The sequence below is a fragment of the Archangium sp. genome, from assembly GCF_045802675.1.
Classification (GTDB): Bacteria; Myxococcota; Myxococcia; order Myxococcales; family Myxococcaceae; genus Archangium.
Map to the genome: position 1 here is coordinate 1 of NZ_JBJMQO010000070.1, position 51778 is coordinate 51778.

The window sequence follows — 51778 nt, forward strand, 5'->3', positions numbered from 1 at the left end:
AGCCGCCACTCCTGGTTGTAGCGGGAGAACAGTGCGGGGTCGGTCGCCGTGTCGTAGTCGAGGACGTGCAGGGTGCCGCCGGACACGAGCGAAGGGAAGATGCTCGTGTTGCCCAGGTCGGCGCCAAGGGTGGACACCGTGGCGAAGCGCAGCCCCGCGGGGGGCTGCCCCAGTTTGCGCAGGATGGCCCAGGTGTAGTTGACGAGGTTGCGGTGCTCGATGACGACACCCTTGGGCCGCCCTGTCGAGCCCGAGGTGTAGATGATGTAAACGGGGTGGGAGGGCAACAGCCCCTCCACGCGCGGGTTCTGGGTGCTCTCTCCTTCCAGCGTGGCCGCGTCGCGATCCACGCAGAGAATCGTCCAAGGCCCTTCGGGCAGGCGCGGCAGCAGCTTCTCCTGGGTGAGCAGGACGGGGGCCTGGCACTCGGCGAGCTGGTACTCGAGCCGCTTGGGCGGATGCTCTGGCTCCAGGGGGACGTAGGCCCCACCCGCCTTGAGGACGCCCAGGAGCGCCACGATGGCCTCGGTGGAGCGGGACAGGCAGAGGCCAACGCGGCGCTCGGGTCCGACGCCCAGGCGGCCCAGCCTGTGCGCGAGCTGGTTGGCGCGCGCGTTGAGCTGGGCATAGGTGAGGCCACGCCCGCCAGAGACGACCGCCATCGCCTCGGGGGTGCGCGCGGCCTGCTGCTCGAAGAGCACATGGAGGCACTCCCACGGGACATCCGCCCGCGTCGCGTTCCACGCCTCCAACACCTGGTGCCGCTCGCGCTCCGGCAACATGGCGAGCCGCGACACGGGGGTGGAAGGCGCGGCCACCGCCCCCTCCAGAAAGGCCTGGAGGTGTTCCACCATCCGCTCGATGGTGGAGCGCTCGAAGAGCTCGGTGCTGTACTCCAGCAGGCCGCAGATTCCCGAGGGCCGATCGACGAGGCGCAAGGACAGCTCGAATTTGGCCACGCTGACCTCGGTCTGGAAGACCTGGACCTGGACCTGGTCGAACTGGAGCGCGGCGGGCGACTCCTCCAAGGAGATGAGCACCTGGAAGAGAGGAGAGTGACCGGGACCGCGCTCGGGATTCACCACCTGGACGACACGCTCGAAGGGAGCCCGCTGGTGGGCGAACGCCTCGAGCATCGTCTTGCGGGTGCGTGCGAGGAGCTCCGTGAAGGAGGGCTCGCCGGAGAGATCGGCCCTGAGGACGAGCGTATTGATGAAGCAGCCCACCACGGACTCGAGCTGGAGGTTCTCGCGGTACGTCATCGGCGTCCCGATGGCGAAGTCCTCCTGCCCCGTGTAGCGGTGCAGGAGTCCCTGGAAGGCCGCGATCAGCGCCATGAAGACAGTGGCGCCCTCTCGTTGGGCCTGGGCGCGCAGGGCGTGGGAGAGGGTGGGGGAGAACGCAAAGGGCAGGTGCGCTCCGGCGTAGGTGGTGCTGGCCTGCCGGGGTCTGTCGGTGGGGAGATGGAGCGCGGGAGGGGGTGGGGAGAGCCGCTGTTTCCAGTATTGGAGGTGCGGCTCGAGCGCCGCCTCTTGGGCCGCCTCGCGCTGCCAGCACGCGAAGTCTCCAGCCTGCAGCTCCAGGGGGAGCAGCTCGGGCTCCCGGCCCTGCACGCGGGCACGGTACAACGCCGCCAGTTCCTTCAGGAGGATGCCGTTGGACCAGGCATCCGTGGCGATGTGATGCGCCGCCAGCAGCAGGATGAACCGGGAGCCCCCCAGCACCAGTAGCCGCGCCCGGAGCAGCGGCCCCGTCTCAAGCATGAAGGGCGTGTGCTCCTCGGCACGCACGAATTCGCTGATGCGGGCTTCCTGCTCGGCGTCGGTCAGCGCGCCGAGCTCCTCGAGCGAGAACCCCGGCGTTGCCAGGGGCAGCACGCGCCGGACGGGTCCTCCCCGCACCGTTGCGAAGACGGTGCGGAGAACCTCATGGCGCTGGACGAGCGCGTACAGGCTGTCCTCGAGTTCGGGGATCGATAGCGGACCCTCGATCCGGAGCGCCGTGAGGCTGGTGTAGAGCGCCTGTCCCGGCGAGAGCTGCTCATGAAGCCACATCCGCTGTTCGGAGTGGGACAGGGGCAGCGGGTCGAGCCCCGCCGGACGCCTGGGAATGGCTCGCGATGGGACGCCACCACCGGGCGGCTGACTCTCCTTCAATCGTTTCTCGAGGAGGGCGCGCTTCTCGGGCGGCAACTGGGCAATTCGGTCTAGCAGGTCGCTCATGGAAGAAGATCTCAGAGGAGAAACGAGGGCTGTGGAATCGCGCCCAGGCCGATCAGGCACCACAGTCCCCGAACTCAGAACTGGCGAGCCCTGATGCCCTGGTCCGCCGCTGGCACATTCGCATCCGGCCCAGAGGCCGATGCCCTAGAGATCCTAACAAAACCAGTGGAGTGAGCTGTGCGTCGGCGGGCGCAGCCGTCGAAGGAGCGGTTTTATTAGGGCCTCTTATGCACACTCGCCGCATGCAGCGTCAAGTCATGTGATGACGCCCGAGCAGAAGGCGGTGTCTGGCTTCTTCCCTGACGACTGGGAGGGCCGCGGCTGGGGGTTCAGCGTGTCCCTGGTCACCCGGCGCGGCGGCGTGCTGGCGGTTCCCGGATGGTACGGTTGGGACGACGGTTACGGCACTTCCTGGTCCTCGGACCTCGAGGAGGAGATGGTAGGGTGGAGCCGTCCTGGCGGTGGGTGAGCAGCACTACCCGGCTCCTTCAAGGCAGCGGCTTGAGCATCGCCAGAAACTGCGAAACTCGAACTTAGGTCTTGATGGAGTTCATGAAGCCCGCCAGCAAGGAGAAGTAGCCCGCACCGCAGAGGCAGCAGGTGAGGAGCGGGCCGACGAGGGCTCCGGCGAGCGCCACGCCCCAGGTCGTCCGGTGCAGCCCGCGGTAGGTGAAGACGCGGGCCACCACCGCCCAGACGGGCGCCACGTACACGCCGAAGAAGGGAATGGCGCCGAGCAACCAGGGCGCCTGGGCGAAGGCGTTGCCCCGCAGCGTCACCGCGTAGCCCCCGGTGACGCCCGCCAGGCGCAGCACGAGGTGGTCGAGGCCCGCCATCACCACCGTGGTGGCCACGGAGAAGAGGGGGCCGAGCACCGCGCTGGCCAGGAACATCCCCACCCCCGCCCATTTGAACAGGCTCTCCACCGACGGCGTGTCGCTCCCGGCCGCGGGCTGTCCGACCATCAGGGGCACGAGGGAGAAGATGCCCAGGTAGGTGAGGCCCATCACGACGCTGGCCGGCAGCGCGCACAGCAGCGCGAAGAACAGCGAGCCGCCCGGGCTCCCGTCCGGGCGGGCCCCGGAGAAGTGGTCCGGGCGGATCATCACCTCCACCGCCGTCTGCCAGAAGGCCTGGAGCGTGCCCAGCTCCTCGCGCAAGTCCCACGGCACCGGGAGCGCCGGCTCCCGGGAGTGGCACGCCTCGCAGAGCACCTCGCCGCGCGGGCCCTCGCGCAGGCACCGGGAGCAGGCGAACGCGCCGCAGCGGTCGCAGATGGCCAGGCTGCGCAGCGTGGGGTGGACGGCGCAGGTGGGCTCGGCGCTGCCCGGGCGTGCCTCGAGCAACAGCGAGGTGCCACAGCTCGTGCAGAACGTGGCTCCCAGGGTGATGGGGTGCTGGCAGCGGGGGCAGGGGAAGGCCATGCGCCCTAGAATGCCACGGGCAGGCGCCGCAGGCCGTGCACGAGGATGCCGTCGCGCCAGCGCAGCTCGCCCGGGTCCACCGCCAGCCGCAGCCGGGGCAGGCGCTCCAGCAGCAGGTTGAGGGCGAGGGCGCCCTCGAGCCGGGCCAGCGGCGCGCCCAGGCAGAAGTGGATGCCGAAGCCGAAGGCGATGTGCCGGTTGGGCTCGCGGGTGATGTCGAACGTCTCCGGCTCGGGGAACTGCTCGGGGTCGTGGTCGGCCGCCAGCAGCGAGGCGAGCACGCCCTCTCCCGCCGGAATCACCTGCCCGTGGAACTCGATGTCCTGGGGGGCCCAGCGCTGGGTGGTGGTCTCCACCGGGCCGCGGTAGCGCAGCATCTCCTCCACCGCGGATTCGATGAGGGCCGGGTTGGCGCGCAGCCGCTCGAGCTGCTCGGGGTGCTGGAGCAGGGCCCAGACGCCGTTGCCGATGAGGTTCACCGTCGTCTCGTGGCCCGCCAACAGCAACAGGAACAGCATGCCGACGAGCTCCGTGGGCGAGAGCCGGTCCCCCTGCTCCTCCACGGAGACGAGGGCGGTGAGCAGATCGTCCCGGGGCTCGGTCCGCCGCCGCGTCAGCAGGCTCTGGATGTACTGGGCGAACTGCATGCCCGCCTTCTGGATGGGCCCCATGTCCCCGTTGACGGGTGGGCTGACGAGGGTGGTCGTCCAGTCCCGGAACGAGTCCCGGTCCTCCACCGGCACGCCGAGCAGCTCGGCGATGACCGTCATGGGCAGGGGGAAGGCGAAGGTGTCGAGCAGGTCCACCTCGCCGCGGGCCTTCATGGCGTCCAGCAGCTCGTTCGCGATGGCGGTGACGCGCGGGCGCAGCTCCTCCACGCGGCGCGGGGTGAAGGCCTTGGACACCAGGGTGCGCAGGCGCGTGTGGTCCGGCGGGTCCGCCATGAGCATGTGCTGGCTGAGCGCCTGCTGTATGGCGTTGGCCCGCAGCTGCTTCGCCGGCGAGCCGTCGGGGAGCTTGCGCGAGTCCTTGGTGAAGCGCGAATCTCTCAACAGGTCCACCGCGTCCTTGTAGCCGGTCACCATCCACACCGGGACGCCCGTATTGGGGTCGACCAGCCGGACCACGGGCGCCTCCTGGCGCATGCGCGCGTAGAGGGGCAGGGGGTTGGCGCGCGTCTGCGGCGCCCACAGGTCAAAGCGGTTGCTGTTCGTGCTCAAGGGTGCGTCTCCAGGGTGGAACGAAGGGGGGCCGGCTCCGCCCCCGCTCGGCCCCTGGAGGGAGCCTACAGCAGTGTGCCGTGCAGGATGAGGCTGGCCGCGGTGAAGTAGATGACGAGTCCGGACACGTCCACCAGCGTGGCCACGAAGGGCGCCGAGGCGCTCGCCGGGTCGAACCCCAGGCGGCGGAGCAGGAAGGGCAGCATGGAGCCGGAGAGCGTCCCCCACATGACGACGCCCACCAGGGACAGGCCCACCGTGAGCGCCACCAGCAAGGCGTGCTCTCCGTAGCTGTGGAAGATGGCCTGCCAGATGAGGATGCGCGCGATACCCACGCAGCCCAGGGTGGTGCCCAGCGCCAGGCCCGCCAGTACCTCGCGCCGCGCCACGCGCCACCAGTCGCGCAGCCGCACCTCGGAGAGCGCCAGCGAGCGGATGATGAGCGTGGTGGCCTGGCTGCCCGAGTTGCCTCCGGAGCTGATGATGAGCGGGATGAAGAGGCTGAGCACCACGGCCCGGGCGATCTCCTCCTCGAAGTAGCCCATGGCGGTGGCGGTGAGCATCTCGCCCAGGAAGAGCACCAGCAGCCAGCCCGCGCGCTTCTTGAGCATGGCGAGGAAGCCCACCTCGAAGTAGGGCGCGTCGAGGGCCTCCATACCGCCGACCTTCTGGATGTCCTCGGTGGCCTCCTCCTGCACCACCTGGACGATGTCGTCCACGGTGACGATGCCCTTCATCCGCTTGTCGGCGTCCACCACCGGAATGGCCATCAGGCCGTGCTCGGAGAAGAGCCGGCTCACCGCTTCCTGGTCCGTGTCCTCGGAGACGGTGACCAGGTCCCGGCTCATCACCTCGGCCACGCGCTTGTCGGGGGCGGACTGGAAGAGCTGGCGCAGCGACACCACGCCCTGCAGGTGCTGCTGGGTGTCCAGCACGTACGCGTAGTAGACCGTCTCCACCTTCTCGCGCGTCTGCTTGCGCAGGTAGCTGATGGCCTCGTCGATGGTCATCTCCGGCCGCGCGCGGGCGAAGCGGGGATTCATCAGGCCGCCCGCGTCGTCCTCCTCGTAGGCCAGCAGGGCGAGCACCTCGCGGCGGGTGGTCTCGTCCAGCTCCTGGAGCAGGGCCTCGCGGGCGCCGGCGGGGGCGGACTGGATGACGTCCACCGCGTCGTCCGGGGCGAGCAGCCGCAGCCACGTGCGCCGCTCGCCGGGGGCCAGCAGGAGGATGAGCTCGGCCTGCTCCTGCGCGGACAGCGAGAGGAAGAAGTCGTCCGCCGTGGCGTGCGGCACCAGCTTGAAGCTCTCCACGCGCTCGTCGCGCGAGAGCGCCGGCCAGGCGTCGCGCAGCTCATGCGGGAAGATGGGCTCGAAATCCAGGGTCGCCATGGCGCTTCCTCCTGGGCGGCCACTTCTTCCAAGTCGAGGGGGTTTGTCCAGTCCGAAGGCGACGGGGCGTCCTCAGGCCTTCGAGTCCTCCTTGTCCTCGGCGCCCCCCGGGTTGGCGGCGTGGCGCCGGCCCAGCTTGCGGTAGAGCGTCTTGCGGTCCACCCCGAGGATGCGCGAGGCCAGCGTGCGGCTGCCGCCCACCGTGTCCAGCACGCGCTGGATGTAGCGGCGCTCCATCTCCTCGAGTGAAACGAGCTCGGACATGTCATTGCCCTGGGCGGGGCTGGCGGCGCGATAGTCCCGGATGCGCTCCGGCAGGTCCTCCACGGTGAGCTGCTCGTAGGAGGTGAGGGCCACGGCGCGCTCGATGCAGTTCTGGAGCTCGCGCACGTTGCCGGGCCAGGAGTAGGCCAGCAGGCGCTGGGCGGCCGCGGGGCTCAGCCCCACCACGCGCTTGCCGCTGCGCGCGGCGAAGTGCTCCAGGAAGCGCTGGGCCAGCAGCAGGATGTCATTGCCCCGGGCGCGCAGCGGGGGCAGCTCCAGGCCGATGACGTTGAGCCGGTAGTACAAGTCCTCGCGGAAGCGCCCCTCCTCCACGGCCAGCTCCAGGTCGCGGTTGGTGGCGGCGACGATGCGCGCGTCGAAGGGCAGCTCGGTGTCCCCGCCCACCGGGCGCACCGTGCGCTCCTGCAGGGCGCGCAGCAGCTTGGGCTGGAGGGCCAGGGGCATCTCCCCCACCTCGTCGAGGAAGAGCGTGCCGCCGCTGGCCTTGATGAAGAGGCCGGTGCGCGCGGCCTTGGCGTCGGTGAAGGCGCCCTTGGCGTGGCCGAACAGCTCGCTCTCCAGGAGGGCCTCGGGCATGGCCGCGCAGTTGATGGCCACGAAGGGCCCGGGGTTGCGGCGGCTGCGCGCGTGCAGCGCCCGGGCGGCCACCTCCTTGCCGGTGCCACTCTCGCCCGTCACCAGCACCGAGGCGTCCGAGTCCGCCACCCGGTCGATGAGCTCGTACACCCGGCGCAGCGCGGGGCTCTCACCCACCACGCCGCCGTCGGCGGACACGTCACCCAGGGCCCGGCGCAACCGGCGCACCTCGTCGCGCAGCGCCCGGTGCTGCACCGCCCGCTCCAGCACCAGCGTCAGCGCGTCCAGGTCCACCGGCTTGGTGACGAAGTCGTAGGCCCCCGCGCGGATGGCCGCCACCGCCGTCTCCAGGGTGCCAAACGCCGTCACCACGACGACGGGGATGTCCGGCCGGTTGAGCACGATGCGCTCGCACAGCGCCAGCCCGTCCATGCCCGGCATCCGCAGATCCGTGAGCACCGTGTCGAAGTCCTCCGACTCGAGCAGCGCGAAGGCCTCGTCCGCGCTCCCACGCACCGAGGGTTGAAAGCCCCGGCGCGCCAGCCCCTTCTCCAACAGCGCCCGCATCTCCCGCTCGTCCTCGACGACCAGGATGCGGCCCTTCGTCGCGCTCATGGCTTGGTCCCCTCTGTGTCCTTGGAGTCCTTGACGGAGTCCCTGGCCTCCGGTGGGAGGAATATCGAGAAGCAACTACCGCTGCCGGGCTCGCTGCTCACGGAGATCCACCCGCCGTGGTCGCGGATGAGCCCATAGGAGACGGAGAGCCCCAGGCCCGTCCCCTCGCCTACGTCCTTGGTGGTGAAGAAGGGCTCGAAGACGCGGGGCAGCACCTCCGGGGCAATGCCCTCGCCCTCGTCCACCACGTCCACCCGCACCCACTCGGCCTCCGGGCCGCCGAGCTCCACCGGGGGCAGGGCGCGCGCCCGTCCCAGCCGCACCCGCAGCGTGCCCGGGCGCTTCATCGCCTGCAGGCCGTTGACGACCAGGTTGGTGAGGGCCTGCTGAAGCTGCCCGGCATCCACCTCGAGGCTCAGCGGGCCCGGCGTCTCGCTGGCGAGCACCACGTTGCGCCGCGCCGCCATGGGCTGCAGCAGCGTGAGCGTGCGCTCCACCAGCTTCGACAAATCCTCCGGGGTGCGCCGGGGCGTGCGCCGCCGGGCGAAGTCCAGCAGCTGGCGGATGATGCTCGTCATGTGCTGCACCTGCTGGGAGATGATGCGGGCGCACTCCAGCGACTCCTCGCCCTCGGCCTCGCCCGTGGTAATCATCTTCGCCCGGCCGAGCACCACGTTGAGCGGGGTGCCCAGCTCGTGGGCCATGCCGGAGGCGAGCTTGCCCACGGTGGCGAGCCGGTCCGCGTGCCGCAGGTGCTCGAGCGTGGACAGGCGCGCCGCCGTCTCCGCCACCAGCTGCTCGCGCGCGGCCGCCAGGCCCCCGGCCATCTGGTTCATCGCGTCCGCGAGCGTGGCCAGCTCGTCCTTCTGGCGCAGGTGCACGCGCGCCTCCAGGTCTCCGTGGCCGATGCGCTGCGCCAGGTCCGCGAGCTGCTCCACCGGGCGGCCCACCAGCCGGCGCCCCATGGCCATGGCCACCACGAGGAAGGCGAGGGTGATGGCCCCGGTGGCCACCACGGTGCCCACCACCGTCTGGCGCACGTGCAGGCGTTGCTCCGTCAGTGGCTCGATGATTTCGATGGCTCCCTGTCTGTCGTCGATGGTGACGGGGGTGAAGGAGCGCAGCAGGCCCGGGGGCAGGCGGTCGTCCAGGAAGGACGTGTCCCGGCCTTCACGCAGGGCCTCCACCTGGCCGGGGGGCAGCTCCTGCGCGAGCGGCGAGTCCAACCACAGCCAGCTCAGCCGCACCTGCTCCTGGAAGCGGTTGGCGTCCGCCAGCAGGGTGAGGGCCTCGTCCTCGCCCTCCAGCTCCCAGGCCCGGACGAACGAGCCGCCCAGCGTGTGGCCGAGCAGCCGGTGGTCATGCTGCATGTCCAGCGCGGAGCGGTTGAGCTCGCGCTGCACCTCAATCGTTTCCAGCCCCGCGATGACGGCGAAGGCGAGCAGGACGAGGGCGAGGGTGATCTTCCGGGCGAGCTTCATGCGGTCTCGTCATCCGGGAGGTGCCGCGGGCCCATCCACGACGACGCGCTCGCCCGCCCCGGTCCATGGTGTCAGAGGGGATAGAGGAGGACATGGACCGGGGCAGGGGCGCAAGCGGGGAAGGACTCAGTGGGCGGCGGACTCGGCGCCCGCCGGCTTCTTGGTCTCGGCGTGCTTCGGGGCCTTCTTGGTGGACTTCTTCGCCGGAGCGGTGGTGGCGGGCTTGTCGCTAGCGGCCGGGGCCTCCTTGGGGGCCGCGAACGCGCTCAGGGACAGCAGGGACACGGTGACACCGAGCAGCAGGGACGAGCGCTTCATGGGGACTGCCTCCTCACTAAGAGGCCCGCGGGATGCGGGTTCGCCCATACCCAAAGCATCGCCCATGCCACCGGCCCCTTTTCCCTCGGCGAATCACGGGAAGGGGCCTGGGTCGTGGGCCTCGCGGGCGGGGCAGAACGCCCCCGTGGGGCACGATGCCCCGCTTCGGCGCCTCGGGGAGCACGTCTCCCGAGGGGAAAGCGCGCTGGCACGGGCCATGCTCAGCCAAGGCCATTGCCTCTCCGCTCCCCGCGTGCGCCATGATGCCTCTGCTTCCGTCCGAACCCCGCCCGCTGCGCATCCTCCTGGCCGAGGACGATGACGAGATGCGCGCGCTGCTCACGCTGACGCTGGCCCGGGCGGGCTACGCGGTGGTGGCGCTGGAGGACGGCTTCGAGCTGTCGGACTACGTGGCCCTGACGCAGGTGTGTGGCGGGCCGCTGCAGCCCCCGGACGTCATCCTGTCCGATGTGCGGATGCCGGGGCGCAATGGTCTGGAGGTGCTCGTGCAGGCGCAGGCCTCCGGGCTCTCCTGTCCCGTCATCCTCCTGTCGTCCTTCGCGGATGAGGAGACGCGCGAGGCGGCGAAGCGGCTCGGGGCGAGGGCCTTCCTGGACAAGCCGGTGGACCTCGAGCTGCTGACGGCCACCGTGCGCGAGGCGGCCGACGCCGCTGATCCGTGAGCCCTTTCGGACTCTTCCACGTTCCACCGCCCGGGCCGGCCCGGGCATGCGAGGTCCTGTCGTGACGAAGCGGGTGCTGCTCGGAGTGATGATGCTGCTGTTCGGAGGCGTGCTCGCCTTCGGAGGAGGACGGGCCGTCCTGCGGGCCTGGACGAGCGGGAACTGGCCCACGGCGCAGGGCTCGGTGCTGAAGTCCTCGGTGGAGACGATGCGCAGCAAGCGCTCGGTGCGCTTCCGGCCGCACGTGAGCTACAGCTACACGGTGGGCTCTACGCCCTACACCTCCGAGGTCATCGCCTTCGCCGCCACCGACACGGGCGATTTGCAGGAGGCGCGCGAGTACGTGAACCGCTTCCCCGCCGGCTCCCACGTGGAGCTGCGCTACGCGCCGGATGATCCCACCGTGGCCTGTCTGGATTGCGGCCGGGCGGGCGTGGCCGACTATGTGGTGGCGGTGGGCGGAGCCGGCATGGCGCTGTTCGCCGTGGCGGGACTGTTGGAGCTCCTGAGAAGCCACCAGGCGGCCCAGCGGCGGCAGCAGCGAGCGGCGGGGACCGGCACCTCGTCCCAGCAGGCGACGCGCGGTTTGAGGTAGCCTCACCGTTCCGCGTCAGCCTCCCGCCGTCCCTCGCCCCCGCCCGCATGCCCCGCTCCCGTACGCCCGTCCTCGCGGTCGCCGTTCTCCTCCTGGTGGCCGCAGGCGCCGCCATCTGGCGCCCCTCCGCGCCGAACGCCCCGCCCGCCGCGCCCTCCACCGCCGTCGCCTCGAGCACGACGGCCGCCCCGGCTTCCGCGCCCGTGGCCGCGGCGGCCGCGCCGAAGGCCCCGGAGCCGCCCCGCGCCACCGCGTCGCTGGCCTCGCCGTGGACGGGCTACGTCGGCTCGGAGAAGTGCTCCGAGTGCCATGACGACGAGCACGCCGCGTGGAGCAAGGACTGGCACTCGCGCGCGCTCTCGGAGGCGCGCACGCGCGTGGTGGTCGGCGACTTCGTCAATACGCACTTCAAGGGCGACTCGAGCGAGGCGTGGATGTCCCGGCACGCCGAGCAGTTCGCCATGCGCACCAAGGGGCCCACGGGCGTCGTGGACGAGTACTCCGTGCAGTGGGTGGTGGGCGGCAAGCGGATGCAGGATCCCGTGACGATGATGCCGGATGGCCGCTGGCAGGTGCTGCCCATCTACTTCCACGTCACCGGCAAGGGCGAGTGGGTGGACTACTCCGAGTCCAAGCAGGGCACGCTGTCGACGGACCATCCCTTCTTCTGGTCCAACTGGCAGCGCAACGTGCAGCACGCGTGCCTGGACTGCCACACCACGGGCCTCAACACGCACTACGACCGCACGAGCCACAAGTGGAGCACCGGCTTCTCGGACGCGGGCGTGGCCTGCGAGAGCTGCCACGGCCCCGGCGCGCACCACGCGGAGACGCAGCTGAAGAAGGACATCATCCAGCCCTCGAAGCTGCCGGCGCAGAAGGGACTGGCCGTGTGCGGGCAGTGCCACGGGCCGCACCGCACGCTCTTCCCCGTGCTGGACGCGCAGCACCACTACGTGCCCGGGGACCGCTACGAGGACCACTACCAGCCCATGGTGGTGCTGCTGAGCGGCAGCGAGCGCTCCGGCGACTACTTCGAGGACGGCCGCCCGAAGACCTCCAGCTTCGAGTACCAGGCGCTCACCCAGTCGCGCTGCCACCTGCAGGGCGGCGCCACGTGCCTCACCTGCCACTCCGCGCCCCACGCCGAGCACGCGGCCAATGAAATCAAGCAGCCCAAGCACCCCACGAAGGGCGTGTCGGTGGACTCCTCGAGCTGCCAGGGCTGCCACGCGAAGGTGTTCGCCGAGGGGCAGAAGCACACGCACCACACCTCGGCCGAGGCGCAGGACTGCGTGGCGTGCCACATGCCGCCCACCATCTCGGGCGTGCTGGACAAGTTCGCGGACCATGCGCTCGACGTGCCGGTGCCACAGAACACGGTGAAGCACGGCATTCCCAATGCGTGCAACGCGTGCCACACGCACGAGCAGGCCACGCCCGAGTCCATGGTGGACGCCATGGCGAAGTGGTGGCCCAACGCGGCGCAGCGGCAGGCGCGGCGGATGCGGCTGGCGGACGCCTTCGCCGTGAAGAACGCGGAGAACAGCCGTCAGCCGCTGGAGCAGGTGCTGGCGGACAAGAAGGAGGCCCCGGCCCTGCGCGGCGTGGCGGCGCAGTTGCTCGCCCAGCAGTTCCGCAAGGACGCGGTGCCCGCGCTGAAGGCGGCGCTCGCCTCGGCCACGGATCCGAGCCTGCGCTCGGAGCTCGCCGGAGCATTGGCCTCGACGGGCCCACGCGACGTGGCGGACGTGCTCGTCCCGCTGCTCAGGGACAAGTCGCTCTGGGTGCGCCAGTCCGCGGCCCTCCCGCTCGCGGGCGCCGGGGTTCCGGAGGGCCTGGCCGCGGTGGAGGAGCTGGCGCGTCAGCCCGAGTCCGAGGCGCTGCCCCTGCCGCACGTGGTGCTCGGCCAGCTGTCGCTGCGCCGGGGCGACGTGGCCACCGGTATCCAGCAGCTGGAGCGCGCCCTGGAGCTTCAGCCGTACAACGCCGAGGTGCTGGTGGTCCTGGCGGATGTCTACGCCCGTCAGGGGAACCTTCCCAAGGCGAAGGAGCAGCTGGAGGAAGCGCTCCGGTTCGACCCGCAGCACCGGGGCGCCCGGCAGCGGCTGGAGCTGATGCGCAACGGCCGCCCGCGGCACTGAGGCCCCGCGGGTGGAGGGGGAGGAGCCCTCCGCCTGCCTGGAGTGCGAGCGGACCGGCGGGGAGGCGGGGCTCGGGGTAGACTCGCGCCTCCCGTGAATCGCATCTCCGCCAGAGTGTTCGCCGCCGTGGGTCTGCTCTTCGTCGCCTCCGGCATGAGCGGGCTCGTCTTCGAGGTCATCTGGGTCCGCTACCTCACGCTGGTGGTGGGTCACACCACCTTCGCGGCGAGCCTCGTGGTGTCCGCCTTCCTGGCGGGGCTCGTCCTGGGGAGCCTGGGGTTGGGGCGGCTCGCGGACGGGCTGAAGCGCCCGCTGCTGGCGTACGGCTTGTTGGAGGCGGCCACGGGCGTGCTCGCGCTGGGCATCACCCACGTGCTGGCCACGCTGCCCGAGTGGCTCTCCGCGCTGGGCGTGCCCGGGGGTGGGCCATTGCCGCTGCGCGGGGTGCTGGCCTTCCTGCTGGTGCTGCCGCCCACCTTCGTCATGGGCGGCACGCTGCCCGTCCTCATGCGCTTCGTGGCGCGCGAGCTGGAGGGGCTGGGGCGCTCCTTCGGCGTGCTGTACTCGCTCAACACGCTGGGCGCGGCGCTCGGCTGCGGGCTGGCGGGCTTCTACCTGATTGGCGCGGTGGGGCTGTGGCGCACGGCGGCGCTCGCGGCGGGGCTCAACCTGCTCGTGGGCCTGGCCGTGTTCCTCCTGCACCTGTGGCTGCGCCCCGAGCCCCTCTCCGCCTCCACTCCCGCGCCGGCCGCCTCGGGGGCCTCCGAGTCCGCTTCCATCTTCCACGGCGCGCGCCGCACGCTGCTCGTCGCGGCCTTCGCGCTGTGCGGCTTCGCGTCCATCTCCTACGAGGTGCTCTGGTTCCGCGTCCTCTCCACCTCGCTGGACTCCAGCACGTATGCCTTCACCATCCTCCTGGTGACGTTCCTGCTGGGGCTGGTGGTGGGCGGGCTCGTCTACTCGCTGAAGCTGGCCGGGCGGGTGCGCGAGCTGGAGCTCTTCGTCTCGGTGGAGGCGCTGCTGGCCTTCGCGGGCCTGCTGTCGCTCGCGCTGCTGGGCCTGTCACGCCCGGTGAGCCAGGTGCTCTCGGGACTGGTGGGCGGCTGGGGCCCCAACGCCGTCTACGTGGGCATGCTGCTGCACGCCTCGCTCGTCATCCTCGTGCCCGCGTCCCTCATCGGCGTCGTCTTCCCGCTGGTGGTGCAGCTCACCACCCGGCACGTGGCGAGCGCCGCCAGCAACGTGGGCCTGCTGTACTCGGTGAATACGCTGGGCGGCATCGTGGGCTCGCTGCTGGTGGGCTTCGTGCTGGTGCCCGCCGTGGGCACGCAGTGGACGTTCGTGCTCGTGTGCGCGCTCAACATGGCGCTCGCGCTGGGCGTGCAGGCGTTGGATCCGGAGGCCCGGCCGAGCGCCCGCCGGAGCATGTGGGCCGGGGCGGCGCTGCTCGCGGTGGCGGTGGCGCTGGTGCCCGGAGACTTGCTGGTGCGCGCCTTCGCCGAGCACGTGGACTCGCGCGTGCGCTTCGTGCGCGAGGGCGTGGACGGAGCGCTCGCGGTGCTCGAGTACGACAACGCGTCGGTGTGTGATTCGGGGCTGTACCAGTGCGGCCCGGGGTGCCGGGAGAAGCGCTTCCGCCACCAGCAGTTGCTGTTCGGCTCGGTGTCGTACGCGAACACGGCGCTGCCGAGGAAGCGGTACATGGCCACGCTGGCGCACCTGCCCATGCTGCTGCACCCGGAGCCGAAGGAGGTGTTGCAGGTGTGCTTCGGCACGGGCAGCACCGCGGGCTCGTTCGCGAGCCACCCGGGTTTGCGCTCGCTCACCATCGTGGACACCAACCCGGACGTGCTGGCCGCCGCGCCGCACTTCGCCGAGCACAACCACGGCGCGGCGGAGGATCCGCGCACGCACGTGGTGTTCGACGATGGGCGGCACTTCCTGCTCTCGAGCCAGGGCCGCTACGACGTCATCTCCTTCGAGCCCCCGCCGCCGCGCTCGGCGGGCGTGGTGAGCCTGTACACCACCGAGTTCTACCGCGAGGTGAAGCAGCGGCTGGCGCCGGGCGGAGTGCTGGCGCAGTGGATTCCCCTGCAGCAGCAGCCGGACAACCTGACGCGGGGCATGGTGGCGTCGCTGCTGGAGAGCTTCTCCGAGGTGACGCTGTGGATTCCCTCGGACTACGAGGCGGTGCTGGTGGCGGCGGACCGGCCGTTGCCGGTGGACGTGGCGGGCTGGGAGGCGCGGTGGGCGCAGGCCACGGTGGCGCGCTCGCTGGCGGACGTGGGCTTCACCTCGCCGTATGGGCTCGTGGGCACGTACGTGGCGGGCACCGAGGCGCTGCGGCGCTGGACGCAGGGGTACGCGCCAGTGACGGATGACCACCCGGCGGTGGAGTACTTCCTCTTCAACGCGGACAAGCCTTTTGACGCGCAGGCGCTGCTGGCGATGGCGCAGCCGCCAGTGCTCGCGGGGACGGAGCGGTGGGACGCGGCGCGGCTGTCGCGCGAGCTGGCGGCCAACCGGAAGGTGCTGGAGTCCACGCGCCTCAAGCGGGCAGGGGAGTGGGAGGCCGCGAAGGCCCGGGTAGAGGAGGCGCGCGCCGAGGTGGGAGACAACGCCTTCCTGTCCTTCCTCGCGGACCTGGAACTGGACTGCCTGCGGCCCGCGCGGTGAGTTGCCGGTTGAGGCGCGCCTGACCTCTGTAGTAGGGCGAATGGCCATGACCCCGGAACAGTCGCCAGTGCTCGAGCTTCCAGCGTGGCTCCACGGCACCATCCCCGCAATCCTTCGCAAGGTGAGAGCCGAGAGCCAGTGGTGGGCCCGGCAGTACCTCGAGACCGGTGCCTTTCCCCTGCCTCGGCAGATGCGTCAGGTGCAGCCCGGAGAGGTGCTGGTGATGCACGCGGGAGCCGAATTCGGCGCGCCCCACGCCTGCTGGCGGATGCACATGTTCATGGGCGTCTCCACCGAGCTGTACTTCTGCGTGCCAGAGGAGGCGCGCCAACGGACGGACGAGGCCTTCGAGTCCTTCTGTCTGAGCACTCCCTGGGGGGCGCTCTGCTATGCCGTGCCTCCGCTGCCGCCGTGGGGAGCCGAGCGCATCGCGAACCAGCTCGCCGCGCTGCTGCGCTTCTGGGAGGTACTCCAGGGCCCGCGCTACGCGTTCTGGGGGTTCAATGACAATTACACGCTGGAACAGCTCGTGGACGACGTCTGGCGCATCACCCTGGAGGCCTGGTGCCCTGGAGGTCCCGCGTCGGTTCGCGAGCACCTGGCGCTGACGGTGGAGCGCATGGCTCGCGCGACCCGGGAGGAGTGCCTGGAAGCCGTGCTCCGGGCGATGCCCGCCGTGGTGGAGACGGACACGGATTTGAAGCACTGCGACCTGCTCAGGGACCCCGGTTTCCTGCGCGAGCGCCTCTCCGCACTTCCCCCGAAAAAGTTCGAGGAAATCTCCAGCGCCTCCCAATACGCGGTGTGCGGGCAGTTGCTGGATTGGCTCAAGGAATTGGGACGGCGTTAGCCTCCTGTGGACGAGGACATGAAAGAGCGTGGACGCAGAACGTGGAGCACCTGGGGCCTGGCGGGTTTTCTCCTGGTGCTCGTGGCGGCCCTCGGCGCTCAGGCAGAGCCGCCCTCGACCAGGCTTCCTGGCCGTCCGCTGGAGTCCCGGGAGCGCTGGGGCTTTTTTCTTGGCAAAGCCGCACATACCGCCATTGGCAGGGAGTACCGCGTGCGGCATCCCCGCCGTGTCGTCTTCCTCGACCCCGCCAACCTCTCCAAAATCGTGAAGGAAGGGAGGTTGGGGAACCCCGAACGTCTTTCGGAGCTCGTGAGGCTCTTGCGCCCGGACATCACCGATACGAGTGACCGCGTGCTGTTCGAGATCAAGCCGGACGACGAGGCGTCACGCGACGAAGGAAGAGAACAGGCGGGGCGCTACCTGGCGGCGCTCAATGCGGTCGTCGACCCTGGCAAGCAATTCGTGGGAGGCACCGGCTACGAGGGTTCCCTCTTCGTCGAATTCGAGAACGGAGGAGCACTCTGGCATCTGTCCTGGCGTACGCCCGAGCCCGGGGTGACGCTGTACCGCTGGAGCTCTCGGCGCAAGAAACCGAATGCGACCTGGAAGGAGCGGGCGGCGCAGAAGGAGGAGGAGTTGCCGAGGGACGAGATGGAGCAACTCGGTGAGTTGGCCGAGCAGGCCATCCAGGCCGCGTATGACAAAGGCGAACGCCCCAAGGGCTTCCAGGGCCAGGTCTACCTGCCAGCGGACTGCCGCTGAGCGGGCGGGAGGCGTCCGCCTTCTCGGGCTGACACCTTCTTGGAATTCGATACCGCGGTTTCTCGCTCTCCCCGTGTGCGAACCGGGCGGCTCGCCGTGCACACCTCTCTGTGCACACATCTGTACGCCGCACCGCGTCTTCCCTCGGGAGCGCGTCCTGGTACGTGACGTGCTCAGCGGCACGGGCATGAAGACACTCCTTCCCCTGATTGCCATTGCCGCGACCGCCACCGCTTGTGGTGGACCCGAGGTCCTCAACCGGGATCTGCGGCACATCCCGGGACTGAAGCTCGGTGTGACCGTTCAAGATCCCGCTTCCATCAGCCCGCCGACCGAGTACGTCCGGCTCGATTACGACCGGTCGACGTCCGACTCCCCCTGCTACCGCGTTCCCTCCGACACCCGCCTCACCGTCAACGGCGTCGACGTCCCCCTGACGGTCCGGGGAGATGCCAGCTTGAGCTTCGATGGCGTCTCCGGTTGTGAGAAGCCCTGGTTCTCGGGCGTTCCCAGTCCGCTGGAGGAGGCCCGTGTCGAGTACCTCCTCACCGATGGCGACTCGCGCCTGCGCGCTGTCTTCCAGAACCTCCACGTGAAGCGGAGCATCCGGATGAATGGCCAGGAGCAGGCCGCGCTTCATGCCGGGGAGGCGGTCGAGGTCGACGTCGAGTGGCTTCCGGGCACCGACCAGCTCCTCGAGGCGCGGTATATCGATCTGGCGCGGGTGGGGTCCAATGCGGGCGTGTACCGGATCGAGACCTCCCGGGAGGTGGAGGGCAACCACGTCCGCTTCACCCTGCCCGCGATGTCCGCGGGCCAGTACCGCCTGAGCGTGTACGGCACGGCGAGGGCCGGCGTGGAAGCGTGCGAGGGTTTCACCTCCTGTGATGCGACCTTCTCCGAGTCCTCCTTCGTGGACGTCACCGTCGAGTAGCCCGGCTGGCTCGGGGGACGGGCACCACCTGTCCACCTCCGTCTCCGAGGCAGACAGAGGAGCAGCCGGGCGGCCAAAGCCAGGGCGGCACGGAATTGCGCGCTCCGGGAAGATGGCGGAAGGATGCTGCCACCTGCGTGACGCCTTTTCTCTTCACCATCGTGGTCTTCATCGTGGCCCTCGGGGCCGGGCTGATGGGCTCGCTCCTGGGGTTGGGGGGGGGCCTCATCCTCGTGCCGGTGCTGACCCTGGTGCTCGGGGTGGACATCCGCTACGCGGTGGGGGCCTCCATCGTGTCCGTCATCGCCACCTCGAGTGGCGCGGCGGCGGCCTACGTGCGCGAGCGCCTCACCAACCTGCGCGTGGCCATGTTCCTCGAGCTGGCGACCACGGCCGGGGCGCTGACGGGTGCCGCCATCGCCGGCCTCGTGAGTGGGCGCTGGCTGTACGTCGTCTTCGGCGCGGTGATGGCGTACTCGGCGCTGGCCATGCTGCGCAAGCTGGGGCGGGGAGCGGCTCCGGCGGTGGTGGCCGGGCCGGATGCGCTGGCGGACCGCCTCGGGCTGCACGGCAGCTACTGGGACGAGGAGACGGGGCGGGAGGTCTCCTACCGCGTCACCCGTCCGCTGACGGGCCTGGGCCTCATGTACGCGGCGGGGACGGTGAGTGGGCTGCTGGGCATCGGCTCGGGGGCGCTGAAGGTACCGGCGATGGACCTGGCCATGGGCCTGCCCTTCAAGGTGTCCACGGCCACGAGCAACTTCATGATTGGTGTCACCGCCGCGGCGAGCGCGGGCGTGTACTTCGCGCGCGGGGACATTGATCCCTTCATCGCCGGCCCGGTGTGCGCGGGGGTGGTGCTGGGGGCCTTCGCGGGCTCGCACTACCTCACGAAGGTGAAGAGCCACTGGCTGCGCGGCCTCTTCGTGGCGGTGCTGTTGTGGGTGGCCTTCCAGATGTTGCGCAAGGGAGTGAGCCCGTGAGCGAGCAATCCCTGACCCAATCCCTCCCGGACGTCTCGGAGGCGCTGGAGCGGGACGACGGCCCCGAGGTGCTCATCAGCAACGTGTTGCGCCTGGGCGTGCTGCTCAGCCTCACGCTGGTGACGGCGGGCATGTCGCTGACGTTCTTCCGCCACCCCGACTACTTCTCCTCGAGCCAGTCGCTCGAGGGCCTCACCGCGCCCGAGCGGGGGCCGCACGCCCTGTCGGACGTGCTCGGGGACGTGCTGAGCGCGCAGGGGCAGGCCTTCGTGATGGCGGGGCTGCTGGTGTTGGTGGCCACGCCGGTGATGCGCGTGGCGCTCTCGCTGCTCGTCTTCGGCCGGCAGCGCGACCGGGCCTTCGTCACGGTGACGTCCGTGGTGCTCGCGCTGCTGCTGCTGTCCTTCGTGCTGGGCGCGGGCGAGTAGGGACGCTCAGTAGTCCTTGCTCCAGATGACGTCGGCGCCGCCCTGCTGCGCGTCGCCGTACTCGCCTTCGAGGCTCCAGCGAGGGCTGAACTGGTACTCCAGGCGCACGGCGTTGGCGTTCTCGCGGCGGGTGGTGGACTGGCTCTGCGGGGCGCCGAGGCGTCCGCTGTAGCCGACGTACAGCTCGTCGGTGAAGTACTTGCCCACCTCGAGCCGGGCGCCCGAGAGGCCCTGCTCGCCGGCCTCGATGGTGAGCACGTCGAGCGGGAGCTTCGCGGCCAGGGCCTTGCGCGCCTGCGAGGCCAGCACCGAGCCGAGCACGGAGGCCACCTGTCCCTGGTTCATCGACGCGCCCGAGCCCGCGTGCAGCGTGCGCCGGCCGGTGGCCAGGAGCGTATAGATTTCCGTCTCGGGCAGGGGCGGCTCGCTGGTGGGCTTGATGGTGAAGTCCTTGCCCTGGCCGCGCACGGCGACGAAGACCTTCACGCCGGCCTTCTCGTTGTTGTACTCGGCGGTGGCGTTGATGTACGGCGTGAGGGCCGGGCCGGTGAAGCGCACCTGGCTGGAATTCTGGATGTTGAAGCGCCGGCCGAGCACCTCCACCTCGCCGCGGATGACGCGCACCTCGCCGTAGATGGAGGCGGCGGTGGAGTACTCGACGCGGAAGTTCTCCGACAGGCCGATCTCCGCGTTGACGTCCGAGCCATTCACCCAGAGGTTGCGGGGTGCGTTGATGTTGATCCAGTACTGGCGCTGGGGCTCCTCGCCGGTGTCGCCGCGGCCCGAGCCTCCGGTGCCGGTGGTGCTCCCCGTGCCTGGGCCATTGCCGGGGCTGGCGCCGCCCGCGGGAGGCGCGGTGCGTTTGTCCTTGGTGGGCTGGAGGGGCGTGCCGTTGCACACCAGGACGATGCCCTCGGGCCGGTCGAGCGCCTGCAGGTCCTTGCGCCTGGCGTCGGGCAGGTGGACGTGGGCCTCGGGGATGGAGAGGTTGCGCAGGTTGACGAGCTTGTTGGAGGCCTCGCCCTCGAAGTGGGTGCGCAGCTGGACGAGCGCGAGGAGCTGGTCGTCGTAGACGAGGGGGAAGTCGTCCAGGCTGCCCTCGCCGCTGAAGGCGAACTGTTCCGCCTGGGTGCGCTCGGCCTTGGCCTTGAGGCTCATGTTGCCGCCGCCGCTCGACGCGGAGAAGTCGGACAGCTCGAAGCGCTGGTCGGTGCCGTCGAGCGCCACGTGGATCTTCTGGTAGTCGCCGAGGCCCTCCAGGGCGAGGCGGCCGTCCTTCCACTCGAGCTTGCCGCGGAAGGAGGGGGCCCCGATGGTGCCACCCACGTGCACCTTGTCCATGGCGAGCACGCCGCCGATGGAGCGCACCATGGGCAGGCGCGAGCCGGAGAGGAAGGACAGGTCGAACTGGTGCGCGTCCACGTCCACTTCCAGGGGCGCGCGGGAGAAGTCGAGGCCGCGGCGCACGGCGGACAGGGACAGCTCCTGGGTGGCGTGTCCCCGGGCCAGCAGGGTGCCACCCTTGGGAGAGGCGAGCTGGGCGGTGAACTCGGAGCGGGCCTTGTCGTAGGTGTAGTGCAGGCGCGCCTGGCCGAGGCCCACCTGGCTCACGCCGATGTTCTGCACGCCGGCGGTGAGGTCCATCTGGGGCTCCTCGAGTGTGCCGCGCGCCCGCAGGCTCACCGAGAGGATGTTCTGTTGGTCGGGGAGCTGCTCCTCGTCCTCGGTGGCGCCGGTCCTGCACCGGATGAGGTCGGCGCGGGCCGTGGCGGCGGCGGACAGGCCCATCAGCTCGCGCTGGGAGATGGGCCCGGCGCGGAGGGCGAGCGTGAAGGGAACGCGGCCCACCACTTCCTGGTCCTGCAGGGCGGCGATGGGGGCGTCGACGGTGGCGTCCACCTGGGCGAGCAGGGTGCTCTCGCGGCGCGCGGCGAGCTGGAGCTTCACGGAGGACTCATCCGTGCGCAGCGCGAGCTCGCCGTCGAGCGGCTGGAGGCCATTCATCGTGGCCCGGCGGGCCTGCAGCTTCACTTCGCCCACGGGGGCCAGCAGGGGGCCGGTGAGGTGGGCCGACATCGACACCGTGCCGCCCGCGCGGTCGGCCATGCCGAGCTGCGAGAGGAGCGCGAGCGGCATGTCGTTCAGCTCGGCCTGGAGCTGGCGCATGGGCGTCTCCATCATCTGGGACGCGGTGGGCGGCTTCGCCAGCAGTTGGCCCACGGTGAAGGGTGTCACGAGGGTGGCCGAGGCCTTCGAGCCGATGCCGTGCACATCCAGGGTCGCGCTGAGCGTGGCGTCCTGCTCATCGGAGCGGGCGGTGAGCTCGATGCCGAGCGGCTCGCCACCGACCTGGGGAGGCAGCGCGCCGGGGGCGAGCACCACGGGCGGGTGTTGCTGAGACGGGGTGCCCCAGTAGCGCAGGTTCTCTCCCTTGAGCGCGAGCGCCAGGCGGGGATCATTCGCCAGCCCCTTGAGCGTCAGGGTGCCGGAGAGGATGCCGGTGGCGGACTCGGGCTGGCCGGCCATGCGCAGCGCGGGGCCGATGTCCACGCGCTCCGCGGTCAGCTCCAGGCTCACGGGCTCGCGGCGGTGCAGCATCAGTCCCTGCACGGGCACGTCGAAGGTGGAGGAGACGCGGCCGGCGGGAGCGTTGGCGGCGAAGGTGCCGGTGGCGCGGTCGCGCACGTAGCGGCCCTTCAGGTCGAAGGCCAGGTCGCTGTACTGCTGGTAGCGGCCGCCGCGCAGGGAGAGGTCCACGGTGGTGTCCGGGCGGGGCAGGCGTCCATTCACCGCCACCTGGCCGGAGAGCTGGCCCGCCACGTCGAGCGTGGGCGGCAGGAAGGCCTTGGGCAGCCGCCCGAGGTCGAAGGCCCGCAGCTCGGTGCGCGCGGTGATGCGCTCGCCCTCCATCAACAGCGCCAGCGAGAGGGCCTGCGGGCCGGAGGCGAGGGAGAGCGCGGGCTCCACCTCGATGCGGCCGTTGCCCCAGTCCACGTGGGTGGGGCGCTGGAGGAGCCACTCGGCCTCGGGGTAGCGCAGGGTGAGGGCGTCGAGCCCGAGGCCCTGGTTGTCCTTGTCCACGGTGCCGCGCAGCGACACGAGGAGGTTCGTCGCGCCGCCGGTCGTCACGGAGGCCTCGAGGGCCCGGTCGCGGGTGAGGAGCGAGGCGTTGAGGTTCTCGAAGGTGCGGCCCCCGGTGCTCAGCTTGCTGGCCTTCAGCGTGGCATCCGTGGTGAGGGGCTGGGTGACGTCCGGCACGCGCGCGTCGAGCGAGAGGCCCTGCACGGAGGTATCGGCCCAGGCGAGCGTGTCGAAGCCGCCCTTCAAGCTGACGGCGGGATGGCGGACGGGGCCGGTGACGGTGAAGTCCACGGCGCCGTGGCCCGAGAGGGGCAGGGGCTGGCCGTTGCCCAGGCGCCCCACGGTGTTGGCGAAGGCGTCCAGGTTGGAGGCCACGAGCCGGCCCTCGAGCCGCACGTCCTCCTGGGTGCCACCGCCGCGCGCGGTGAGGTTGACGCCGGGCGCCTGGGCCTGGAGCTGGGAGAGCTCGAAGCGGCCGTCCTTCGCGCTCGCGTGCAGCTCCATCGGCCCGAGCGGCTGGCCGTCGATGCTCGAGGGCGGCAGGGTGAGGTCCACCGTCCCATCGAGCGTCTCCAGGCTCTTGCCGCCGCCGCGCACGCTCAGGTCCGCGGCGAGCACGGTGCTCGGGCCACCGCCCAGCAGCTTCGCGAGGTCCAATCCGCGCACGTGGGCGGTGAGGCCGTCGGTGCGCAGCTTCGCCGTATCGAGCGAGCCCTCCACCTTCGCCGTGCCGTCCGCTGCCCGCGCCTCCAGGTTCACGCGCACGGTGTCCCCGGCCTGCGCCACGCTGCCCGAGAGGGTGACGGGCGCGGCCACGGGGTAGGAGGGCAGGAAGGCGCGGGCCGTCTCGGGCGTGAGGGTGAGCTGCTTCACCTCGGCGCGGGCCTGGTTCTCGCCCTCGGTGCCGCCGTTGGCGCGCAGCGTGAGGCCCGGGGCGTCGAGGTCCACGTCGGCGTTCAGCTTGCCTTCCTGGCCCCCGGCCGTGAGCGACAGGCGCACCGGGCCCGCGAGGGGACGGGCGAGGCTGGCGGTGGCCTCGAGCTTCGCGTCGAGCGCCTCGGTGGCCGAGGCCCAGGAGGCCGCGCCCGAGGCATCGAGGTCATCCAGGCGCACCTCGCGCTGGCCCTCGGGGGCCTGGGCCACGTAGTCGACGGAGCCATCGGTGAGCTGGAGGTCCTCGAGGGTGAAGCGCAGGGTGCCGCGCGGCGCGTTCGGGTCCTCCGGCTTGGGCTGCCGGGGCTCGATGGCGCGCGAGAGGTTGAGGCCGCGCTCGTCCTGGTGGAGGTAGAGGTGCGGCTGCTCCACCCGGGCCTCCTGGAGCACCACGTGCTTGCGCAGCAGCGGGGCGAGCGCCACCCGCGCCTCCACCCTGTCTATCTCCGCCACCAGCTCGCCCTCGGGGTCGTACAGCTTCACGCCGGTGAGCACGAGCGAGCGCAGGCTCAAGTCGAGCCCGCCAATCTCGACGCGGCCCATGAGCTGCTTGTTCGCCTGCTCGATGGCCAGGGCGCGGATGCGGGCCTCTCCAGCGGGCCCGGTGGCGTAGATGAGCGCGCCCACCACGAGCACCAGCACCAGCACGAGCAACCCGAGCAGGCCCCAGAGCAGCCATCGGCCCGGGTGCCGCCGGCGGCGGGGCGGAGGGGAGGAAGGGGCCTCGGGAGGAGTGGGGTTGCCGGTGCTCAAAATGCCTCTCCAATCGAGAGGAAGAAGGTGCAGTAGCCCTCGGGGGCGCCCGCGTATTCCTGCTCCACGTTGACGAGCCTCATGCGGCCGGGGTCGGTGGGGGTGGGGTCCGGCACCCGGCGTTGTTTGACGCCGAGTCCGAAGCAGTCACCCCAGCCGCCCACGGTGGTGGCTCCGCCCGTGGAGGGGTCGAAGATGGGCAGGGGACGGCCGATATTCAACCTCCGGGCGAGGTCCAGCCGCACCGGGCCCACGATGGTGGCGTAGCGCAAGCCGAGGCCCACCGCCTGGTAGTGGTAGTCGCCGAAGATGCGGCTACTCTCCTTGCGGACGTCGTCCTGGTGGGAGCCGAAGTTGAGCGGACCCGCGCCGGCCAGGCCCGAGTCGTGGAAGGCGGCCAGGGTCAGGTCCCCGAACAGCTTGAGGCGCAGCTCCACGGAGGTCTCCACGAGGCTGTTGGCGCCGATGGGGACGACCCGGTCCGAGGGCTGCTCCGCGGTGGGGCTGCTGATGTTCATGGGGGACAGCCGGCGGCTGTTGAAACCGCGCATGGAGGCGCCGCCGCCCGAGGAGAAGCGGTTGACGACGGCGCTCTCCTGCCGGATGCGCTCGCCCGTCTCGTTGGTGACGAAGGGGGTGAGCAGCGTGCCCAGGCGCAGCCGCGCCGCGAGGGTGAAGCGGTCGCTGGCGCCGAAGGTGATGTAGCCGCGCACGTCCGGCATCACGCGCACGAAGGTGAAGTCTCCCTGCAGCGGCCCGCCGCCCTCCTGCAACGACAGCGAGGTGTAGAAGCCACGGCGCGGCGCGATGGGGTTGTCACGGCGGTTCAACTCGGCCACCTGCTCCAGGTAGCTCACCGAGATGTTGCAGGTGCTCACCGTGCCCGCCGGGCAGCCCAGCACGAGCGGGGGTACCGTGGTCTGGTCTCCCACGCCGCGCTGGCCCTCGAGCCGGTAGATTTCCAGGTTGTAGGTGGGGGTGAGGGAGAAGTCCGGATGGGGCTGCCAGACGACGCCGCCCCGGCCGCGACCCCCGATGTAGTTGTACGCCTGCTCCAGGCCCCGCTCCGCGGTGAGGGAGGTCTGCAACCGCAGGTCGCGCGCGAGGAAGCGCGGTTGCTCGAACTCGATGGAGAGCTGGCCGATGGGGCCGTGCGGGGTGGCGACGTTGGGCGCGTCCCCCACGCCGTCCCCATTGGTATCGACCTTGTCGAAGGCGGCGGTGATGTTGGGGATGAAGGCGTAGCCCAGCCGGCCGTTGATGGTGAGGCGGCGCAGGCCGCCCAGGAAGTTGCGGTCCGTCCACTCGCCCAGCACGCGCCCTTCCTGCCGGGCCGAGTCCAGGCCCACGCCGCCACCCAGGCGGATGGAGCGGAAGGGGGCCTCGCGCACGTCCACCACCACCGGCACCATGCGCGACTCGCGGTCCGGGGCGCCGCGGTTGACCTTCACCGCGCCGAAGACGCCCATGCGGAACACGCGCGCCTGGGCCTCGGCCAGGGCCGACTCGCTGTACCAGTCGCCCTTGCGCACCGCGCCCTGGGCCTGCTCGATGATGCGCCGCGGGTTCACCTGCGGGTTGGCGTCCGTGGCCACGAAGATGTTGCCGAAGCGGTAGCGCGGGCCCGGCTTCACCTGCAGGTCCACCTGGGCGCCATGCGTGGCCAGGTCCACCCGCACCTCGCCGCCCACCTCCGCCTCGGCGTAGCCCAGCTCGCGCAGGCGCTGCTTCACCTGCTCCTTCGTCGCCTCCCAGTCCGCCTCGCGGAAGACGCCGCCCCGGGCCACGGGCAGCTCGTCCAGGGCCTTGCGCTGGTGCTCCCCGGGCAGCTCATCCAGGCCCGTCACGTTCAACGCGGTGACCTGGGTGGGCGTGCCCTCGCGCACCTTCACCTCGAGCGCGATGCCGTCCTTGCCCCTGGGCTGCTGCGTCGCCGAGTCGATGCGGGCGTCGTAGTACCCCTGGGCCTGGTAGTAGCGGACGATGCGCTTGAGGTCCGCCTGCCAGGTGTTGGGGTCGAAGTAGTTGGGCCCGACGAAGGGGTTGAGGGGCTCCCACCAGGGCGTCTTGCTGGTGACGATCTTCTCCTTGATGTCCGAGGCCTTGACCTGCTGGGTGCCTTCGAGGTCGAGCTTCACCACCTTGGGCTGATCGGGCTGGGCCCCCGAGGTGGTGGCGCACCCGGCCGAGAGCGTGAGCAGGGTGAGGACGGAGAGGAAGGGTCGAGGGTGCGAGGCGGCGTCCACGGTCGGTACATAACCTGGAAGTCACCCGGTTGACTCGCAAGGGCCGTGGGCTCTCGTCCATCGGACAGTCGACGGGGGCCGGAGGGCATCCGGGCGTGCATAACAGGCCCGTCTGCTCCAGAGTCCGGCCGTATGCCATGGCGAATCCGAGGACTCCTGGGGGCGGCGGCACTCGTGGTGCTCTGCTCCTGTGGTGTGAGCGAAGACGAAGCGGTGCGGCTCAAGGAAGGTCAGACACTGGGGGACCCGGAGGTCGGCCTCCAGTACTGCTCCACCTTCGGGTGCCCCTATGAGGGACAGGCCTGCCTGGAGGTGTTCTTCGAATACGGCAAGTCGCCCGCGCTGTGCCTCTTCCTGGACGTGTGCGAGAAGCTCGAGTGCCAGAAGGAAGGGCGCGAGTGCGCCATCTTCGACGGCTTCCCCGGCCAGGTGAAGTGCATCGACAAGAAGTAGCCGGGCCCGGGACGGCGGCTCAGGGCGTGCCCGAGTCCGGGAGGGCCTTCTCGCAGAAGTAGAAGGTGTCCCAGGCCTCGCGGCACGTGTCGAACTGGGTGAGGGTCCGCTCCCCGCCTTCCTGGGGGACGCAGAACCAGCCGTGGTCCGCGCCACAGGAATAGGCCCGTACCAGCGAGGTGCGGCAGGACTCGGCGATGGTGCCGAGGTCCTTCGTGCAGGTGCGCACGCAGTCTTCCCAGTAGTAGTCGTTGGACGACGCGCAGGTGGCCGCGCCCTGGGTGGGGACCGCCTGGAGCTGCGCGTAGCAGTAGTTCTGGCAGAGCACCTCCTCGGAGGTGGGCGTCTGCTGGCAGGCGGCCGCGAGGGCCCCGAGGCCCCCCAGCAGCACCGGCGTGAGGCGGCGAGTCGTCATACGTCCCCCCGAGGAGAAACGGGCACCGGGCCCCCCGTGGAGAGGGACCCGGGCCGGGTGTGGACGCCTCAGCGGCGGGCCGAGGCGGTGAGGAGCCCCAGGCGCTCGGCGGCCTTGCGCGTCTCCTCGAGGGAGAGCAGATCCTCGACGTTCTGGGTGATGCGGTAGGACCAGTTGGCGTCGCTCATGGAGCCGGGCAGGTTGACGCGGTCGCGCGTGCCGAGCACGTCCTGCCAGGGCAGCACGCACAAGTCACTGCCCGCGTTGAGCGCCGAGGCGAGCATGGCCCGGTGCACGTCCGGGGAGAACTCGCGCGTGGCGGTGACGCTCTGGAACTCGGGGTAGACGCGGGCCACGCCCAGCCGCTCCGCCTCGGTGGCGGCCTCCCACCACTCGGCCACCGTCTCCGTGTCGTGGGTGCCGGTGGTGACGAGCGACACGGCGGGGAACGCATGCGGGTCGCGGTAGACGTTGTCGTCGCGCTCCCAGCGCAGCACGCGGTAGCCGGGCAGGCCCAGGTCCTTGAGGATGGTGCGCACGAAGGGGGGAATCACGCCCAGGTCCTCGGCGACGATGCCCGCGTCCTTGGACAGCAGGCGGAAGTGGCGCTCGCCCTGGGCCTTCCAGGCCGCCTCGTTGTCGGGGATGAAGCGGCCGGTGGGCGTCTTCTCGTCGCGGATCCACTGGCGGAAGTAGCCCACCGCGTGGTCCACCCGGCGCAGGTCGTAGTAGCTGGCGGCCTTGGTGGCGCGCGACTTGAGCCAGCGGTAGTCGTCCTTCTCCATCTGCGCGAAGTCGAAGTAGGGCAGGCCCCAGTCCTGGCCCGTGGCGGAGAAGGCATCCGGGGGCACGCCCAGGCGCGCGTCACGGCGCAGCACGTCCCGGTGCGCCCACCCGTCCGAGCTGTCCTGGCCGATGATGAAGGGCTCGTCGCCGCACAGCAGCACGCCCCGGGCCTTGGCCAGCCCGCGCACCGCGTTCCACTGCACCTCGGCCACCCACTGGAGCCAGGCGTGGTAGCGCACCTCGCGCTCCAGCCGCGCCGTCTCGGCCCCGAGCGCCTGCGCGTGCCTGTCGCGCAGCGGCTCCGGCCACTCCCACCAGGGGGCGTGGTGGCGCTCGTTGGAGATGGCCGTGTAGAGCGCGTAGCTCTCCAGCCACTCGCCCTGCTGCTGGCGCCACTCGCGGAACTGCTGGGCGCGCGGGCCCTGGGGCCACTCGGTGCGCTCGAACTGCTCGAAGCAGCGACGGAAGGCCGCGCCCTTGAGGCGGAAGACGAGCTCGTAGCGGATGCGCGTGGCCGCGCGGGCCTCGGCCAGCATGCGCTTCTCCTCGTCGGAGAGCGCCGCCTCGCCGCCGGTGGCGTGGAACTCGGGCAGCATCTCCAGGTTGATGAAGAGCGTGTTGAGGCCGAACGCCGAGCGGGTGGAGTAGGGGCTGGGGTCGCCCGGGGCCGTGGGCAGCAGCGGCAGCAGCATCAGCAGGCGCTGGCGCGCCGCCTCCATCCAGTGGAAGAGGCCATCGAGCCCGCCGAAGTCGCCGATACCGAAGTCGGTCCTCGAGCGGAGGGAGAAGAGGGGGAGCAGGAGACCGGAGATGCGGCCTGTGGAAGCCATGGTGGGCGCACAATGCACCACGTCCCCCGCGCTGTGAACTGTCCTGGCGGCCCGGCGTGCGGCGGCTGTCCGCCCGGCAGCCCAGGGGAGCTGGCGGGGCCCGGGACGGCTCGCGGACGTTGACGGCAGGACGCGGTGGCGGCATCCGTTTCCCCGCCGTGAGCCTCCCCGTTTCCTTCTATGCGCGCCCCGCGCTCACCGTCGCCCGGGAACTGTTGGGCGCCCACCTCATCGTCGACGAGGAGGGCTGGCGGCGCGTGGGCCGCATCGTGGAGACGGAGGCCTACGTGGGCGAGCACGACCTGGCCTGCCACGCCGCCAAGGGGCGCACGCCGCGCACCGAGGTCCTCTTCGGGCCGCCGGGGCGGGCCTACGTCTACCTGATTTACGGCATGTACCACTGCTTCAACGTGGTGACGGACGTGGACGGGGTGGCCTCGGCGGTGCTGGTGCGGGCGGTGGAGCCGGTGGCGGGGCTGCCGGAGAAGGCGCGGACGGACGGGCCGGGGCGGCTGTGCCGGGCCCTGGGGCTGACGCTGGCCCACAACCGCTGGGATTTGCAGGACCCTCGGCTGCACCTGGTGGCGGGCGCGCCCGTGCTCGAGTCCCAGGTGGCGCGAGGGCCGCGCATCGGGGTGGACTACGCCGGAGAGTGGGCGCGGGAACCCTACCGGCTGTGGGTCCGGGACAGTCAACACGTGAGCCGTGTGCCAGCGCGCAGGCGCGGCGAGCGCGCTTGACGCCGTACGGTGTTGGCTGGGAGGGTGCGCCCCCAATGTCCGACGAGGCCGTCAAGGAAGAGGACCGCCAGCTCGAAGAGGACCGGCAGCACGTGTCCCGGGCCCAGGCCGGCGACATCAGCGCCTTCGAGGCATTGGTGGAGGCCCACCGGGACAGGGTGTACGGCCTGGCCCTGCGCATGACGCGCTCCGAGGCGGATGCCGCGGAGATCGCCCAGGACACCTTCCTGTCCGCCTACCAACACCTCAAGGATTTCCGCGGGGATGCGGCCTTCGGCTCGTGGGTGCACCGCATTGCCGCCAACAACGCGCTGATGCGGCTGCGCCACCGCCGGGTGGTGCAGGCGGCCGAGGAAGAGCTCCAGGGCCCGGAGTTCACCGAGCGGGAGAGCCTGGCCGCCTACCCCGCCCAGGACTGGAGCCGTAGCGCCGAGGGCAAGATTCTCGACGCCGAGCTGGGGCGGGCCATCCAGGAGGCGACCGACCGGCTGCCCGAGGGGTACCGGGAGGTCTTTCTCTTGAAAGACCTGGAGGGGCTCAGTTACGAACAGATCGCCGAGGCGACGGGGGACTCCATCCCCGCCATCAAGAGCCGGCTGCATCGGGCACGGCTCGCCCTTCGCGAAGCGATTGATCGGTTCTACAATCAGGGCGGAGCGACAGGGTGAAACCCATCAGGGGGCTGGGCATCTTCGTGAATGACGAGGCAGCCCACGGCCGAGGTCCGGATGTACACGTGTAAAGACGCCATCAACCTCCTGTTGGACTTCCTCGACGGCGAGATGTCGCCCGAGGATCAGAAGCACCTGCGCGAGCACCTGTCGGGTTGCGCGCCGTGCATCGACTTCCTGCGCACCTACAAGGCCACGCCGGGGCTGTGCAAGCGCGCAATGGCCCAGCAGATGCCGCGGGAAGTCTCCACCAAGCTCACCGATTTCCTGCGCGCCCGAATCAAGTCCGCCTCGTGAAGCTCAATCTGAAGTCGCTGTCGTTGCCGGAGTTGCAGCAGGCCCTCGCCCCCACCGAGCCCTCGCCGGTCGCGGTGCGCAAGGTGTTCGCCTCCGTGTTCGCCCATGGCGCCGAGTCGCTCGAGGCGGTGTGCCAGGCACCCCAGGTGCCGCGGCGCGTCGCCGACTTCCTCCGGCAGAACGCGGAGCTGACGCACCTGGAGGTGGTGGAGCGGCGCAAGGCGGACGACGGCTTCGTGAAGTACCTCTTCGCCTCGCCCCTGGGCGGCCGGGTGGAGGCGGTGCGCATCCCCATCTTCGACGAGAAGTACGTCGTCTGCGTCTCCAGCCAGGTGGGCTGCGCGCTGGCGTGCGACTTCTGCATGACGGGCAAGCTGGGCTTCAAGCGCAACCTGTTCACCTGGGAGATTCTCGACCAGGTGATGCAGATCCGCGCCGAGGCGGACCGGCCCGTGCGCGGCGTGGTGTTCATGGGGATGGGCGAGCCGCTGCTCAACTACAAGGAGACGCTGCGCGCGGCGCAGATCCTCTCCAACCCGGCGGGCTTCGCCATTGCGGGCCCCTCCATCACCTTCTCCACGGCGGGCCATGTGCCGGCCATCCGGCGCTACGTGCGCGAGGGGCACCCGTTCCGGCTGGCCTTCTCGGTGACGAGCGCCATTCCGGAGAAGCGCGCCCAGGTGCTGCCGATTGAAAAGACGCACCCGCTGCCGGAGCTGGTGGAGGCCATCCGCGAGTACTCCACGGTGCGGCGCGAGCGGGCCATGATTGCCTACGTGGCCATCAGCGGCTTCAACCTGGGCCGCGAGGACGCGGTGGCGCTCAAGGAGACGTTCGAGGGCATCCCCATCAAGGTGGACCTCATCGACGTGACGGACCCGTCGGGCAAGTACCTGCCGCCCTCGGCCGAGGAGCTGAAGGCGTTCCGCGATCACCTGCAGATTCTGGGGGCGCCGATTGCCCGGCGCTACTCGGGGGGCAAGGACATTGGCGCGGCGTGCGGGACGCTCGAAGCCTCACAGTACGGTGGCGTCGTGCTGCCGCCGCCCGTGACCGCCAGTTAGTCTGGCGGGACATGGTCGAGTTCTTCGACACCCTCATCACGCACATCGGACTGCTGGGGCTGCTGATGCTGGGCCTCGCGGCGGCGGTGGAGTACGTGGCGCCGCCGTTTCCCGGGGACACCATCACCCTGCTCGGCGGGGTGTACGCCGTGCGGGGCCAGCACCCGTGGCCGCTGGTGTTCCTCGTGGTGGTGGCGGGCAGCGTGGCGGGAGCGCTCATCAACTACCAGGTGGGACGGTGGCTGGTGGGGCGCTTCGAGCGGCGGCCCGGCGAGGCCTTCTTCGGCATCACCCATACGCGGCTGGAGTCGGTGCAGGCGCAGATGCGGCACAAGGGGCCGTGGCTGCTGCTGGCCAACCGCTTCATCCCGGGCGTGCGCGGCTTGATTTTCGTGGCGGCGGGGGCGGCGCACATGCCGCGCACCAACGCGCTGGTGCTCGGGGCGCTCTCGGCGATGGCGCACACGGGCCTGGTGCTGGCGCTGGGCGCGGCGGTGGGCGGCAACCTGGAGAAGCTCGAGGCGCTGATGTGGCAATACCAGCGGGCCATCCTCGGGCTGGTGGTGGTGGGCGTGGTGGCGGTGGTGGTGCGCGCCCTGGCCCGGCGCAAGGCGCCCGTGGCTCCGGAGGGCTGAGGGCTCCGGAGGGCTGACAGCCGCACGAGCATCCGCCCATCTTCTGACGCGAGCGGCACGAGGGCGTGTCGTTCATCCACCAGTCCCCCACGAGGGGCGTTGAGCGTGCGAGCGGGGCCGCGATTCAGTGGTGCCATGCTCCACTCCCGCCCTGGGTTCCTGCTCCTCGTGGCGTTCGTGCTCGCTGGCGGCTTTGGGTGTGACGAGCCCTCTTCCGTGGGTGGCTCTCGCGGCGACTTCCGGGTGGAGCCGCGGGGGCTCGACTTCGGCCGGGTGCTCGAGGGCAATACGGCGCGCGGCTCGGTGACAGTGTCGGCCACGGGGCGCGCCGACGTGACGGTGTCCGCCTCGGTGAAGGGGAGCGCCTTCTCCCTGCCCGCGAGCGAGGTGTCCTTGCCCGGGGCCGGCTCGGTGTCGCTGGAGGTGCTGTTCTCCGCGGGCAATGGCCCGGTGGAGGGCACGTTGGTGCTCTCGGCCGGGGGACGCACGCAGGAGGTATCGCTGCGCGGCGAGGGCGTGCGGCCGTTGGCGTGCGTGCCCTCGGCGCAGTGCCGCCAGTCCCACTTCGAGCTGGAGCCGGGCGTGTGCGTGGAGTCGGAGGCGCCGGAGGGGACGGCGTGCATCGCCCCGAGCCGTTGCCAGGAGAACGGGCGTTGCCAGAGTGGGGTGTGCGTGGGCTCGCCGCGCTCGTGCGATGACGGCAATCCCTGCACCCGGGACAGTTGCTCACCCAGCGAGGGCTGCGTGACCGCGCCGGTGGCCTGTCCCGTGCCCTCCAATCCCTGTCTCGCGGGCGTGTGCGACCGCGAGCGGGGTTGCACCGAGGTGGCGGTGCAGGACCTCACCGTCTGCGGCAAGGTGGACTGTGTCACCGCCCGGCTGTGCTACTCCGGCACCTGCCGCGAGGTGTCCACCCCCGAGGGTTTCCTCTGCGCGCCCTCCACGCCCTGTCAGGGCAAGGGCCATTGCAGGGGTGGCACGTGCGAGCGGCCGGACCCGGTGGAGCTCGAGCCCGCCTTCTCCCAGGATCTCGGGGGCGAGCCCTCCTCCGAGCCGGGTGGGCCGGTGTTGCTCTCCCGGGGCGATGCCCTCTTCGCCTCGGTGTGTGGGGGCGATGCGGGCTGCCGGCTGGTCTCGTACACGGGCGAGGGTTTCCTCCGCTACGAGACGCCCTACCCGGAGGAGGTGGCGCGGGCGCTGCTCGCCGTCTCGGACGCGGGCGTGGTGCTGCACGAGTCCGAGAGTCTCGCGTCCTACGCGTCCTCGGCGACGGGGGCCTTCCTGTGGCGCCTCCCACTCACGCGCTTCGAGCCACCGCCCGGCGCCGGAGCCCTCGTTCCCACCACGGGGGCGGGGCGTGTCGCGCTGGGCTCCGAGGGAAACGTGGTGTCGCTCGTGTCGTGGGCGCCGCCGGAAGTGACGGATGGGGGCGGGGTGGGGGAGGGGGACGCGGGAGCGGCGTTGGTGGTGCTCGCACCGGACGGGGGCGTGCTGCGCTCGGGCGCGGTGGAGGGCTTCACGGGAGAGGCGCGGGTGGCCCTGGACTCGCACGGCGGCGTGTTCCTCTTCGCGCCGGGCGGGCCGCTGGTGCGCGCCGAGCCGGAGGACGGGGGCATGGGCTTCCGGACCATTCCACTGCTCGCGGAGGTGCCGGAGTCGGGGGCCTCGCTCGCGGTGGCGGGGGAGCGGCTCTTCGCTGGAGCGCGGGCCTTCGTGGACTCGGATGGGGGAGTGCCCGTCGCGGCGGACTGGGACGCGGGGATGCTGGGCGTGCAGCCGCTCGCCGAGCCCGTGCTGCTGCTGGACGACACCGGCTATGCCTTCGCCCGCACCTGTTCGCGCACCGACGGCACGGCGTGCACCCCGGAGGAGGAGGGGCTCTTGCTGCGCGCGTTCGACGCTCGGGCGGGCGCGGTGCGCTGGGAGACGTCCGTGCTGCCAGACGAGGCCCCGGGGGTGTTGCACGAGGCCGCGCTGCTCCAGGGAGGCGCGATGCTGCCGGGGAGCGCGGTGGGCGCGGTGACGAGCGCGCGGCTCGGGGGCGAGACGCGCACGCACGTGCAGCTCTTCTCCGAGGGCCAGCGGCTGATGATGTGCCCGCTGCGAGGCACTCCCCGCGTGGCCGGTGCCGTGTGGGCGGGGAGCTTCGTCTACATCGCGCTCGAGCGCGAGGGCACCTGGCGGCTGGAGGCGTTCGACCTCGGGGGGCTCGTCACGGCGGAGACGCGCGGATGGCCCCAGGGCTCCGGCGTCTCCGGTTCGCGGCGCGCACGCCCCTGAGCTTCAGCCCGCCTTGCGCTCCTGCTCCTGCTGCTCCCGCGTCTGCTTGTCCAACCACAGGTCCTCGTAGCGCACCTGCGGGGGCGTCTGGTGCAGCCGCAGCCCCTGCACCCGCCCCGTCGCCGCCGCGTACACGCGGTGGTGGAAGATGGGGATGATGGGGCAGTCGTCGTGGGCGATGCGCTCGGCGAGCCGGTAGAGCTGCTTGCGCCGCTCGGGGTCGATGGTGACGCGCGCCTCGGCCGTGAGCTTGTCCAGCTCCGCGTTGCGGTAGCCCAGCGAGTACACCGTCTGCGCCTTCGAGTTGAGGTGGAAGTGCAGGAAGTTGTCCGGATCCGGGTAGTCGGCGAGCCACCCCACGCGGAAGGCCGGCAGCCGTCCCTCGCGCCGCCGCTCGGCGAACTCCTCCGCGCGCAGCTCCTCGTGCTTGAGCTCCACCAGGCCCGCGTCGATCAGCGGCCGGAAGAGGATGGCGTCCTCGGCCGACGTGTCGCGTCCCACCGCGTGGTAGATGGTCAGCGGCAGCACGCGGATGCCCGCCTCGCGCAGCAGACGCTCGGCCAGGCCGATGTCCAGGATGGGCTCGGGCAGCAGGTTGTCGTCGTCGATGAGCTCCGGCGGCGTCACCGTGCGTGCGACGCGAGCGCCCTTGTGGAAGCGGTCCACCAACCCCTGGATGTCCAGGCCGGCCCGGATGGCCTTTCGCACACGGATGTCATTGTAGGGCGCCTCGCGCAGGTTGAAGCCGAGGAACGACGTGGAGGGCGTGCTGCCGGTGACGACCTGCTGCCCCTCCTGCTCGAGCGACGCCACATGCGTGGCGAACAGGTAGGAGACGAGGTCCACCTTCTCCTCGCGCAGGGCCTCGACGGCCTGATCGCGCGAGTCGAGCAGGTGGAACTCGATGCGGTCCAGCAGGGGCTGTCCCCGGCGCCAGTAGGGGGCGTTGCGCTCGAGCGTGATGAGGTTCGAGTCGAAGCCCACCTGCCGGAAGGGGCCCGTGCCCACCACCTGTCCGCGGGCGTCCACCCGGGCCACCGCCGTGCGCGGCAGGGCCATGAGCTGGAGGAAGAAGGCCTTGGGCTCCTCCAGGCGGATCTCCAGCGTCAGCTCGTCCAACACCTCGATGCCCGTCACCTCGCGGGCCTGTCCCGTCGCGAAGGCCTTGGCACCCTCCACGTCCTCGAGCAGGCCCCGGTCCGGTGACTTCACCGCGGGGTCCAACAGGCGCTCGAAGTGGCGCTTCACGTCGCGCGCGGTGAGGGGCGCGCCGTCGTGGAAGGTGACGCCCGGGCGCAGGTAGAAGCGGTAGCGGCTGGCCGAGGGGTCCGCTTCCCAGCGCTCGGCCAGGTCCGGAACCAGCACGCCATCATCGAGCCGCAGCAGGCCGGAGAAGACGCAGCAGCTCATCTCCAGCAACTGGTTGTCCACGGCGAAGAGTGGATCCAACCCACCCAGGGCCCGGACGAAGGCCGTCTGGTGGATGCCCGCGCGCAGCGTGCCACCCGGGTGCGGTGCCGGGAGCCGGAAGCGGAACACCTCGCCATCGAGGCTCGCCGCTTCGTGCGCCAACTGGTCCACCGTGCGGCTCAGCCCGTCACCAATGCGGATGACCTGGAGCGCGTCCTCGCGCACCCGCGCCACTTCTTCACTGATGGCCGTGTCCCCGCGCATCAACACGTCGTGCGCCGCGCGGATCTCCTCGATGGCGGTGCTCAGCCGCACCACCGCGCTGGACAGGTCGCGGCCCGTGCGCGCCTGGCCCTCGGCCTTGTGCGAGGCCTCCTGCGCCAGCTTGGCCATCTGCTGCGTCTGGTGCACCAGCTCGCGGCCCTGTCCCGACTGCTCGATGGCGGCCCGCGTGACGTCGTCCACGCGCCGGGCCACCCGGCGGCTGGCATCCACCACCGTGCTGCCCTGGGCCTCCAGCCGCTTCGTCTCCGCCAGCGTGGCCTCCACCGCGGAGAAGGTGCGCTGGGTGATGGTGCGGATCTCCATCAGCGCCTCGGCGGCCCGGTCTCCCAGGAGCACGCCCGTGCCGGCCTGCTCGCGGCCTTCCTTCACCAGCAACACCGTGGTGTCCACCTCGCGCCGGATGCCGCCCACCATGGTGGCGATTTCCCGCGTGGAGCGGGCGGTGCGCTCGGCGAGGTTGCGGATTTCGTCGGCCACCACGCCGAAGGGACGGCCCTGCTCACCGGCCTGCGCGGCGATGATGGCGGCGTTGAGCGCCAGCAGGTTCGTCTGGTCGGCGATCTCCTGGATGACGTCGACAATCCGGCCAATCTGCGTGGAGCGCACGCCGAGCGAGTCCACCAGCTCGGCGGCCTTACGGACCGTCTCCTCCACCCGGTACATGCCCTGGACGCAGTCGTTGACGAGCACCTCACCGCGCTCGGCGGTGGCCGTCACGGCGTGGGCCAGCTGATTGGTTTCCGAGGCGCGGTGGCGCACGGCGTCGATGCCCGTCTGCACCACCTGCACGAAGGCCTCGGCCTCGCTGGCGAAGCGCGCCAGCTCGTCGCCCGAGGACGCGATGTGGTGCAGCCGCTCGCTCATGGCCTGCACCTGCTGCGTGGTGCGGTGCGAGAACTCGTCGAGCGCGAGCAGCGCCTCGGCCACCTGTCCGAGCCGCTCGCTCATCTCCACCAGGGAGCTGTTCGTCTCCTGGGCGAAGCTCTCCAACTGCGTCACGCGCTTGCCCGCGGACTGGAGGCTCTGGCCCATGCTGGTGACGGACTCCTGCGAGCGCTCCACCGCTCCGCCCTGACGGCGCGCGGCCTCCAGCAGCACCCGCACCTCCTCGGAGACACCCTGGCAGGTGCGGCGCACGTTGCCCGTCACCCGCTGCACCTGGCGCAGCGCGCGGCGCAGGGAGAAGAGGAGCCGGCGCACCTCGCGCTGATCTCCCATGCCACCGTAGGCGTCGTTGGTCAGGTCTCCCTCGGCGAGCCGGGCGAGCAGGCTGGTGCGCTCCTGGGCGCGCTCCTGGGCCCAGACGTACCAGAAGACGTAGCTCGTGAGCAGCAGCACCAGCGGCGAGCCGAGGAGCATCACGGACCAGCCCCGCCAGTCATTGGGCTGGCCGGTGAAGGCGTAGAGCAGTCCGCCGAGAATGAGGGCAACGGCGAGCCCTCCGACGACCATGAAGGCGAAGAGATACTTTTTGGCGGCCATGAGTGAACGGTTTCACACCGTATCCCGCATTCTCGCCCGGGTCCTCAATTCAGCGCAGACTGCCGGGGTGCTCGCCCTCGTCTCCGTCCTCCTGCTCGCCCTGCCAGCGAGGGGCGGTCCGCCGGCTGGCCCCGCCGCGGAGACGGCTCGTTTCGTCTTCTCCTGGCGGGGCGTGCCGGTGGGGACCGTCACCCTGTCGCTCGCACCCGAGGTGAAGCGCTTCACCTATACCTCGCGCCACCTGCACACCCGGGGCGGGCAGGTGGGGGAGCGCGTGCGGGAGGCCACCGTGGAGCTCGGCCCCGGGGAGACGGTCGTGGGGCGTCCGAGTGTCCCGCAAGGGCTGTGGCTGTGGCGGGGCCCACCGGCGCCCGGGTGCGTGACGGGGCGCGAGGAGCTGTCCGGCCGCGAGGGGCCGCACTGTGTCACCGCCGTCCGGGGCGACACGGTGGAGGGCACGATGTTCGGCCAGCCCTTCGCGGCGCGTTACGACGAGCGCGGGCGGATGGTGGCGCTGGAGGTGGGCGAGTCGCGCTTCAGCGCGGTGCCACCGGGCGTGCGGTTGAGGCCCCCACCGGACCTCTTCGCGCAGGGGCTGCCCGTGGAGGGCGAGGTGGGGCCCCTGGCCTTCGCTCCCCCCTGGCCCGTCGAGGTGCGCCCCGCGTGGCTCACGGACTGGCGGGCGGGAGAGGCGCGGGCGCTCGCGGCGTCCGTGCACGCGGCCTTTCCGGAGAAGGGCCCGGGCGCCGCGGACTGGAACGAGAACGGCGAGGGCGAGGCGGGTGGGTGTCTGGCCCATGCGCTGCGCTTCGCGGCCCGGGCGGCGGCGCGGGGGCAGAAGGTGGCACTGGTGCACGGGCTGCTCGTCGTGGACGGAGGCCCGGCCCGGCCCCATGCCTGGGTGCGCGTGGGGCTCGCGGGGGGCGGTACGTTGGAGCTGGATCCCACCTCGCTGGACGACGTCACGCCGCGGACGCACCTGGCGCTCGCGGTGGCCGAGCCCGGTGGCCCCTCGGTGGAGGCGGGGGAGCGGTGGTTGGCGCTGCTGCGCGGCGAGCACCGCGTGGTGCGGCGGCCCCTCGCGCGGTAGCGGCCCCGTTCACTCGAAGGGGATGACGGACAGCCTGGCGCCCGCGGGAGCCTGCAGCAGCTCCTTGGCCCGGGCCGGCAGGTAGGCGTTCTTGTCGTCCAGCCGGCCCGTGGTGCGCACCGCGCGGAAGCGGTTGCGCCCCGACTCCTGCTCGAAGGCGACGACCAGATCATCGCCCTCCATGTCGAAGTCCTGCTCGGACAGCTTCGCCGTGCGGTAGCGGCGCACCAGGGTGATGTCCGCGAGGTTCGCCTCGAAGTGCGGGCCGCCGTCGAAGGGATCGATGCGCTCCACGTACCGGAAGCCCACGCGCTCGAGCATCCGCTGCACGCCCTTGGTGTTGGGCCCCACCTCGCCGAGCACCTTCTGCACGCGCTCGGGGAAGAGCGACGCGTAGATGTCCGAGTTGGGGAAGAGCTCCTTGATGAACTCCTTGTTCTGCCGGCTGAGGCGGTCCGCCTCGTGGTAGGTGAGGCCGGTGAACTTCTTGCCGCACGCCTCCCACAGGAGGCTGCGCCCGTCGGGCAGCAGGGGCGGCAGCAGCTCGGCGAGCACGCGCGGGCGGAAGAGCCGCTTGTGCATGGCCATGAAGAGGAAGCGCACGAAGGACAGCTGCTTGCCGGGCTTGTCCGGCGTGGCGCGGTAGGGCGGATCCACCACCAGGCCGCCGATCTCCGTGGGGCCCTCGTAGTTGTAGCCGATGGAGAGCACCTTGTGCCGGAAGTGCCGGCCGATGGTGGCCGAGTAGTGCTCGCGCTCGGAGACGTCGTAGTAGATGTGCGGCGCCTCGTAGGTGCCGTGCTGCGCGATGATCATCGACGTGCCGATGATGAGCGCGTTGCGCACGTCCTCCAGGACGAAGAGGTACTCGCGCTCGAAGGGGTCCTTCACCTTGCCCGCGAAGCTCTTCACCGACTTGTCGATGATGGCCTCGAGCGTCTCCTCGTTGTTGGGCAGGTTGACGGTGTTGAGCACCGCGGCGAGCCGCTTCAGGCCGGGCAGGTCGGTCTTCTGGACATCGCGCAGGACGAGCATGGGAGCACCCGGATCCCCCCTCGCACGGGGGGACCTCAGAGGGGGGGCCACCATACACCACCCGGCCATCCCGTCAGCCGATGCCTCGCCCCTCCGCCCTGCTTCGACGCGCTGCGTCGCATTCCCCGCTCGCCCGTCCGGCCGCCCGGTAGGTCCAATTCCTCCCACGTCTGGAAAGACAACCCGGAGGGGACAATCGCTCTCCTGACTGCCTGCTGGGCTGTCAAGGCAAAAGAAATAACAGCCCCTTGAAATAAAGGAGAAACGTGGGACCGTGGCGCCTGCCGTTGGATTTCAAACAAGAACGAGGGCGCCTTGATGAGAGGACTCCTGGTTTCACTGCTCGCCGTGCTGGTGCCGGGGCTGTCGTGGGCGGGCATCGTCTGGAAGGGAGATTTCGAGACGGGGGACCTCTCCCAGTACTCGGGGACGCAGCGCGTGAGCGCGGATCGGCTCCAGGTGGTGGCCTCCCCGGTGACGCAGGGACGCCATGCACTCATGGCCACGGTGAAGCAGGGGGATGACCCCATCAACTCCAGTGGCAACCGCAACGAGCTCTACTACCAGGGCAAGGAGCAGGAGGGCTCGGAGTACTACTACCGCTGGCAGGTGCTGTTCCCGGCGGACTACCCGAGCGTGAAGACGTGGCAGGTCTTCACCCAGTGGCACCACGACGGCTGCTGCGGCTCGCCGCCGGTGGAGTTCTTCGTCTATGGCGAGGAGCTCCGCCTCACGCTCACCGACAGCGTCACGCCGTGGAGCACGAAGCTGGTGCGCGGGCAGTGGCAGGACTTCGTCTTCCACGTGAAGTGGTCGTCGGACCCGGCCGTGGGCTTCGTCGAGCTGTGGCACAACGGCCAGCGCGTGCTGAACCGGTACGCGCACGCGACGATGTACGCGGGGGATGGCATCTACCTGAAGCTGGGCCTCTACCGCAGCGACACCGTGCTGCCGGTGGGCGTCGTGTACCACGACGGTTTCACGCAGGCGACGAGCCTGGAGGACGTGCTGCCGCCCGCTCCCGCGCCGCAGCCCACGCCGGACGCGGGCACGCCCACGCCGGACGCGGGCACGCCGGAGACGGATGGGGGAATCGTCGTCACCCCCACGTCGCCCGTGCCCGGCACCGGCTCCTCCGGCGAGCCGCCGCTCTCCGAGGAGCCCATCCGCGTCGGGTGCTCGAGCGCGGGCGGTTCGCTCTGGATGATGGCGCTGCTGGGGCTCGGCGGCCTGCTGCGGCGCTTCCGGCGCAGGTAGCGCTACCGGTCTCCGGGGGGCCGTCGTATGAGAAGCCGACCCCCAGAGGAGAACCGAGATGAGCGACGCGCGTGACGGGGCGGTGCCCCACCTGAGCCCCGAGGAGTTCCGGCGGCTGGGCCATCGGATGGTGGATTGGATCGCCGACTTCTGGTCTCGGCTGGAGTCCTTCCCGGTGCGCGCGGCGGTGGCTCCGGGCGAGGTCCTGTCGAAGCTCCCCGCGCACCCGCCCGAGGAGGGCCTGGGCGGTGACGCGGGCTGGGAGGCCGTCTTCAAGGACCTCGAGGACGTGGTGCTGCCCGGCCTCACGCACTGGCAGTCGCCCTCGTTCTTCGCCTACTTCCCCGCGAATGCCTCGGGGCCCGCGGTGCTCGGCGAGCTGCTGTCCGCCGGCCTGGGCGTGCAGGGCATGCTCTGGTCCACCAGCCCCGCCGCCACCGAGATGGAGACGCGCGTGCTGGACTGGCTCGCCGAGCTGACGGCGCTGCCGGCCGCGTTCCGCTCGGACTCGGGCACGGGCGGCGGCGTCATCCAGGGCACCGCCAGCGAGGCCACCCTGGTGGCCATGGTCGCCGCGCGCGAGCGGGTACGGCGCACGCTCGGCCGCGAGGTGGAGCTGGTGGCCTATACCTCCACGCAAGCGCACTCGTCGGTGCTGAAGGCCGCCATGCTGGCCGGCGTGGTGCGCGGCGTGTCGGACGACGTGCACCTGCGCCAGCTCGGCACGGACGCGGGTTACGCCCTGCGTCCCGAGGTGCTGGAGAAGGCCATCCGCGAAGACATTGCCGCCGGCCGCCAGCCCTTCTTCGTGTGCGCCTCGCTGGGCACCACCTCCTCGGGCGCGATGGACCCGGTGCCCGCGCTCGCGGAGGTGCTCGAGCGCACGGGCGTCACCGCCGCGGGCGGTTGGCTGCACGTGGACGCGGCCTGGGCGGGCTCGGCGCTCATCTGCCCCGAGCACCGCGCGATGCTCGCGGGCCTGGAGCGCGTGGACTCCTTCGCCTTCAACCCGCACAAGTGGCTGCTCACCAACTTCGACTGCAACGCCTTCTACACGCGCGAGCGCAAGGCGCTGCTGGACGCGCTGAGCGTCATGCCCGAGTACCTGCGCAACGCGGCCACCGCGAGCGGCGCCGTCATCGACTACCGGGACTGGCAGGTGCCGCTCGGCCGCCGCTTCCGCGCGCTCAAGCTGTGGTTCGTGCTGCGCCACTACGGGGCCAGGGGGCTGCGCGCCTACCTGCGCGAGCACATCCGGCAGGCGGAGCTGTTCACCTCGTGGGTGCGGGCCGACGCGCGCTTCGAGCTGGCCGTGCCGCGCTCGCTCGCGCTGGTGTGCTTCCGGCTGCGTCCCCACCCTGGCGAGGAGCCCGCCACCACGGACGCGCGCAACCGCCAGCTGCTCGAGCGGCTGAATGCCACGGGCAAGGCCTTCCTCACCCACACCGTGCTGCCCGGGGTGGACGGAGCGCCCGCGCGCTACGTGCTGCGCATGGCCATCGGCGCCCCGCGCACCGAGGAGCGGCACGTGCGCGCGGTGTGGGAGCAGCTCACGGCGCTCGCCGCTACTGATTGATGAGCGGCTGCAACACGCCGAGCCGCTCGATGTCCAGGCGCATGGCCGAGCGCACCGCGTCGAGGATGGCCTCGTCGGAGAACTGCTTCACGACGAGCATCCCGGGGGTGACGAAGGACAGCGCCGAGTCGAGCTGGCGCTGCACGTACTCGAGGGAGAAGAGGGTGAGGATGAAGTGCCGGCCGTCCTTCAGGCGGACCGAGACGTCCAGGGTGCCGTCCTGGCGGGTGGCGAGCTCATCGGCGATGAGGACGGAGGCAATCGGTCCGTCCTTGATATCGAGAGTGCGCATGGTGGGCCAACGGTAGCCGCTCGCCCGGAGGGGAAGGAGCGCGGAGAGGGGCTCCCGTCCACCGCCGTACGCTTCGCGGGGGATGACGGTCCGAGGGAGACGGCATAGGTTCAGGGGACGGGAGGAACGCCTGAAGTCACCTCGCAGACCCACGAAGGAGGAGCTGCTCGCCGCGGTGGGGCGGAAGATGCCGGACCTCATCGCGCCCGGGCTGAAGGTCCTCTTCTGTGGCATCAACCCCAGCGTGTACTCGGCCGTGGTGGGCTACCACTTCGCGCGGCCGGGCAACCGGTTCTGGCCGGCGCTGCACGCCTCGGGGATTACGCACCGCCTGCTGGCGCCCTCCGAGCAGCATGAGTTGCTGGCGCTCGGCTGGGGCATCACCAACGTGGTGGAGCGGGCCACGGTGTCGGCGGACGTGCTGACGGACGCGGAGCTCACCGAGGGCGGGCGGCGGCTGGAGGCGAAGGTGCGGCGCTACCGGCCCGAGTACCTGGCGGTGCTGGGCATCGGCGCGTGGCGCACGGCTTTCGGCCACCCCAAGGCCTCGTTGGGGCCCCAGCCCCAGACGCTGGGCGGCACGCGCGTCTGGGTGCTGCCCAACCCGAGCGGGCTCAACGCGCACTACCTGCCCGAGGACCTCGCGCGCCTGTTCCGCGCCCTGCGCGTGGCGGTGGAGGGCATCCGATAGGCCGGTTGATGGTGCAACGCATTGTCATTTGTCCGACAGCTCTTTCCGAAAACGGACGTTTGCTCGCACCGTGGGAAGATTGACAGCCACGCTCGTTTCCACCCACACCCACCGGGAGGAGACATGTCGTCGTTGTTGGAAGGCGTCGAGCTGCGGCCCCAGGACGTGGTGGCCGCGATGGGAGCGCTGGACACCATCGTCGAGCGCCTGCACGCGTGGAGGGACGCGCGAGCGGTGTTCCCCGACGTGTACGGGGTCATCACGCGCAACGTGGCGAAGGAGGTGCTCGGCCGCACCGGCTTCTTCCAGGAGCCCGAGTGGATTTCCCGCCTCGCGGGCCGCTTCGCCGAGCGCTACTTCGAGACGCTGGACTGGTCCCTGCGCGGCTCGGCCCAGGACTGCCGGGCGTGGGAGCTGGCCTACACCTACGCGGACCGCGGCCTCACGCTGCCCCTGCAGGACGCGGCGCTCGGCATCAGCGCGCATATCAACTTCGACCTGGCGCTCGGGCTGTGGAAGACCATCGAGGAGTTCGGCGACACGAGCGAGCGCCGGCTGGCGCGCTACAAGCACGACCACAACGCGGTGAACGGGCTGCTCGCGGCCTCGCTGCCGGAGGCGGTGGAGCGCCTGGTGGAGCGCTACGCGTGCCCCATCACCCCGAGGATGTTCGCGGGCGCGGCGCGGCCGGTGATGCGGGGCCTGGCGCTCTTCGTCCTCGAGCGCTGGCGGGCCCACGTCTGGGAGGACGTGCTCTCGCTGGTGCACGCGCCCGGGGAGGCCGCGCGCGAGGCGGTGGTGGCGCGGATGCACCAGCGCTCGGGCGGGCTCGGGCAGGTGCTCGCGCTCGGCTGCGAGGTGCGGAGGGTGGGGCGCGAGGTGCTGCCCCGCTGGGTGTCCTCGGCCCGGGGCCTGTCCGCCGCGGTGGCTCGCTGAGCGCGCCTCGCCGTCCTCGGACGGCGCGCTTCAGCCGCTTCGCGCGCTGCTGGGTGAGGGCGGCGCGCGCCTGCTCCTCGGTCTCGACGAAGTCGGACTCGATGGTCCACTTCCCCGTGATGTAGAGGGCGACCATCATCGCCTTGGACACGGCGCGCTGGACCCTGTTGCCGCCGACGCCGATGACGCCCTTGAACCACTCGGCGCGGGCCTGCTGCACCATGTGGTCGCGCGCGTCCTTGTGGAGCGTCGCCCCGCCGAAGTGGATGACCACGTGGAAGGGCGTCTGGGCACTCACCTCGCGGAAGAGCTCCATGACGCGCTGGGCGTCCGAGAGGTGAACGTCCCCGTCGTACTTCACCCCCAGTACATCCGGGAGCTCGAGCCACGCCCGATGCTTGCCAATCATCCACTCACGCTTCGGTTCCGCCATGCGTGCTCCCCCCCGGAGGTGGCGGCCAGGCTACCCGTGGCAGGGGCTCCCGCTAAGCCAGGTGGAGTTGGTGCTGTCAGCGGGGAGGCTCTGGGCGAGTTTTCCCGCAACTGGTCCGATGGTCGTACCAGTCGGGACGAAGTGCGACCGGAAGGGGCCTCGTTCTTTGCGGCGAGAGCACCCCGACAGGACTTCCCCCGCCTGGCTTGGCGAGGGGTGCATGGGGCAGGGAGCGGGCCGTGTCTGCGGCGCGCTCGCCGCGTGCCCGGCCGGGGAGTCGAGCGAGCCCTCCCAGGTGTAGCGCCCGTGTTAATTTCCCCGGGAGATGCCGTCCAAGAACAAGGTCGCGCTCGTCCTGAGCTACCAGTACCCGGGCAAGTACGCGCTCACCGTCCTCGCGGGAGCGGTGGAGGCGGACGCGGTGGGGCAGGACGTGGCCCTGCGCTTCCCGAGAGACAAGGAGTCGCTGCTCGCCGCGGTGCGCGAGTGCCTCGACGAGGGGTACCGGGTGGTGGTGGCCTGGTCGTTCTACTCGGCGAGCTTCCCCGGGGCGGCCGAGGAGCTGGTGTGGCTGCGCGAGCGGCTGGAGGGCCGCGAGGTGCTGTGCATCGCGGGTGGGGTGCACGCCACGGCGGAGACGGAGCAGACGCTGCGCGCGGGCTTCGACCTGGTGGCGGTGGGCGAGGGTGAGCCGGTGTTGCTGGAGCTGCTCGGCCGGCTGGTGCGCGGGGAGGACCCGAGGCAGACGCGGGGCCTGTCGCGGCTGGTGGACGGGCGGATGGTGTCGCAGGGGCGGGGCGAGGGCGTGGTGCTGGATACGCACCCGCCGTTCGCGGCGAGGCACCGGATGTTCGGGGCCATCGAGATTACCCGCGGCTGCATCTACGCATGCCGGTTCTGCCAGACGCCGTTCATGAACAAGGCGCGCTTCCGGCACCGGAGCGTGGAGAACATCGCGCGCTGGGCGCGGGTGCTGCGTGAGGCGGGCAAGCGGGACGTGCGCTTCATCACGCCGACGTCCATGTCCTACGGCACGCAGGACGAATCGGTGAACCTGGAGGCGCTCGAGCGGTTGCTGTCGGCGGTGCGTGAGGCGATGGGCCCGGAGGGGCGGGTGTTCTACGGGACGTTCCCCTCGGAGGTGCGGCCCGAGCACGTGACGCCCGAGGCGCTGGCGATGCTCAAGCGCTACGTGCACAACGACAACCTCATCATCGGCGGCCAGTCCGGGAGCGAGCGGATTCTGCGCGAGATGCACCGCGGGCACGACGTGGAGACGGTGGTGAGGGCGGTGAGCCTGGCGGTGGAGGGGGGCTTCGTGCCCAACGTGGACTTCATCCTCGGACTGCCGGGAGAGAGGCCGGAGGACGTGAAGGCGACGCTGGAGTTGATGCGGCGCCTGTCGGAGCTCGGGGCGAAGGTGCACGGGCACACGTTCATGCCGCTGCCGGGGACGCCGTACCGGGATGCGGCGCCGGGCAGGGTGGACGACGAGACGCGGCGGGAGCTGGACCGGTTGGCCTCACAGGGGCGGCTGTATGGCCACTGGAAGCAGCAGGTGAAACTGGCGAACGGCATCGCCGAGCGGCGTCAACCGCGGCGCTGACCGTGTTCGCCGCTGCTAGTCATTCTCGCGGTGGTGGCTCGGGTTCAACCTCGTCATTGATTGCGTAACCCGCGGCCATCGACAGGGGATACAGCGCGCGGCATTGAACGTTGGCGTGGTTGACCGCGAGGTGGAGTTCACCCGCGATTCGCACCCATGTGCGATCGGGTGGTTCTGTTTGTGTGTTCAACCAGGCCTCGGCCAACTCGTGGCTGGCGAAGGAGGCCATGGCGACGGGCGCCACATCCTGTACGAGCTCCGCGAGGTAGTACTCCATGGCGGGCCACGGGATGACCTTGCGGTGGTGGAGGTCGCGGAGATAGATGGCTTGGTGGTACCGGCCATCAATCAACACCAGGGCCTTACTGGGCGGCTCGGGAGCCCGCTCCAGCCAGGCCGTGGCCTCCCCCAATGAGCCAAACGCAGCGACGACGCGTGGCGGGGCACCGGCTCCGAGCCTCCGGATGTGCTCCCTCAAGGCCTCGAGCTCGCCGGTCGAGGCGATGTAATCCACAGCATCCAGGATGATGCGAAGCGGTCCTTGCTCGTTGGAGGCCTCCGGCGCGGCCAGCAGTTGATTGAAGAAGCCTTGGGTTCTGGCCAGAAGTTCTCGGAGGTTCGCGGTGCCAGGGGTTCCTTGTTCGGCCGGGCTGGGACGGTTCTGGCTCTGGCGGAAATCCTCGAATCGGTAGTCCAGGCCGGCCGCGGAGATGAATGAGAGGATGTAGCCCGCGCACTCCAGGATTCGTGCCCGCTCGGGGGATTGCTTCTCTCTCCAGAGCCTTCCGATGAGCTTCTGGGCATCGAGGATCACGTCTTGGGGTGGCATCAAGGCCTCTCTTGATTCAAGGAATCCGTTGGTGCGGCCTCGATTCCGCTCGTCATCAAGACCGCCGCGGCAGGAGCCAGGATGAGGACTCCGGGCCCTCCGAATGCCAGGAAGGCGACTCCGGCGATGATGACCACGGTGCCGGCCAGGATTTCCTTGCGGTGTTGCTTCGCCCATTCAAGGGCGGGCTCGATCGCCTCGAAACGTTGCACTTCCAGGTCGCGTAGCCGACAGCAGTCGTTGTAGGGCTGCATGCATTTTCTGTTGCACCACTCCGCCTTGCCGCCTTCCTTGCGTGGAATCTTGATACCGCCGTGGCCAGGAGGGAGGGGGCGCTTCATGCAATCTTGGTAGCACTCATGGAGCTCCGCCTCACAATCGCGCGTGAATGTGACGGCCTGGACGCGGCCTGCCTCGATCGTCCTGTTCGCTCGATACGTGTATTGCGACAAGTCGAGGTCCAGCGTTGGCTTCCACTCATGGGTGGGTTGCCCGTCCGGATTCTCCTGGATGATGAGCACGTACTCCATCAGCTCCTGCGGTCCAGCGGGATCCGCCAGAGTGGGGCGAGTCGCGCTACATGACGTCAGGAGAAAGCAGAGGTGCAGTGCCAGGAGTCTCTGGAGAAGTGTTCTGGCGGCCATGTGAGGCGTCTCGTGCCGGGGCGTTTGGGAACTGACCCGCCCCGCCGACGTTACATTCCGGAGCGAAACGCACGGCTCCTGCGGCCGGAGGAACGTTTATCTTGAGACAGGCTAGTGGGCGGGTTTGTGCGCCCTGCGGCTGTCGAACACCTGGGCGGGATCTCCCTCCAACGTGGTGTCCTCGAAGTCGCCGTCCATGTACTCACCAATCACGCGGCGCCAGAACGCGGTGGCGCCCACATTGGCGGGCAACTGCGAGAGCTCCCACACCCCGCGGAACCTGTCGAAGAGGGCGAACGCGGCGCGCTTGCCCACGCCGTGCCGACGCTCGCCCCGTAGCACGAAGAACTCACTCAGGTGGAAGTCGCGCCCGGGCGTCATGAACGGGAAGGGCGCCTGTCCCACGAGGGCGAAGCCCACGGGCCGTCCGTCGAGCCGGAAGAGCAGCGGGTGGCAGTCCTCCCGCCCCGACAACCAGTAGGGCAGGTAGTCCGGCTGCCAGAGGCCCTCGGCATTCAGCGTGTAGCCGTCGTCGAACTCGCTCAGGTCATGTAGGTAGAGTGGGTACAGGTTGCGCAGCAACACGTGCTCCGAGGGAGAAACGGGAGTGAGCGTGAGCATCCGGTTCCTCCCTCGGGCCGTGACGGCGACGGACTACGGGTTGGCCAGGCCGAACGACGGGGTACCCACCGCCCAATCCCCGCGCACGTTGTTGTCGGTCGCGGAGACGCGGCGGACCGAGTTGCCGCCCTTCGTGGTTCCGCAGCCCGCCCAGTCGACGGACACTTCCAGGGCGGTGGGAGTGGTGGTGTCGGAGCAGGAAACGCCTCCGCAATTGGCCGGCAACCACGCGCCCTCGCCCTGGATCGCCTGGAGCTGCGGTAGGAAGTCGGCGGGAGGGGTGCCGCCCGTGCGCCCGAAGGCCGCGCCATCCTGCACGGCTCCCGTGGTGTCGCGCACGCGCAGCACGCGCCGCGAGTAGCCGATCTCGGTGGTGGCGCTCCCGAGGAAGTCCCAGGCGGTGTCGTAGTTGGCGCTGTACGAGAGCGCGGGGAACTGGCTCTTGCCGGTGGTCTCGGAGCCGGTCGCGTCGCCGTTGGTGGCGGAGTCGGGCTTGATGTGGACGACGATGACGTCACCGGCCGCTACCTGGACATTCGGGAAGGTGGCCATCACGGTGGCGCCCATCGTCAGGGTGAACCCGTCCACGCTCCCGCCCTTGATGGCGACCAGCTCCACCAGGTCCCGGCCGTTGGCGATGCCGGGACTCACCTCGGTGATTCGCAGCTGGGCCGGGCCCGGGGTTGGCGTGCTCCCGTAGCCGGTGAAGCTGGCGCTGTTGGCCGAGCCGTCGATCGCCGAGCCCCGGGTGTCCAGGATGCTCGGGGCCACGGTGAGCCGGTAGGACGTGCCCCCCACCTGCGTGGAGGTGGTGAGCTGCACCTGCCGGTCCGTGACGGTGGCGGACGTGGCCACCAGACCGTTGTCGAAGGTGAACTGGCTGCCGTTGGCGTTCACGGTGGCCGGGTCGATGCGCCGGTCGAAGGCCACCACGACGTCCGTGCCGCTGGTGGAGGCCGCACCCGCCACCTTGGGGGCGGGGCAGGACAGGACGGTGAGGTCGCCGCTCGCCCAGGCGGAGGGCTGGGCCTGCGTGTTGAACCGCCACAGCGGCGCGTTCGTGGTGATGGAGCAGCCCTGCGTCACGTCCAGGGCGCTCTGCAGCGAGGTGGTCAGGCGCAGCTTGAGGCTGGAGCTGACGGTGTTGTTGCCCAGGGACACGATGTTCGCGGAGACGTGCCCCGTGCCCGCCGAGGCGAAGTCGCTGGCCACCGTGCCGCTGAAGGAGATGAGCGTGCTCTCGTAGTCTCCCACCTTGAGCACCAGATCGCTGCTGCTCGCGTCGATCCGGAACGGCTCCACCGACTCTCCACGGCTGTAGACGTAGAAGAGCCCGGTGTCGAGCTGGGTGATCTCCACCAGCCCGTTCACCGTCGCCTTCTGGGTGGCATAGAGGTACACGCGATCGCCCGGCTGAGGCGTGGGCGAGAGCGTGAGCGGATCCACCGCCACGAAGACGGCCGGTCCACCCGCGCTGCCCTGGAGGAAGAAGCCCGCCAGGTCCGAGGGGCCCGTGGTGGCCTTCGTGTAGGTGACGAGCGCGTCGTTGATGGGCTCGTACATGGCGCCATCCGACAGGGTGCGGATCCGGGCGATCTGCGCCGAGGCATCCGTCGGGGGGAGCTCGATGACGTACGTCTCGGTGTGCACCGGCTCGGCGTTGCCGGCCCCATCCACGGAGAAGAACTTCAGCGTGGTGTTGCTGGGGATGTAGAGGTAGCCGGGGTAGATCGCCGAGGCCGTGGTCGGCTCGCTGCCATCCAGCGTGTAGTACGTGTTGGCGCACCCGGTGTTGTCGGAGCAATACAGGAAGACGTACTGCACTCCGGAGTACGTGCCGCCCGCCAGCGAGGCGTAGGTAAAGGGGGGCGTGGTGTCGGGAGTGATGACGTACGTCTCGGTGTGCACCGGCTCGGCGTTGCCAGCCACGTCCACGGAGAAGAACTTCAGCGTGGTGTTGCTGGAGAGGTAGAGGTAGCCGGAGTAGCGCGCCGAGGCCGTGGTCGGCTCGCTGCCGTCGAGCGTGTAGTACGTACTGCCGCACCCGGCGTTGTCGTAGCAGTACAGGTAGACGTACTGCGGTCCGGCGTACGTGCCGCCCGGCGCGTAGGCGTAGGTGATGGGCGCCTGCGTGTCGGGGGCGAAGTCATACGTCTCGGTGTGCACCGGCTCGACGTTGCCGGACCCATCCACGGAGAAGAACTTCAGCGTGGTGGTGCTGGAGATGGAGAGGTAGCCGCCGTAGTAGGGCGTCGAGGCCGTGGTCGGCTCGCTGCCGTCGAGCGTGTAGTACGTGTTGGCGCACCAGGTGTCGTCGTAGCAGCTCAGGTAGACGTACTGCGCCGAGGCGTACGTGCCGCCCGGTGGGGAGGCGTACGTGACGGGGGGCGTCGTGTCCGGGGGGAAGACATACGTCTCGGTGCGCACCGGCTCGGCGTTGCCATAGCCATCCACGGAGAAGAACTTCAGCGTGGTGGTGCTGGAGATGTAGAGGGAGCCGCCGTAGTAACGCGACGAGGCCGTGGTCGGCTCGCTGCCATCGAGCGTGTAGTACGTGTTGGCGCACCAGGTGTCGTCGTAGCAGTTCAGGTAGACGTACTGCGCCGAGGAGTAGGTGCCGCCCGGTGGGGAGGCGGAGGTGGTGGGGGGCTGCGTCTCGTGGTCGATGACGTACGTCTCGGTGTGCACCGGCTCGGCGTTGCCGGACCCATCCACGGAGAAGAACTTCAGCGTGGTGGTGCTGGAGATGGAGAGGTAGCCGCCGTAGTAGGGCGTCGAGGCCGTGGTCGGCTCGCTGCCGTCGAGCGTGTAGTACGTGTTGGC

41 protein-coding genes are annotated in these 51778 nt (G+C 70.5%); 23 read left to right on the forward strand and 18 right to left on the reverse strand.

Features of this window, described 5'->3' with window-relative positions; translation table 11 throughout:
• Positions 1 to 2222: non-ribosomal peptide synthetase (locus ACJ8AN_RS19370; protein ID WP_407756878.1), on the reverse strand; the 2222-nt coding region annotated here is incomplete at its 3' end.
• A 262-nt stretch (positions 2223 to 2484) separates the two neighbouring features.
• On the opposite strand from ACJ8AN_RS19370, the gene ACJ8AN_RS19375 reads away from it, so the two are divergent.
• A complete protein-coding gene (locus tag ACJ8AN_RS19375) occupies positions 2485 to 2691 on the forward strand; it encodes a hypothetical protein (RefSeq protein ID WP_407756879.1) in 207 nt (68 codons plus the stop codon).
• 64 nt (positions 2692 to 2755) lie between these two features.
• Here ACJ8AN_RS19375 and ACJ8AN_RS19380 read toward each other — a convergent pair whose 3' ends face one another.
• From ACJ8AN_RS19380 to ACJ8AN_RS19405, 6 genes are all read right to left on the reverse strand, one after another.
• Positions 2756 to 3646 carry a YIP1 family protein gene (locus ACJ8AN_RS19380; protein WP_407756880.1) on the reverse strand — a complete coding sequence of 297 codons (891 nt, stop codon included), beginning with the start codon at positions 3644 to 3646 and terminating at the stop codon, positions 2756 to 2758.
• A gap of 5 nt (positions 3647 to 3651) precedes the next feature.
• Positions 3652 to 4866, reverse strand: a complete 1215-nt coding sequence (locus ACJ8AN_RS19385) for a cytochrome P450 (RefSeq protein ID WP_407756881.1) — start codon at positions 4864 to 4866, stop codon at positions 3652 to 3654.
• Between the two features lie 65 nt (positions 4867 to 4931).
• Positions 4932 to 6254, reverse strand: coding sequence for a magnesium transporter (gene mgtE, locus ACJ8AN_RS19390; RefSeq protein WP_407756882.1), 1323 nt, complete (start codon positions 6252 to 6254; stop codon positions 4932 to 4934).
• A 72-nt stretch (positions 6255 to 6326) separates the two neighbouring features.
• Complete coding sequence (locus ACJ8AN_RS19395; protein WP_407756883.1) at positions 6327 to 7730, reverse strand: sigma-54-dependent transcriptional regulator; 1404 nt, start codon at positions 7728 to 7730, stop codon at positions 6327 to 6329.
• Positions 7727 to 9211, reverse strand: coding sequence for an ATP-binding protein (locus ACJ8AN_RS19400; protein WP_407756884.1), 1485 nt, complete (start codon positions 9209 to 9211; stop codon positions 7727 to 7729). Before ACJ8AN_RS19400 ends, ACJ8AN_RS19395 begins: the two co-directional genes overlap by 4 nt.
• A 126-nt stretch (positions 9212 to 9337) precedes the next feature.
• The gene (locus tag ACJ8AN_RS19405; protein WP_407756885.1) at positions 9338 to 9529 is read right to left on the reverse strand and encodes a hypothetical protein; all 192 of its coding nucleotides are present in this window, start codon (positions 9527 to 9529) and stop codon (positions 9338 to 9340) included.
• Between the two features lie 260 nt (positions 9530 to 9789).
• Between ACJ8AN_RS19405 and ACJ8AN_RS19410 the strand changes: the two genes are divergently transcribed.
• The 9 genes from ACJ8AN_RS19410 (at position 9790) to ACJ8AN_RS19450 (ending at position 19584) form a co-directional block, all read left to right on the forward strand.
• Positions 9790 to 10212, forward strand: a complete 423-nt coding sequence (locus ACJ8AN_RS19410; RefSeq protein WP_407756886.1) for a response regulator — start codon at positions 9790 to 9792, stop codon at positions 10210 to 10212.
• Positions 10213 to 10273: 61 nt separating this feature from the next.
• The gene (locus tag ACJ8AN_RS19415) at positions 10274 to 10807 is read left to right on the forward strand and encodes a DUF3592 domain-containing protein (protein ID WP_407756887.1); all 534 of its coding nucleotides are present in this window, start codon (positions 10274 to 10276) and stop codon (positions 10805 to 10807) included.
• A gap of 47 nt (positions 10808 to 10854) precedes the next feature.
• Positions 10855 to 12951: a HEAT repeat domain-containing protein gene (locus ACJ8AN_RS19420; RefSeq protein ID WP_407756888.1), complete on the forward strand. Its 2097-nt coding sequence runs from the start codon at positions 10855 to 10857 to the stop codon at positions 12949 to 12951.
• A gap of 93 nt (positions 12952 to 13044) precedes the next feature.
• Entirely contained in the window at positions 13045 to 15627 is a 2583-nt protein-coding gene (locus tag ACJ8AN_RS19425; RefSeq protein ID WP_407756889.1) for a fused MFS/spermidine synthase, read from the forward strand.
• 46 nt (positions 15628 to 15673) lie between these two features.
• Positions 15674 to 16477 (forward strand): hypothetical protein, encoded by an 804-nt coding sequence (locus ACJ8AN_RS19430; protein WP_407756890.1) that lies wholly within the window; start codon positions 15674 to 15676, stop codon positions 16475 to 16477.
• Between the two features lie 18 nt (positions 16478 to 16495).
• Complete coding sequence (locus ACJ8AN_RS19435; protein ID WP_407756891.1) at positions 16496 to 17239, forward strand: hypothetical protein; 744 nt, start codon at positions 16496 to 16498, stop codon at positions 17237 to 17239.
• Between the two features lie 187 nt (positions 17240 to 17426).
• Complete coding sequence (locus tag ACJ8AN_RS19440; RefSeq protein ID WP_407756892.1) at positions 17427 to 18173, forward strand: hypothetical protein; 747 nt, start codon at positions 17427 to 17429, stop codon at positions 18171 to 18173.
• A gap of 137 nt (positions 18174 to 18310) precedes the next feature.
• Entirely contained in the window at positions 18311 to 19156 is an 846-nt protein-coding gene (locus tag ACJ8AN_RS19445) for a sulfite exporter TauE/SafE family protein (RefSeq protein WP_407756893.1), read from the forward strand.
• Positions 19153 to 19584 carry a DUF1634 domain-containing protein gene (locus tag ACJ8AN_RS19450; protein WP_407756894.1) on the forward strand — a complete coding sequence of 144 codons (432 nt, stop codon included), beginning with the start codon at positions 19153 to 19155 and terminating at the stop codon, positions 19582 to 19584. The genes ACJ8AN_RS19445 and ACJ8AN_RS19450 overlap by 4 nt, the downstream gene beginning before the upstream one ends.
• 6 nt (positions 19585 to 19590) lie before the next feature.
• Here ACJ8AN_RS19450 and ACJ8AN_RS19455 read toward each other — a convergent pair whose 3' ends face one another.
• On the reverse strand, positions 19591 to 24351 hold the full coding sequence (locus ACJ8AN_RS19455; RefSeq protein WP_407756895.1) for a translocation/assembly module TamB domain-containing protein: 4761 nt from the start codon (positions 24349 to 24351) through the stop codon (positions 19591 to 19593).
• Positions 24348 to 26597, reverse strand: a complete 2250-nt coding sequence (locus tag ACJ8AN_RS19460) for an outer membrane protein assembly factor (protein ID WP_407756896.1) — start codon at positions 26595 to 26597, stop codon at positions 24348 to 24350. Before ACJ8AN_RS19460 ends, ACJ8AN_RS19455 begins: the two co-directional genes overlap by 4 nt.
• Positions 26598 to 26792: 195 nt before the next feature.
• Here ACJ8AN_RS19460 and ACJ8AN_RS19465 point away from each other — a divergent pair, with 195 nt between their 5' ends.
• Positions 26793 to 27050: a hypothetical protein gene (locus ACJ8AN_RS19465; RefSeq protein ID WP_407756897.1), complete on the forward strand. Its 258-nt coding sequence runs from the start codon at positions 26793 to 26795 to the stop codon at positions 27048 to 27050.
• 19 nt (positions 27051 to 27069) lie between these two features.
• On the opposite strand, the gene ACJ8AN_RS19470 is transcribed toward ACJ8AN_RS19465, so the two are convergent.
• Both ACJ8AN_RS19470 and ACJ8AN_RS19475 read right to left on the reverse strand, forming a co-directional pair.
• Entirely contained in the window at positions 27070 to 27465 is a 396-nt protein-coding gene (locus ACJ8AN_RS19470) for a hypothetical protein (RefSeq protein ID WP_407756898.1), read from the reverse strand.
• Between the two features lie 68 nt (positions 27466 to 27533).
• On the reverse strand, positions 27534 to 29081 hold the full coding sequence (locus ACJ8AN_RS19475; RefSeq protein ID WP_407756899.1) for a 4-alpha-glucanotransferase: 1548 nt from the start codon (positions 29079 to 29081) through the stop codon (positions 27534 to 27536).
• Positions 29082 to 29239: 158 nt separating this feature from the next.
• Between ACJ8AN_RS19475 and ACJ8AN_RS19480 the strand changes: the two genes are divergently transcribed.
• From ACJ8AN_RS19480 to ACJ8AN_RS19505, 6 genes are all read left to right on the forward strand, one after another.
• The gene (locus ACJ8AN_RS19480; protein WP_407756900.1) at positions 29240 to 29821 is read left to right on the forward strand and encodes a DNA-3-methyladenine glycosylase; all 582 of its coding nucleotides are present in this window, start codon (positions 29240 to 29242) and stop codon (positions 29819 to 29821) included.
• Between the two features lie 35 nt (positions 29822 to 29856).
• Positions 29857 to 30489, forward strand: a complete 633-nt coding sequence (locus ACJ8AN_RS19485; RefSeq protein ID WP_407756901.1) for an RNA polymerase sigma factor — start codon at positions 29857 to 29859, stop codon at positions 30487 to 30489.
• Positions 30490 to 30549: 60 nt separating this feature from the next.
• A complete protein-coding gene (locus tag ACJ8AN_RS19490; RefSeq protein WP_407756917.1) occupies positions 30550 to 30789 on the forward strand; it encodes an anti-sigma factor family protein in 240 nt (79 codons plus the stop codon).
• Entirely contained in the window at positions 30786 to 31853 is a 1068-nt protein-coding gene (locus ACJ8AN_RS19495; protein WP_407756902.1) for a radical SAM protein, read from the forward strand. Before ACJ8AN_RS19490 ends, ACJ8AN_RS19495 begins: the two co-directional genes overlap by 4 nt.
• 11 nt (positions 31854 to 31864) lie before the next feature.
• The gene (locus ACJ8AN_RS19500) at positions 31865 to 32488 is read left to right on the forward strand and encodes a DedA family protein (RefSeq protein ID WP_407756903.1); all 624 of its coding nucleotides are present in this window, start codon (positions 31865 to 31867) and stop codon (positions 32486 to 32488) included.
• Between the two features lie 135 nt (positions 32489 to 32623).
• Complete coding sequence (locus ACJ8AN_RS19505) at positions 32624 to 34768, forward strand: hypothetical protein (RefSeq protein WP_407756904.1); 2145 nt, start codon at positions 32624 to 32626, stop codon at positions 34766 to 34768.
• Between the two features lie 3 nt (positions 34769 to 34771).
• On the opposite strand, the gene ACJ8AN_RS19510 is transcribed toward ACJ8AN_RS19505, so the two are convergent.
• Entirely contained in the window at positions 34772 to 37945 is a 3174-nt protein-coding gene (locus tag ACJ8AN_RS19510; protein WP_407756905.1) for an ABC transporter substrate-binding protein, read from the reverse strand.
• Positions 37946 to 38012: 67 nt separating this feature from the next.
• Between ACJ8AN_RS19510 and ACJ8AN_RS19515 the strand changes: the two genes are divergently transcribed.
• Positions 38013 to 39035, forward strand: a complete 1023-nt coding sequence (locus ACJ8AN_RS19515; RefSeq protein WP_407756906.1) for a transglutaminase domain-containing protein — start codon at positions 38013 to 38015, stop codon at positions 39033 to 39035.
• 9 nt (positions 39036 to 39044) lie between these two features.
• Here the strand turns inward: ACJ8AN_RS19515 and ACJ8AN_RS19520 are convergent, their stop codons facing one another.
• Positions 39045 to 40070, reverse strand: a complete 1026-nt coding sequence (locus ACJ8AN_RS19520) for an arginine N-succinyltransferase (RefSeq protein ID WP_407756907.1) — start codon at positions 40068 to 40070, stop codon at positions 39045 to 39047.
• Positions 40071 to 40388: 318 nt separating this feature from the next.
• Here ACJ8AN_RS19520 and ACJ8AN_RS19525 point away from each other — a divergent pair, with 318 nt between their 5' ends.
• On the forward strand, positions 40389 to 41327 hold the full coding sequence (locus ACJ8AN_RS19525; protein WP_407756908.1) for a polysaccharide lyase: 939 nt from the start codon (positions 40389 to 40391) through the stop codon (positions 41325 to 41327).
• 58 nt (positions 41328 to 41385) lie between these two features.
• Entirely contained in the window at positions 41386 to 42903 is a 1518-nt protein-coding gene (locus ACJ8AN_RS19530; protein ID WP_407756909.1) for a pyridoxal-dependent decarboxylase, read from the forward strand.
• On the opposite strand, the gene ACJ8AN_RS19535 is transcribed toward ACJ8AN_RS19530, so the two are convergent.
• Positions 42893 to 43195, reverse strand: a complete 303-nt coding sequence (locus ACJ8AN_RS19535; protein ID WP_407756910.1) for a hypothetical protein — start codon at positions 43193 to 43195, stop codon at positions 42893 to 42895. The genes ACJ8AN_RS19530 and ACJ8AN_RS19535 overlap by 11 nt on opposite strands.
• Positions 43196 to 43382: 187 nt before the next feature.
• Between ACJ8AN_RS19535 and mug the strand changes: the two genes are divergently transcribed.
• The 3 genes from mug (at position 43383) to ACJ8AN_RS19550 (ending at position 46861) form a co-directional block, all read left to right on the forward strand.
• A complete protein-coding gene (gene mug, locus ACJ8AN_RS19540) occupies positions 43383 to 43886 on the forward strand; it encodes a G/U mismatch-specific DNA glycosylase (RefSeq protein ID WP_407756918.1) in 504 nt (167 codons plus the stop codon).
• 123 nt (positions 43887 to 44009) lie between these two features.
• Complete coding sequence (locus ACJ8AN_RS19545) at positions 44010 to 44822, forward strand: DUF5995 family protein (RefSeq protein ID WP_407756911.1); 813 nt, start codon at positions 44010 to 44012, stop codon at positions 44820 to 44822.
• Positions 44823 to 45580: 758 nt separating this feature from the next.
• A complete protein-coding gene (locus ACJ8AN_RS19550) occupies positions 45581 to 46861 on the forward strand; it encodes a TIGR04013 family B12-binding domain/radical SAM domain-containing protein (protein WP_407756912.1) in 1281 nt (426 codons plus the stop codon).
• A gap of 19 nt (positions 46862 to 46880) precedes the next feature.
• Here ACJ8AN_RS19550 and ACJ8AN_RS19555 read toward each other — a convergent pair whose 3' ends face one another.
• The 4 genes from ACJ8AN_RS19555 to ACJ8AN_RS19570 form a co-directional block, all read right to left on the reverse strand.
• Complete coding sequence (locus tag ACJ8AN_RS19555) at positions 46881 to 47690, reverse strand: hypothetical protein (protein ID WP_407756913.1); 810 nt, start codon at positions 47688 to 47690, stop codon at positions 46881 to 46883.
• Complete coding sequence (locus ACJ8AN_RS19560) at positions 47690 to 48220, reverse strand: hypothetical protein (RefSeq protein WP_407756914.1); 531 nt, start codon at positions 48218 to 48220, stop codon at positions 47690 to 47692. The genes ACJ8AN_RS19555 and ACJ8AN_RS19560 overlap by 1 nt, the downstream gene beginning before the upstream one ends.
• A gap of 225 nt (positions 48221 to 48445) precedes the next feature.
• A complete protein-coding gene (locus ACJ8AN_RS19565; RefSeq protein WP_407756915.1) occupies positions 48446 to 48955 on the reverse strand; it encodes a GNAT family N-acetyltransferase in 510 nt (169 codons plus the stop codon).
• A gap of 33 nt (positions 48956 to 48988) precedes the next feature.
• The coding region (locus tag ACJ8AN_RS19570; RefSeq protein WP_407756916.1) for a chitobiase/beta-hexosaminidase C-terminal domain-containing protein at positions 48989 to 51778 on the reverse strand (2790 nt) is incomplete at its 5' end.

Excerpts from the sequence above, each read along its gene's own strand:
- ACJ8AN_RS19550 (WP_407756912.1), top strand. The coding sequence starts at position 45,581 with ATGCCGTCCAAGAACAAGGTCGCGCTCGTCCTGAGCTACCAGTACCCG.
- mug (WP_407756918.1), top strand. The coding sequence starts at position 43,383 with ATGCCGGACCTCATCGCGCCCGGGCTGAAGGTCCTCTTCTGTGGCATC.
- ACJ8AN_RS19520 (WP_407756907.1), bottom strand. The coding sequence starts at position 40,070 with ATGCTCGTCCTGCGCGATGTCCAGAAGACCGACCTGCCCGGCCTGAAG.
- ACJ8AN_RS19400 (WP_407756884.1), bottom strand. The coding sequence starts at position 9,211 with ATGAAGCTCGCCCGGAAGATCACCCTCGCCCTCGTCCTGCTCGCCTTC.
- ACJ8AN_RS19405 (WP_407756885.1), bottom strand. The coding sequence starts at position 9,529 with ATGAAGCGCTCGTCCCTGCTGCTCGGTGTCACCGTGTCCCTGCTGTCC.
- ACJ8AN_RS19430 (WP_407756890.1), top strand. The coding sequence starts at position 15,674 with ATGACCCCGGAACAGTCGCCAGTGCTCGAGCTTCCAGCGTGGCTCCAC.
- ACJ8AN_RS19555 (WP_407756913.1), bottom strand. The coding sequence starts at position 47,690 with ATGCCACCCCAAGACGTGATCCTCGATGCCCAGAAGCTCATCGGAAGG.
- ACJ8AN_RS19380 (WP_407756880.1), bottom strand. The coding sequence starts at position 3,646 with ATGGCCTTCCCCTGCCCCCGCTGCCAGCACCCCATCACCCTGGGAGCC.
- ACJ8AN_RS19420 (WP_407756888.1), top strand. The coding sequence starts at position 10,855 with ATGCCCCGCTCCCGTACGCCCGTCCTCGCGGTCGCCGTTCTCCTCCTG.
- ACJ8AN_RS19490 (WP_407756917.1), top strand. The coding sequence starts at position 30,550 with ATGTACACGTGTAAAGACGCCATCAACCTCCTGTTGGACTTCCTCGAC.
- ACJ8AN_RS19560 (WP_407756914.1), bottom strand. The coding sequence starts at position 48,220 with ATGGAGTACGTGCTCATCATCCAGGAGAATCCGGACGGGCAACCCACC.
- ACJ8AN_RS19525 (WP_407756908.1), top strand. The coding sequence starts at position 40,389 with ATGAGAGGACTCCTGGTTTCACTGCTCGCCGTGCTGGTGCCGGGGCTG.
- ACJ8AN_RS19530 (WP_407756909.1), top strand. The coding sequence starts at position 41,386 with ATGAGCGACGCGCGTGACGGGGCGGTGCCCCACCTGAGCCCCGAGGAG.
- ACJ8AN_RS19510 (WP_407756905.1), bottom strand. The coding sequence starts at position 37,945 with ATGGCCGCCAAAAAGTATCTCTTCGCCTTCATGGTCGTCGGAGGGCTC.
- ACJ8AN_RS19545 (WP_407756911.1), top strand. The coding sequence starts at position 44,010 with ATGTCGTCGTTGTTGGAAGGCGTCGAGCTGCGGCCCCAGGACGTGGTG.
- ACJ8AN_RS19395 (WP_407756883.1), bottom strand. The coding sequence starts at position 7,730 with ATGAGCGCGACGAAGGGCCGCATCCTGGTCGTCGAGGACGAGCGGGAG.
- ACJ8AN_RS19375 (WP_407756879.1), top strand. The coding sequence starts at position 2,485 with ATGACGCCCGAGCAGAAGGCGGTGTCTGGCTTCTTCCCTGACGACTGG.
- ACJ8AN_RS19410 (WP_407756886.1), top strand. The coding sequence starts at position 9,790 with ATGATGCCTCTGCTTCCGTCCGAACCCCGCCCGCTGCGCATCCTCCTG.
- ACJ8AN_RS19440 (WP_407756892.1), top strand. The coding sequence starts at position 17,427 with ATGAAGACACTCCTTCCCCTGATTGCCATTGCCGCGACCGCCACCGCT.
- ACJ8AN_RS19535 (WP_407756910.1), bottom strand. The coding sequence starts at position 43,195 with ATGCGCACTCTCGATATCAAGGACGGACCGATTGCCTCCGTCCTCATC.
- ACJ8AN_RS19475 (WP_407756899.1), bottom strand. The coding sequence starts at position 29,081 with ATGGCTTCCACAGGCCGCATCTCCGGTCTCCTGCTCCCCCTCTTCTCC.
- ACJ8AN_RS19500 (WP_407756903.1), top strand. The coding sequence starts at position 31,865 with ATGGTCGAGTTCTTCGACACCCTCATCACGCACATCGGACTGCTGGGG.
- ACJ8AN_RS19505 (WP_407756904.1), top strand. The coding sequence starts at position 32,624 with ATGCTCCACTCCCGCCCTGGGTTCCTGCTCCTCGTGGCGTTCGTGCTC.
- ACJ8AN_RS19470 (WP_407756898.1), bottom strand. The coding sequence starts at position 27,465 with ATGACGACTCGCCGCCTCACGCCGGTGCTGCTGGGGGGCCTCGGGGCC.
- mgtE (WP_407756882.1), bottom strand. The coding sequence starts at position 6,254 with ATGGCGACCCTGGATTTCGAGCCCATCTTCCCGCATGAGCTGCGCGAC.
- ACJ8AN_RS19565 (WP_407756915.1), bottom strand. The coding sequence starts at position 48,955 with ATGCTCACGCTCACTCCCGTTTCTCCCTCGGAGCACGTGTTGCTGCGC.
- ACJ8AN_RS19435 (WP_407756891.1), top strand. The coding sequence starts at position 16,496 with ATGAAAGAGCGTGGACGCAGAACGTGGAGCACCTGGGGCCTGGCGGGT.
- ACJ8AN_RS19485 (WP_407756901.1), top strand. The coding sequence starts at position 29,857 with ATGTCCGACGAGGCCGTCAAGGAAGAGGACCGCCAGCTCGAAGAGGAC.